The 56,155-nt window shown below is 71.9% G+C and carries 55 protein-coding genes (2 of these 55 cut by a window edge); 19 read left to right on the plus strand and 36 right to left on the minus strand.

Annotation, left to right across the window (positions count from 1 at the left end; translation table 11 throughout):
* From ACZ4SV_RS00700 to ACZ4SV_RS00710, 3 genes are all read right to left on the minus strand, one after another.
* On the minus strand, positions 1-600 hold the 5' portion of the coding sequence (locus ACZ4SV_RS00700; protein ID WP_468000399.1) for a hypothetical protein. 153 nt of this gene lie to the left of the window's left edge; 600 of the gene's 753 nt are visible here — the first part of the coding sequence; it begins with the start codon at positions 598-600; the stop codon falls past the left edge of the window.
* Between the two features lie 146 nt (positions 601-746).
* Positions 747-1,040, minus strand: a complete 294-nt coding sequence (locus ACZ4SV_RS00705) for an MTH1187 family thiamine-binding protein (protein ID WP_365872148.1) — start codon at positions 1,038-1,040, stop codon at positions 747-749.
* The gene (locus tag ACZ4SV_RS00710) at positions 1,037-1,381 is read right to left on the minus strand and encodes a DUF3817 domain-containing protein (protein WP_365872146.1); all 345 of its coding nucleotides are present in this window, start codon (positions 1,379-1,381) and stop codon (positions 1,037-1,039) included. Before ACZ4SV_RS00710 ends, ACZ4SV_RS00705 begins: the two co-directional genes overlap by 4 nt.
* A gap of 260 nt (positions 1,382-1,641) precedes the next feature.
* On the opposite strand from ACZ4SV_RS00710, the gene ACZ4SV_RS00715 reads away from it, so the two are divergent.
* The 4 genes from ACZ4SV_RS00715 (at position 1,642) to ACZ4SV_RS00730 (ending at position 4,301) form a co-directional block, all read left to right on the plus strand.
* Complete coding sequence (locus tag ACZ4SV_RS00715) at positions 1,642-2,274, plus strand: AIM24 family protein (protein WP_397971877.1); 633 nt, start codon at positions 1,642-1,644, stop codon at positions 2,272-2,274.
* Position 2,275: 1 nt separating this feature from the next.
* Positions 2,276-2,926, plus strand: a complete 651-nt coding sequence (locus tag ACZ4SV_RS00720) for an AIM24 family protein (RefSeq protein WP_365872144.1) — start codon at positions 2,276-2,278, stop codon at positions 2,924-2,926.
* Positions 2,923-3,732, plus strand: coding sequence for an AIM24 family protein (locus ACZ4SV_RS00725; protein ID WP_468000402.1), 810 nt, complete (start codon positions 2,923-2,925; stop codon positions 3,730-3,732). Before ACZ4SV_RS00720 ends, ACZ4SV_RS00725 begins: the two co-directional genes overlap by 4 nt.
* Before the next feature lie 92 nt (positions 3,733-3,824).
* Positions 3,825-4,301, plus strand: coding sequence for a MarR family winged helix-turn-helix transcriptional regulator (locus ACZ4SV_RS00730; protein WP_468000404.1), 477 nt, complete (start codon positions 3,825-3,827; stop codon positions 4,299-4,301).
* A 718-nt stretch (positions 4,302-5,019) separates the two neighbouring features.
* Here ACZ4SV_RS00730 and meaB read toward each other — a convergent pair.
* Complete coding sequence (gene meaB / locus ACZ4SV_RS00735; protein WP_365872138.1) at positions 5,020-5,976, minus strand: methylmalonyl Co-A mutase-associated GTPase MeaB; 957 nt, start codon at positions 5,974-5,976, stop codon at positions 5,020-5,022.
* Between the two features lie 64 nt (positions 5,977-6,040).
* Positions 6,041-7,240: an acetyl-CoA C-acetyltransferase gene (locus tag ACZ4SV_RS00740; protein ID WP_397943596.1), complete on the minus strand. Its 1,200-nt coding sequence runs from the start codon at positions 7,238-7,240 to the stop codon at positions 6,041-6,043.
* Between the two features lie 150 nt (positions 7,241-7,390).
* Here ACZ4SV_RS00740 and mce point away from each other — a divergent pair, with 150 nt between their 5' ends.
* The 7 genes from mce (at position 7,391) to ACZ4SV_RS00775 (ending at position 17,378) form a co-directional block, all read left to right on the plus strand.
* Complete coding sequence (gene mce / locus ACZ4SV_RS00745) at positions 7,391-7,831, plus strand: methylmalonyl-CoA epimerase (RefSeq protein WP_468000407.1); 441 nt, start codon at positions 7,391-7,393, stop codon at positions 7,829-7,831.
* 205 nt (positions 7,832-8,036) lie between these two features.
* Positions 8,037-12,038, plus strand: a complete 4,002-nt coding sequence (gene scy, locus ACZ4SV_RS00750; protein ID WP_468000409.1) for a polarized growth protein Scy — start codon at positions 8,037-8,039, stop codon at positions 12,036-12,038.
* 188 nt (positions 12,039-12,226) lie between these two features.
* The gene (locus ACZ4SV_RS00755; protein ID WP_365872130.1) at positions 12,227-13,162 is read left to right on the plus strand and encodes a coiled-coil domain-containing protein; all 936 of its coding nucleotides are present in this window, start codon (positions 12,227-12,229) and stop codon (positions 13,160-13,162) included.
* 79 nt (positions 13,163-13,241) lie between these two features.
* Positions 13,242-14,195 carry an ATP-binding cassette domain-containing protein gene (locus tag ACZ4SV_RS00760; RefSeq protein ID WP_468000412.1) on the plus strand — a complete coding sequence of 318 codons (954 nt, stop codon included), beginning with the start codon at positions 13,242-13,244 and terminating at the stop codon, positions 14,193-14,195.
* Between the two features lie 2 nt (positions 14,196-14,197).
* The gene (locus ACZ4SV_RS00765; RefSeq protein WP_468000414.1) at positions 14,198-14,971 is read left to right on the plus strand and encodes an ABC transporter permease; all 774 of its coding nucleotides are present in this window, start codon (positions 14,198-14,200) and stop codon (positions 14,969-14,971) included.
* Positions 14,972-15,102: 131 nt separating this feature from the next.
* Positions 15,103-16,497 (plus strand): ABC transporter ATP-binding protein, encoded by a 1,395-nt coding sequence (locus tag ACZ4SV_RS00770; protein ID WP_468000416.1) that lies wholly within the window; start codon positions 15,103-15,105, stop codon positions 16,495-16,497.
* Entirely contained in the window at positions 16,494-17,378 is an 885-nt protein-coding gene (locus tag ACZ4SV_RS00775; protein WP_365872122.1) for an ABC transporter permease, read from the plus strand. Before ACZ4SV_RS00770 ends, ACZ4SV_RS00775 begins: the two co-directional genes overlap by 4 nt.
* A 9-nt stretch (positions 17,379-17,387) precedes the next feature.
* Here ACZ4SV_RS00775 and ACZ4SV_RS00780 read toward each other — a convergent pair whose 3' ends face one another.
* The gene (locus tag ACZ4SV_RS00780; RefSeq protein WP_468000418.1) at positions 17,388-17,720 is read right to left on the minus strand and encodes an ATP/GTP-binding protein; all 333 of its coding nucleotides are present in this window, start codon (positions 17,718-17,720) and stop codon (positions 17,388-17,390) included.
* Between the two features lie 222 nt (positions 17,721-17,942).
* On the opposite strand from ACZ4SV_RS00780, the gene ACZ4SV_RS00785 reads away from it, so the two are divergent.
* The gene (locus ACZ4SV_RS00785; protein ID WP_397943582.1) at positions 17,943-18,971 is read left to right on the plus strand and encodes an LLM class flavin-dependent oxidoreductase; all 1,029 of its coding nucleotides are present in this window, start codon (positions 17,943-17,945) and stop codon (positions 18,969-18,971) included.
* A 109-nt stretch (positions 18,972-19,080) separates the two neighbouring features.
* Here the strand turns inward: ACZ4SV_RS00785 and ACZ4SV_RS00790 are convergent, their stop codons facing one another.
* Positions 19,081-19,473, minus strand: coding sequence for an SCO5389 family protein (locus ACZ4SV_RS00790; RefSeq protein WP_020942287.1), 393 nt, complete (start codon positions 19,471-19,473; stop codon positions 19,081-19,083).
* A gap of 275 nt (positions 19,474-19,748) precedes the next feature.
* Between ACZ4SV_RS00790 and nucS the strand changes: the two genes are divergently transcribed.
* Positions 19,749-20,420: an endonuclease NucS gene (gene nucS / locus ACZ4SV_RS00795; protein WP_397943580.1), complete on the plus strand. Its 672-nt coding sequence runs from the start codon at positions 19,749-19,751 to the stop codon at positions 20,418-20,420.
* Between the two features lie 67 nt (positions 20,421-20,487).
* On the opposite strand, the gene ACZ4SV_RS00800 is transcribed toward nucS, so the two are convergent.
* From ACZ4SV_RS00800 to ACZ4SV_RS00815, 4 genes are all read right to left on the minus strand, one after another.
* Entirely contained in the window at positions 20,488-23,109 is a 2,622-nt protein-coding gene (locus tag ACZ4SV_RS00800; protein ID WP_468000421.1) for an ATP-binding protein, read from the minus strand.
* A 267-nt stretch (positions 23,110-23,376) separates the two neighbouring features.
* Entirely contained in the window at positions 23,377-23,700 is a 324-nt protein-coding gene (locus ACZ4SV_RS00805) for an STAS domain-containing protein (protein WP_014675024.1), read from the minus strand.
* A 158-nt stretch (positions 23,701-23,858) separates the two neighbouring features.
* Entirely contained in the window at positions 23,859-24,707 is an 849-nt protein-coding gene (locus ACZ4SV_RS00810) for a 3-hydroxyacyl-CoA dehydrogenase family protein (protein WP_365872111.1), read from the minus strand.
* Positions 24,708-24,831: 124 nt separating this feature from the next.
* Complete coding sequence (locus ACZ4SV_RS00815) at positions 24,832-25,473, minus strand: TetR/AcrR family transcriptional regulator (protein ID WP_468000424.1); 642 nt, start codon at positions 25,471-25,473, stop codon at positions 24,832-24,834.
* Positions 25,474-25,552: 79 nt separating this feature from the next.
* Here ACZ4SV_RS00815 and ACZ4SV_RS00820 point away from each other — a divergent pair, with 79 nt between their 5' ends.
* The 3 genes from ACZ4SV_RS00820 to ACZ4SV_RS00830 are packed head-to-tail and all read left to right on the plus strand — an operon-like array spanning position 25,553 to position 27,694.
* A complete protein-coding gene (locus ACZ4SV_RS00820; RefSeq protein WP_468000426.1) occupies positions 25,553-26,338 on the plus strand; it encodes an ABC transporter ATP-binding protein in 786 nt (261 codons plus the stop codon).
* A gap of 20 nt (positions 26,339-26,358) precedes the next feature.
* Positions 26,359-27,108 carry an ABC transporter permease gene (locus tag ACZ4SV_RS00825; RefSeq protein ID WP_468000428.1) on the plus strand — a complete coding sequence of 250 codons (750 nt, stop codon included), beginning with the start codon at positions 26,359-26,361 and terminating at the stop codon, positions 27,106-27,108.
* 13 nt (positions 27,109-27,121) lie between these two features.
* Positions 27,122-27,694, plus strand: a complete 573-nt coding sequence (locus ACZ4SV_RS00830; RefSeq protein WP_468000430.1) for a cob(I)yrinic acid a,c-diamide adenosyltransferase — start codon at positions 27,122-27,124, stop codon at positions 27,692-27,694.
* Between the two features lie 64 nt (positions 27,695-27,758).
* On the opposite strand, the gene ACZ4SV_RS00835 is transcribed toward ACZ4SV_RS00830, so the two are convergent.
* Together ACZ4SV_RS00835 and ACZ4SV_RS00840 are read right to left on the minus strand one after the other, a co-directional pair.
* Entirely contained in the window at positions 27,759-28,262 is a 504-nt protein-coding gene (locus tag ACZ4SV_RS00835; RefSeq protein WP_468000432.1) for a DinB family protein, read from the minus strand.
* Positions 28,259-28,855, minus strand: coding sequence for a hypothetical protein (locus tag ACZ4SV_RS00840; RefSeq protein WP_468000434.1), 597 nt, complete (start codon positions 28,853-28,855; stop codon positions 28,259-28,261). Before ACZ4SV_RS00840 ends, ACZ4SV_RS00835 begins: the two co-directional genes overlap by 4 nt.
* A 152-nt stretch (positions 28,856-29,007) precedes the next feature.
* Here ACZ4SV_RS00840 and ACZ4SV_RS00845 point away from each other — a divergent pair, with 152 nt between their 5' ends.
* The 3 genes from ACZ4SV_RS00845 (at position 29,008) to ACZ4SV_RS00855 (ending at position 32,763) form a co-directional block, all read left to right on the plus strand.
* Positions 29,008-30,180 carry a sensor histidine kinase gene (locus ACZ4SV_RS00845; protein ID WP_468000436.1) on the plus strand — a complete coding sequence of 391 codons (1,173 nt, stop codon included), beginning with the start codon at positions 29,008-29,010 and terminating at the stop codon, positions 30,178-30,180.
* Positions 30,177-30,815, plus strand: a complete 639-nt coding sequence (locus ACZ4SV_RS00850) for a response regulator transcription factor (RefSeq protein ID WP_365872095.1) — start codon at positions 30,177-30,179, stop codon at positions 30,813-30,815. The genes ACZ4SV_RS00845 and ACZ4SV_RS00850 overlap by 4 nt, the downstream gene beginning before the upstream one ends.
* A 127-nt stretch (positions 30,816-30,942) precedes the next feature.
* The gene (locus tag ACZ4SV_RS00855) at positions 30,943-32,763 is read left to right on the plus strand and encodes a glycosyl hydrolase family 18 protein (protein WP_468000439.1); all 1,821 of its coding nucleotides are present in this window, start codon (positions 30,943-30,945) and stop codon (positions 32,761-32,763) included.
* Positions 32,764-32,839: 76 nt separating this feature from the next.
* Here ACZ4SV_RS00855 and ACZ4SV_RS00860 read toward each other — a convergent pair whose 3' ends face one another.
* The 23 genes from ACZ4SV_RS00860 to lysA all read right to left on the minus strand — a co-directional run.
* Positions 32,840-33,286: a DUF2550 domain-containing protein gene (locus tag ACZ4SV_RS00860; protein WP_365872091.1), complete on the minus strand. Its 447-nt coding sequence runs from the start codon at positions 33,284-33,286 to the stop codon at positions 32,840-32,842.
* 154 nt (positions 33,287-33,440) lie between these two features.
* On the minus strand, positions 33,441-33,815 hold the full coding sequence (locus tag ACZ4SV_RS00865; RefSeq protein ID WP_365872090.1) for a F0F1 ATP synthase subunit epsilon: 375 nt from the start codon (positions 33,813-33,815) through the stop codon (positions 33,441-33,443).
* Positions 33,816-33,925: 110 nt separating this feature from the next.
* On the minus strand, positions 33,926-35,362 hold the full coding sequence (gene atpD / locus ACZ4SV_RS00870) for a F0F1 ATP synthase subunit beta (RefSeq protein ID WP_365872088.1): 1,437 nt from the start codon (positions 35,360-35,362) through the stop codon (positions 33,926-33,928).
* Entirely contained in the window at positions 35,362-36,279 is a 918-nt protein-coding gene (locus tag ACZ4SV_RS00875) for a F0F1 ATP synthase subunit gamma (RefSeq protein WP_365872086.1), read from the minus strand. The genes atpD and ACZ4SV_RS00875 overlap by 1 nt, the downstream gene beginning before the upstream one ends.
* Positions 36,280-36,300: 21 nt before the next feature.
* Positions 36,301-37,893 (minus strand): F0F1 ATP synthase subunit alpha, encoded by a 1,593-nt coding sequence (atpA, locus tag ACZ4SV_RS00880; RefSeq protein ID WP_365872084.1) that lies wholly within the window; start codon positions 37,891-37,893, stop codon positions 36,301-36,303.
* A 142-nt stretch (positions 37,894-38,035) separates the two neighbouring features.
* On the minus strand, positions 38,036-38,851 hold the full coding sequence (locus ACZ4SV_RS00885) for a F0F1 ATP synthase subunit delta (protein WP_365872082.1): 816 nt from the start codon (positions 38,849-38,851) through the stop codon (positions 38,036-38,038).
* Positions 38,848-39,393: a F0F1 ATP synthase subunit B gene (locus tag ACZ4SV_RS00890; RefSeq protein ID WP_365872080.1), complete on the minus strand. Its 546-nt coding sequence runs from the start codon at positions 39,391-39,393 to the stop codon at positions 38,848-38,850. Before ACZ4SV_RS00890 ends, ACZ4SV_RS00885 begins: the two co-directional genes overlap by 4 nt.
* A gap of 37 nt (positions 39,394-39,430) precedes the next feature.
* The gene (locus ACZ4SV_RS00895; protein WP_018544514.1) at positions 39,431-39,679 is read right to left on the minus strand and encodes an ATP synthase subunit c family protein; all 249 of its coding nucleotides are present in this window, start codon (positions 39,677-39,679) and stop codon (positions 39,431-39,433) included.
* Between the two features lie 73 nt (positions 39,680-39,752).
* Positions 39,753-40,589, minus strand: coding sequence for a F0F1 ATP synthase subunit A (gene atpB, locus ACZ4SV_RS00900; RefSeq protein WP_468000444.1), 837 nt, complete (start codon positions 40,587-40,589; stop codon positions 39,753-39,755).
* 210 nt (positions 40,590-40,799) lie between these two features.
* On the minus strand, positions 40,800-41,240 hold the full coding sequence (locus tag ACZ4SV_RS00905) for a hypothetical protein (RefSeq protein ID WP_365872076.1): 441 nt from the start codon (positions 41,238-41,240) through the stop codon (positions 40,800-40,802).
* 301 nt (positions 41,241-41,541) lie between these two features.
* Positions 41,542-42,939, minus strand: coding sequence for an MraY family glycosyltransferase (locus ACZ4SV_RS00910; protein WP_468000446.1), 1,398 nt, complete (start codon positions 42,937-42,939; stop codon positions 41,542-41,544).
* Positions 42,940-43,067: 128 nt separating this feature from the next.
* Positions 43,068-44,306, minus strand: coding sequence for a serine hydroxymethyltransferase (locus ACZ4SV_RS00915; protein WP_468000448.1), 1,239 nt, complete (start codon positions 44,304-44,306; stop codon positions 43,068-43,070).
* Between the two features lie 89 nt (positions 44,307-44,395).
* Positions 44,396-45,073: an arsenate reductase/protein-tyrosine-phosphatase family protein gene (locus ACZ4SV_RS00920; RefSeq protein ID WP_468000450.1), complete on the minus strand. Its 678-nt coding sequence runs from the start codon at positions 45,071-45,073 to the stop codon at positions 44,396-44,398.
* Entirely contained in the window at positions 45,070-45,717 is a 648-nt protein-coding gene (locus tag ACZ4SV_RS00925; protein WP_365880325.1) for an L-threonylcarbamoyladenylate synthase, read from the minus strand. The genes ACZ4SV_RS00920 and ACZ4SV_RS00925 overlap by 4 nt, the downstream gene beginning before the upstream one ends.
* A 52-nt stretch (positions 45,718-45,769) precedes the next feature.
* Positions 45,770-46,615, minus strand: a complete 846-nt coding sequence (gene prmC, locus ACZ4SV_RS00930) for a peptide chain release factor N(5)-glutamine methyltransferase (protein ID WP_365880327.1) — start codon at positions 46,613-46,615, stop codon at positions 45,770-45,772.
* 34 nt (positions 46,616-46,649) lie between these two features.
* The gene (gene prfA, locus ACZ4SV_RS00935; protein WP_468000453.1) at positions 46,650-47,717 is read right to left on the minus strand and encodes a peptide chain release factor 1; all 1,068 of its coding nucleotides are present in this window, start codon (positions 47,715-47,717) and stop codon (positions 46,650-46,652) included.
* 109 nt (positions 47,718-47,826) lie between these two features.
* The gene (gene rpmE / locus ACZ4SV_RS00940) at positions 47,827-48,051 is read right to left on the minus strand and encodes a 50S ribosomal protein L31 (RefSeq protein WP_316748526.1); all 225 of its coding nucleotides are present in this window, start codon (positions 48,049-48,051) and stop codon (positions 47,827-47,829) included.
* 227 nt (positions 48,052-48,278) lie between these two features.
* Positions 48,279-49,409, minus strand: coding sequence for an LCP family protein (locus ACZ4SV_RS00945; protein ID WP_468000455.1), 1,131 nt, complete (start codon positions 49,407-49,409; stop codon positions 48,279-48,281).
* 344 nt (positions 49,410-49,753) lie between these two features.
* Positions 49,754-51,772: a transcription termination factor Rho gene (gene rho, locus ACZ4SV_RS00950; RefSeq protein ID WP_468000457.1), complete on the minus strand. Its 2,019-nt coding sequence runs from the start codon at positions 51,770-51,772 to the stop codon at positions 49,754-49,756.
* A gap of 421 nt (positions 51,773-52,193) precedes the next feature.
* A complete protein-coding gene (gene thrB / locus ACZ4SV_RS00955) occupies positions 52,194-53,111 on the minus strand; it encodes a homoserine kinase (RefSeq protein ID WP_365880335.1) in 918 nt (305 codons plus the stop codon).
* A gap of 272 nt (positions 53,112-53,383) precedes the next feature.
* Positions 53,384-54,442 (minus strand): threonine synthase, encoded by a 1,059-nt coding sequence (gene thrC / locus ACZ4SV_RS00960; RefSeq protein ID WP_468000460.1) that lies wholly within the window; start codon positions 54,440-54,442, stop codon positions 53,384-53,386.
* Positions 54,443-54,448: 6 nt separating this feature from the next.
* On the minus strand, positions 54,449-55,738 hold the full coding sequence (locus ACZ4SV_RS00965) for a homoserine dehydrogenase (RefSeq protein ID WP_397943621.1): 1,290 nt from the start codon (positions 55,736-55,738) through the stop codon (positions 54,449-54,451).
* A 155-nt stretch (positions 55,739-55,893) separates the two neighbouring features.
* A protein-coding gene (lysA, locus tag ACZ4SV_RS00970) for a diaminopimelate decarboxylase (protein ID WP_468000462.1) crosses the window boundary here: on the minus strand, positions 55,894-56,155 show its final stretch. It continues 1,130 nt past the right edge of the window; the window shows 262 of its 1,392 coding nt (coding positions 1,131-1,392); its start codon lies off the right edge, out of view; the stop codon is at positions 55,894-55,896.

Below are 56,155 nucleotides of genomic sequence, written 5' to 3' on the forward strand. Positions count from 1 at the left end.
GGCGAGGGCGTCGGCGAAGGGGCCGGGCGGGCCGGACAGCGAGCCGTGGCCGAGCGCGGTCAGACAGAGGGCGAGGACGAGCGCGCGGACGGCGAGTTCGGCGAGCCAGTGGCAGCGGGCGCGCTCCGGGGTGATGCCGCGTTCCAGCCAGAGCCGCAGCCGGTCGAAGGACCAGGCGGTCGCCCAGCCCATGAGCGGGCGCAGCAGCAGGCGGTCGGCGAGGGTGCCGAGGGGGCCCCAGCGCGGGCGGTAGTCGTAGCCGGTGAGGAAGCGGACGCCCTGGGTGTCGGGGACGTAGCGCCAGTAGCCGCTGCCCTCGGCGATCAGAGAGAGCGGGTGCGGGGAGGCGAAGCGCAGGGCGGAGGTGCGGGTGCCGTCCGCGCGCTCCTTCTCGCCGGCGGTGACGCCGGTGCCGGAGACCGTGAGGAACGGCAGCACACGGGTGGCGTACCGGAAGCGCTGGGGCTCGCCGCCGGCGCGCGGGAGGTAATGGATCTCCGTGAAGCGCAGGTCCCAGCGCTGGTGCCGGGCGGGGTCCTGGGTGCGCGCCCACAGCTCGTCGAGGTCGGCGCGGATGTGCGCCTCTACGTAGAGCCCCATGTATGTCTCCCCCGCCCGAGCAGCGCGTTTGAGCGACTGCTCAATTCGTCTGGCGCCGAACGTACACCTTTTGAGCGATCGCTCAAAGAGCGGGGACGGAAAAACCCCGGTCCAGAGGACCGGGGTTCGGCTCCGGCGAGCGGGGCCTACTGGGCGAGGTGGCGCTCGACGGTCTCCACCTTGGAGGTGAGTCCGTCGGTGACGCCGGGCCGGATGTCCGCCTTGAGGACGAGCGACACCCGCGGGGCGCGCCGCTCCACGGCGGCCACGGCACGCTTCACGACGTCCATGACCTCGTCCCACTCGCCCTCGATGGAGGTGAACATGGCATCGGTGCGGTGGGGCAGGCCCGACGCGCGGACCACGCGCACGGCGTCGGCGACGTACTCCCCCACGTCCTCGCCGACGCCGAGAGGCGTCACGGAGAAGGCGACGATCATGCGTTCACGGTTCCTTCCTGACGGGCCCGGGCGGCGATGACGGCGTCCTCGGCCTCCCGGCGCAGCTTGCGCTCGGCGAAGAAGCCGCCGGTGGGCAGCACCGAGAGCACGAAGTAGAGGGCCGCCGTGCCGAGCGGCCACTTGGCGCGGTTCCAGGCGTCCGCCCAGAAGATCACGTACAGGACGAAGAGGACGCCGTGGACCGCGCCCATCACGGGGACCGCGTTGAAGTCCGTGGTCCGCTTCAGCACCGAGCAGAGCAGGAGGATCAGGAAGGACACGGCCTCCGGGGCCGAGACCAGGCGGAGGCGGCGGAGGGCGGTGGCGGTCTTGATGTCCACGGGTCACCTTCGGTGGGAGGGTCGACGACGGTCTGCCGGTTACGGGCTGCCGGGGTACTGCCGCTGGTGCGTTGCCGGGCCCCGTGCGGTGTGGTGCCCGGCGGTGGTGCGGGGCCGGCGGTGCAGCCGATTTTGTGAACGCACGCACAAGCGTTCCCCCATTGTGGCAAACGGCGCCCCTAGGGGTCCGCTCAGGGTGGGTTTCCACCCCTGGGCCCTGTTCCGCCCACCCGCGGCGCCGCTACGTTCCCAGGGTGGCGATGTTCCGACTCCAGGGCAGCAAGGTGCTCGCCGTCGACATGACCGGGGACGCCGTGAAGGCGAAGAACGGCTCGATGGTCGCGTACGACGGGCGGATGACCTTCAAGAAACTGAGCGGCGGCGGCGAGGGGCTGCGCGGGATGGTGACCCGGCGGCTCACCGGCGAGCAGATGACGGTGATGGAGGTGAAAGGGCACGGGACGTGCTGGTTCGCGGACCGGGCGACGGAGATCACCCTGGTCGGCCTCCAGGGGGACAAGCTCTGCGTGGAGGCGGGCAACCTGCTGGTGACGGACGCGGGCCTGCGGACGGGGACGACGTTCACGGGGCTGCGCGGCGCCTCGCAGGGCAACGGCCTGTTCACGACGACCGTGGAGGGCCACGGGCAGGCGGCGATCGTCTCCGACGGCCCGGCGGTCGTGCTCCGGGTCACCCCGCAGTACCCGCTGACCGTCGACCCGGGCGCCTACGTCGCGCACCAGGGCGATGTCCGGCAGTCCTTCCAGTCCGGCGTGACGTTCCGCACGCTGCTCGGCGAGGGCGGCGGCGAGGCCTTCCAGATCCGCTTCGAGGGCGACGGGCTGGTGTACGTGCAGCCGAGCGAGCGGAACACGATCGCGGGGGACGTGTGAGATGACCTTCCGGGAGATCAACTCCAAGATGGTGGAGGCGACCGTGGCGCCGGGTCAGCGGCTGTACAGCCAGCGCGGCGCGATGCTGGCCTACCGGGGGGAGGTGTCCTTCACGCCCAACGTGCAGGGCGGCCAGGGCGGGCTGATGTCCATGATCGGGCGCCGGGTGGCCGGCGAGGCGACCCCGCTGATGACCGTCGAGGGCAGCGGCACGGTGTTCTTCGGGCACGGCGGCCACCACGTCCAGGTGATCACCCTCTCCGGAGACACGCTGTACGTCGAGGCCGACCGGCTGCTCGCCTTCGAGGGCACCCTGCGGCAGGGCACGGTGTTCCTGGGCGCCCAGGGCGGGGTCATGGGCCTGGTACGCGGGCAGGTCACCGGGCAGGGCCTGTTCACGACGACCCTCCAGGGCCACGGCGCGGCGGCCGTGATGGCGCACGGCGGCGTCTTCGAGATCCCCGTCACCCCGCAGCGCCCGGTCCACGTCGACCCGCAGGCGTACGTCGCGCACCACGGCGACCTCCGCAACCGGCTCTCCACCGCGCTCGGCTGGCGCGAGATGGTGGGCCGCGGCTCCGGGGAGGCGTTCCAACTGGAGCTGAGCGGCGACGGCACGGTCTACGTCCAGGCGTCGGAGGAGAAACTGTGAGCACGTACGCGGCCCCGGGGGCCGGACCGGTCTGGTACGACCCGATGACGCTGCCCGCCGACGACAACGTGAACCCGTACACGTTCTGTGTGGCGCTGAAGAGCGGGCAGTGGTTCCTGCAGAAGGGGAAGATGATCGCCTACTACGGGGCGATCGAGTTCAACGGCATCGGGCTCGGGCGGCTCGACCGGCTCGTCCGCACGTCGTTCCATTCGCCACTGCACGCGAGCGACTGGGTGGTGGCGGAGGGTTCCGGGAAGATGCTGCTGGCCGACCGGGCCTTCGACGTCAACTCCTTCGACCTGGACGACGGGAACTTGACCATTCGCGCGGGCAATCTGCTCGCTTTTCAGCCAAGTCTCACGCTCAAACAGTCGATCGTGCCGGGATTTCTGACCCTTCTCGGAACCGGCACCTTCGTGGCCGCATCCAACGGTCCGGTGGTGTTCATGGAACCCCCGATCCGGGTCGACCCGCAGGCCCTCGTCGGGTGGGCCGACTGCCCGTCTCCGTGCCATCACTACGACCATGGTTATCTGACGGGTGTACTGGGCGGTCTACGTGCGATGACGGGCTTCGGCGGGGTATCCGGCGAGGAGCACCAGTTCGAGTTCGCGGGCGCCGGGACGGTGCTGCTGCAGTCGACGGAGATCCTCATGGACGAGGTGGCGACCGGGGCGGTTCCGCCCGGACCGGGCACGCCCGGAGGTGGCGGAACGACACCGGTCGGACACGGTCCGCAATCGTCGGGCGCACCGCGCCTTCCCGGACAGCTGGGAGACCTCCCGCGTCGCTTCGGGCTGTGAGCGGTAGTCTGCGGAGTGTGACATCGAACGCGTGCGCACAGTCACACCACCCGAAGTAGTTCGTCATTCAACTTCTTAGGTAGACTTCATTCATGGAGACCGAGACGGCCACGCGCTGGCTGACCGATGCGGAGCAGTGCGCCTGGCGCACCCACCTGGAGGTCAACAGGCTGTTGACGTACCAGCTGGAAAAGGATCTGCAGCCCTTCGGCCTGACAATGAACGACTACGAGATCCTGGTGAACCTGTCCGAGTCGGACGACGTACGGATGCGCATGAGCGATCTGGCGTCCGCGACCCTGCAGTCCAAGAGCCGGCTCTCACACCAGATCACCCGCATGGAGAACGCGAACCTGGTGCGGCGCGAGAACTGCGACACGGACCGGCGGGGGCTGTACACCGTGCTCACGGAGCACGGCATGGAGACGATGCGGAAGGTCGCGCCGCACCACGTGGCCTCCGTGCGGCGGCACTTCATCGACCTGCTGTCACCGGACGCGCTGATGGAACTGGACAAGGCCCTGAGGCCGGTCGCCGAACACCTCAGAGGCCAACGCGGACGTTCCTGAACCACAGCCGACGGCAGCGAGCCGCAGGCTCGCCTGTAGGCGCTCGCGGGATGCCTCCGCTGGGGGCGTCCCCGGCGCCCGGCGGTGATGCCTGGGCGCGGAGAACTCGGGGTCGTACGCCGCCAGCGGCGGCCCCGGCCCGCAGGGTGCAGCAGCCCGGCCGCGGGCTCGCGCGGCGGCGCTCGCGGGATACCCCCACCGAAGGGGCGTCCGGCGCCCGCCGAGTGCCGCCTCGGCGCGGAGCACTCGGGGGCGTACACCGGCAGCGGCGGTCCCGGCCCGCAGGGTGCAGCAGCCCGGCCGCGGGCTCGCCTGCCGGCGCTCGCGGGGTGCCCCCGTCGAGGGGGCGTCCCCGGCACCCGCCGGTGCCGCCTGGGCCCGGGGCCGTACACCCGCCGGGGCCGCCAGGGCGGGACGGCGTGGAAGGGGACAGCGGGCGGTCGACCGGCAGCCCCGCTGTTCGGCGCTGCGTCGGCCCGTGTCCCCGTCTGGGTGTGGGTGTGCTTCGCCGGCCTCGCGTCGGCCGGGAGGCGTCGGGGCGGGAACGTACCCGGGAGGGCCGGCCCGCCAGTGCGGCGCCACAGGCCGCGGGCCCCAGGCCCCGGGGCCTGGCCGGCCGTTCCCGTCGTAGCCCGAAGGCGGGCGGGAATGGGCAGACGGGCTTCATGGGCCCGGTGAAGGTGCGCCCGGCTCTCCTGGGCGCCGGTGGCTGCGGGGCTCAGCCCTGTGTCAGGCCCGTGATCAGTTCGTCCGCTGCGCGGTACGGGTCCAGTTCGCCGGCGACGATCCGCTCGGCGAGCGCGCCGAGGCGGCGGTCGCCGTGCAGGTCGCCGATGCGTTCGCGCAGCGCGGTGACGGCGATGGTCTCCACCTCGCGGGCCGCGCGCGCCGCGCGCCGCTCGGCGAGGACGCCCCGCTCCTCCATCCAGGCCCGGTGCTTCTCCAGGGCCTCCACGACCTCGTCGATGCCTTCCGCGCGGGCCGCGACCGTCTTGACGATGGGCGGCCGCCAGTCGCCGGGTCCGCGGGACTCGCCCAGGCCGAGCATGTGGTTCAGCTCGCGGGCCGTGGCGTCGGCGCCGTCCCGGTCGGCCTTGTTGACCACGTACACGTCGCCGATCTCCAGGATGCCCGCCTTCGCCGCCTGGATGCCGTCGCCCATGCCCGGGGCGAGCAGCACCACGCTGGTGTCGGCCTGGGAGGCGATCTCGACCTCCGACTGGCCGACGCCGACCGTCTCGACCAGGATCACGTCGCAGCCCGCCGCGTCCAGCACCCGGATGGCCTGCGGCGCCGCCCAGGCCAGGCCGCCCAGGTGGCCGCGGGTGGCCATCGAGCGGATGTAGACGCCGGGGTCGGAGGCGTGGTCCGCCATCCGGACCCGGTCGCCGAGCAGGGCGCCGCCGGAGAACGGCGAGGAGGGGTCGACGGCCAGGACGCCGACCCGCCGGCCCTGCTTGCGGTAGGCGGTGACCAGCGCGGAGGTGGAGGTCGACTTGCCGACGCCGGGCGAGCCGGTCAGACCCACCACATAGGCGTTGCCGGTCAGCGGCGCCAGCGCCGCCATGACCTCCCGTAGCTGCGGTGACGCCCCCTCCACCAGGGAGATCAGCCGGGCCACGGCCCGCGGCCGGCCTTCCCTGGCCTGGGCCACCAGAGAGGAGACGTCCTGCATCACAGCTCCGTTCACTTCACCGACGTAACCGGGAAGGGGCCGTCCCGCGACGGCCCCGCGGGGTTCAGGCCTTCGGGACGCGCACGATCAGCGCGTCACCCTGGCCGCCGCCGCCGCACAGCGCCGCCGCGCCGACACCGCCGCCACGCCGCTTCAGCTCCAGCGCCAAGTGGAGCACGAGCCGGGCGCCGGACATGCCGATCGGGTGGCCGAGCGCGATGGCGCCGCCGTTGACGTTCACCTTTTCCGTGGAAACGCCGAGGTCCTTCATTGACTGCACGGCGACCGCCGCGAACGCCTCGTTGATCTCGATGAGATCGAGGTCGGCGACGTCCAGGCCCTCCTTCTTCAGGGCGTGGCGGATGGCGTTGGACGGCTGCGACTGGAGCGAGTTGTCCGGTCCGGCCACATTGCCGTGCGCGCCGATCTCGGCGAGCCAGTCCAGGCCCAGCTCCTCGGCCTTGGCCTTGCTCATCACGACCACGGCGGCGGCGCCGTCGGAGATCTGCGAGGAGGAGCCGGCGGTGATCGTGCCGTCCTTGGCGAAGGCCGGGCGCAGCCTGGCCAGGGACTCCGCGGTGGTGTCGCCGCGGATGCCCTCGTCCTTGCTGAACAGCACCGGGTCGCCCTTGCGCTGCGGGATCTCCACCGGCGTGATCTCGGCCTCGAACAGGCCGTTCTTCTGGGCGGCGGCGGCCCGCTGGTGGGACAGGGCGGCGATCTCGTCCTGCGGGGCGCGGCCGATGCCGAGGCGGGTGTTGTGCTTTTCGGTGGACTCACCCATCGGGATGTTCTCCCACGGGTCGGTCAGGCCGTCGTAGGCCATCGCGTCGAGCATCTCCACCGCGCCGTACTTGAAGCCCTCGCGGGACTTCGGCAGCAGGTGCGGGGCGTTGGTCATGGACTCCTGGCCGCCCGCCACGACGATGTCGAACTCGCCGGCGCGGATCAGCTGGTCGGCCAGGGCGATGGCGTCGAGGCCGGAGAGGCACACCTTGTTGACGGTGAGCGCCGGGACGCTCATCGGGATGCCGGCCTTGACGGCGGCCTGGCGGGCCGGGATCTGTCCGGCGCCGGCCTGCAGCACCTGGCCCATGATCACGTACTGCACCTGGTCGCCGCCGATCCCCGCACGGTCGAGGGCGGCCTTGATCGCGAAACCGCCGAGGTCGGCTCCGGAGAAGGACTTCAGCGAGCCCAGCAGCCGCCCCATGGGCGTCCGGGCGCCCGCGACGATCACCGAGCTGGTCTTTCCAGAAGACATGAGGTGCGATCCCCTTCCAGCTGCGCCGCAGCCGAGGAGTGAACGAGGGTTTACTTCGAATGTACTGAGCGGTTGGACACGCCGTCACCGGGCTGTCGGTGTGATCGCGCGCACGTTGCGTAACCACCCCGGGAGCGCTGCACTGAATCCATGCTGACGCGAATCGACCACATCGGGATCGCCTGCCACGACCTCGACGCCACCGTCGAGTTCTACCGGGCGACATACGGCTTCGAGGTGTTCCACACCGAGGTCAACGAGGAGCAGGGCGTGCGCGAGGCCATGCTCAAGATCAACGGCACCTCGGACGGCGGCGCCTCCTACCTCCAGCTCCTGGAACCCGTCCGGGAGGACTCCACGGTCGCCAAGTGGCTGGCGAAGAACGGGGAGGGCGTCCACCACATCGCCTTCGGCACGGCGGACGTGGACGCCGACGCCGAGGAGATCCGCGGCAAGGGCGTGCGCGTGCTCTACGACGAGCCGCGGCGCGGCTCCATGGACTCGCGGATCACCTTCCTGCACCCCAAGGACTGCCACGGCGTCCTCACAGAACTGGTCACTTCGGCGCCTGTTGAGTCGCCCGAGCACTGACCGCCGTACATAAGGGCCGGTAGGGTTGGGGGCGGTCGTCCCCGAACCGGGACGACCGCATGCCGGGGTCCGGGTTTCGGGGGACGAGCGTCGGGGCAGCAGCCCGTGCTCCGCCGTTGATCTGACACCATTCCCCGGGGGCCCCGTCCGGCGAATGGGCGGAGCTCGTTGGAGAAGCTGACCAGGGGACGGATGGGACCGCGCAGTGCGGGGCTACGAGAGCCAGGAGCGAGAGCCGGCGGCTGACGTCGACCACCTCTCTCGGTTCGAGGCCGAGATGAAGCGGCTGAGGACCGAGCGGGAAAAGGCGATCCAGCACGCCGAGGACCTCGGCTACCAGGTCGAGGTGCTGCGCGCCAAGCTGCACGAGGCGCGCCGTACCCTCATGACCCGGCCCGCCTATGACGGCGGTGACATCGGCTACCAGGCCGAGCAGTTGCTCCGCAACGCCCAGATGCAGGCCGAGCAGCTACGCCAGGACGCCGAGCGGGAGCTGAGTCAGGCCCGCGCGCAGACGCAGCGCATCCTCCAGGAGCACGCCGAGCAGGCCGCGCGCCTCCAGGCCGAGCTGCACCAGGAGGCGGTGACCCGGCGCCAGCAGCTCGACCAGGAGCTGGCCGAGCGCCGCGCCACCGTCGAGTCGCACGTCAACGAGAACGTGGCCTGGGCCGAGCAGTTGCGCGCCCGTACCGAGCAGCAGGCGCGCCGGCTGCTGGACGAGTCCCGCGCGGAGGCCGAGCAGGCGATGGCCGCGGCCCGCACGGAGGCCGAGCGGCTGACCCGGCAGGCCCGGGAGCGGCTGCGCAGCGAGGCCGAGGCCGCCCGCACGGAGGCCGACCAGATCCTGCGCCGCGCCCGCGCGGACGCCGAGCGGCTGCTGAACGCGGCCTCCACGCAGGCCCAGGAGGCCACCGAGCACGCCGAGCGGCTGCGCTCCACCACCGTCACCGAGTCCGACTCCGCCCGCCGGCAGGCCGCCGAGCTGAGCCGGGCCGCCGGGGAGCGGATGGCGGCGGCCGAGGAGGCGCTGCGCAAGGCGCAGGCCGAGGCCGACAAGGTGGTCGCCGAGGCGAAGGAGGCCGCCGCCAAGGCCCTCGCCGGTGCCGAGGCCGCGGGCGAGGCGCGCACGCGCACCGCCAAGGAGCAGGTCGCCCGGCTGGTCGCGGAGGCCACCAAGGAGGCCGAGCACAGCCGGTCCGAGGCCGAGCAACTGGTCGCGGACGCCCGCGCCGAGGCCGAGAAGCTGGTCGCCGAGGCCGCCGAGAAGGCCCGCTCGATCACCGCCGAGGAGACCGCCACCCAGCTGTCCAAGGCGGCCAAGACCGCCGAGGACGTGCTCAACAAGGCGTCCGAGGACGCCCAGAAGACCACCCGGGCCGCCGCCGAGGAGGCCGAGCGGATCCGCTCGGAGGCCGAGGCCGAGGCGGACCGGCTGCGCGCCGAGGCGCACGACATCGCCGAGCAGCTCAAGGGCGCGGCGAAGGACGACACCAAGGAGTACCGGGCCAAGACGGTCGAGCTGCAGGAGGAGGCCCGCCGGCTGCGCGGCGAGGCCGAGCAACTGCGCGCCGACGCGGTCGCCGAGGGCGAGTCGATCCGTGCCGAGGCCCGCCGGGAGGCCGTCGCGCAGATCGAGGAGGCGGCCAGGTCCGCCGAAGAGCTGCTGGCCAAGGCCAAGGCCGACGCCGATGAGCTGCGGCAGAGCGCGACCGCCGACAGCGAGAAGGTCCGCACCGAGGCCATCGAGCGGGCCACCGGTCTGCGCCGGCAGGCCGAGGAGACCCTGGAGCGCACCCGCGAGGAGGCCGAGCGGCTGCGCGCCGAGGCCGCCGAGCGGGCCGAGACGGTCCGCGCGGACGCCGAGAAGGCCGCGCGGGAACTGCGCGAGGAGACCGAGAAGGCCGTCGAGGCCCGCCGAGCCGAGACCGCCGAGGAGGCGGCACGGCTCCAGACGGAGGCGCAGGACCGGCTGGCCGCGGCCGAGCAGGCGCTGGCCGACGCCCGCGAGGAGGCCGCCCGGATCCGCCGGGAGACCGCCGAGGAGGCCGAGCGGCTGCGCACCGAGGCCGCCGAGCGGATCCGGGTGCTCCAGCAGCAGGCCGAGGCCGAGGCCGAGCGGCTGCGCACCGAGGCCGCGTCCGACGCGTCCGCCTCCCGCGCCGAGGGCGAGGCTCTCGCCGTACGGCTGCGCTCGGAGGCCGCCGCCGAGGCCGAGCGGCTCAAGGCGGAGGCCCAGGACAGCGCCGACCGGATGCGCGCGGAGGCCCAGGCGGCCGCCGAGCGGCTGGGCGCCGAGGCGTCGGAGACGCTGGCCGCCGCGCAGGAGGAGGCCGCCCGGCGCCGCCGCGAGGCCGAGGAACTGCTCGGCGCCGCCCGCGAGGAGGCCGGCCAGGAGCGGCAGCGGGCCCGCGAGCAGAGCGAGGAGCTGCTGGCCGCCGCCCGTACCCGGGTGGAGGAGGCGCAGGCCGAGGCGACCCGGCTGGTGGCGGAGGCCGACCGGCGCGCCACCGAGATGGTCGCCGCCGCCGAGCAGCACGCCCAGCAGGTCCGGGACTCCGTCGCCGGGCTGCACGAGCAGGCGCAGGAGGAGATCGCCGGGTTGCGCTCGGCCGCCGAGCACGCGGCGGACCGGACGCGGCGGGAGGCCGAGGAGCAGGCGGACCGGGTCCGTGGCGACGCCTACGCCGAGCGCGAGCGCGCGAGCGAGGACGCCTCCCGGATCCGGCGCGAGGCCAACGAGGAGTCCGAGGCCGCGAAGGCGCTGGCCGAGCGGACGATGGCGGACGCCATCGCCGAGGCCGAGCGGCTGCGCGCGGACGCGGGCGAGTACGCGCAGCGGGTGCGCACCGAGGCGTCGGACGCGCTCGCCGAGGCGGACCAGGCGGCGGCCCGTACCCGGGCGGACGCCCGCGAGGACGCCAACCGGATCCGCTCGGACGCGGCGACCCAGGCCGACACCCTCATCACCGAGGCCCGCAGCGAGGCCGAACGGCTGCAGAACGAGACGATCGCCGAGGCCGACCGGGTGCGCACGGAAGCGCTCACGGAGGCCGAGCGGCTCCGCACGGAGACCGCGGCCGAGGCCGAGCGGGTGCGTACCGAAGCGCTCGCGGAGGCGGAGCGGGTGCGCGCCGAGGCGGTGGCGGGCGCCGAGCAACTGCTCGGGGAGGCCACCGGCGAGGCCGAGCGGCTGCGGGCCGAGGCCGCCGAGACCGTGGGCAGCGCCCAGCAGCACGCCGAGCGGGTGCGGGCGGAGGCCGAGCGGCTCAAGGCGGACGCGGAGGCCGAGGCCGACCGGGTCGTCGGCGCCGCGCGCGGAGAGGCCGAGCGGACCTTGGACGAGGCGCGCAAGGAGGCCAACAAGCGGCGTTCGGAGGCGGCCGAGCAGGTCGACACGCTGCTGACGAAGACCACGGCGGAGGCCGACAAGCTGCTCGCCGAGGCACGGGCGCAGGCGCGCAAGGCCACGGCGGACGCCGAGTCGCAGGCCGACACCATGGTGGGCGCGGCCCGCAGCGAGGCCGAGCGGATCGTCGCCGAGGCGACCATCGAGGGCAACTCGCTGGTGGAGAAGTCGCGTACGGACGCGGACGAGCTGCTGGTGGGCGCCCGCCGGGACGCGACCGCGATCCGGGAGCGCGCGGAGGAGCTGCGCGACCGGGTCACCACCGAGATCGAGGAGCTGCACGAGCGGGCCCGCCGCGAGGCCGCCGAGACGATGAAGTCCACCGGCGACCGCTGTGACGCGCTCATCAAGGCCGCCGAGGAGCAGTTGGCGAAGGCCGAGGCGAAGGCCAAGGAGCTGGTCTCGGAGGCCGACTCCGAGGCGGGCAAGGTGCGGATCGCCGCGGTGAAGAAGGCCGAGGGGCTGCTCAAGGAGGCCGAGCAGAAGAAGGCCAGCGTGGTCAAGGAGGCCGAGCAGCTCAAGGCGGAGGCCGCCCGCGAGGCCCGCCGCACGGTCGAGGAGGCCGAGGAGCTGAAGGCGGAGGCGATCCGCGAGGCCCGTCGTACGGTGGAGGAGGGCAAGCGGGAGCTGGAGATCCTGATGCGCCGGCGCCAGGACATCAACACCGAGATCTCGCGGGTGCAGGATGTCCTGGAAGCGCTGGAGTCCTTCGAGGCGCCGGCGTCCGGCAAGGACGGCGGGGTCAAGGCGGGCGCCACCGTGGGAGCCCCACGAACGGGTGGCAAGTCGTCAGACGGCTAGCGGGAGAGGCGGGTTGAGGTGTCTTCTGGAGTCTTTGCCCGTCTCCTTGTGCAAGCCGTCCGGGGGGCAGCCACCCAAAAGGGGTGTCATTCTCCGGATCAAACACGTATCCGCTCGATGACACACCGCTTCGGCCCCTAGGATTTGCTCTATCACCTCACTCACCGGTCTCATTCGACAGGAACCCCATGAGCGACACTTCCCCCTACGGCTTCGAGCTTGTGCGGCGTGGATACGACCGCGCTCAGGTGGACGAACGTATCTCCAAGCTGGTCTCCGACCGTGACAGCGCGCTGGCCCGTATCACCGCCCTGGAGAAGCGCATCGAGGAGCTGCACCTCGAAACGCAGAACGCCCAGGCGCAGATCACGGACGCCGAGCCGTCGTACGCCGGTCTCGGCGCGCGGGTCGAGAAGATCCTGCGGCTGGCCGAGGAAGAGGCCAAGGAGCTGCGCGAGGAGGCCCGGCGGGCGGCCGAGCAGCACCGCGACCTCGCCGAGTCCGCGGCCCAGCAGGTCCGCAACGACGCCGAGTCGTACGCGGCGGAGCGCAAGGCCAAGGCCGAGGACGAGGGCGTCCGGATCGTAGAGAAGGCCCAGGCCGACGCGACGCAGCTGCGCTCGGAGGCGCAGAAGGACGCGCAGTCCAAGCGCGAGGAGGCGGACGCCCTCTTCGAGGAGACCCGCGCCAAGGCCGCGCAGGCCGCCGCCGACTTCGAGACCAACCTGGCCAAGCGGCGCGAGCAGTCCGAGCGCGACCTGGCCTCCCGTCAGCAGAAGGCCGAGAAGCGCCTCGCGGAGATCGAGCACCGCGCCGAGCAACTCCGCCTGGAGGCGGAGAAGCTGCGCACCGACGCCGAGCGCCGGGCCCGCCAGACGGTGGAGACCGCCCAGCGGCAGGCCGAGGACATCGTGGCCGACGCCAACGCCAAGGCGGACCGCATCCGTTCGGAGTCCGAGCGGGAGCTGGCGGCGCTCACCAACCGCCGCGACAGCATCAACGCGCAGCTGACGAACGTCCGCGAGATGCTCGCCACGCTGACCGGTGCCGCGGTGGCCGCGGCGGGCACGTCGAGCGACGACGAGCCGGTCTCCCGGGGCGTCCCGGCGCAGCAGACCCGGTAGCACCCGCGGGTTCGCCGGATGGCCGAAGCCCCCTGCCGCTCCGGTGGCAGGGGGCTTCGCCGCGTCCTAGCGTGGCCGCATGATCGAGCTGACGGGGCTGACCAAGCGGTACGGCGAGAAGGTGGCGGTGGACCGCCTCACCTGCACCGTCAGGCCGGGCGTGGTGACGGGGTTCCTCGGGCCCAACGGCGCCGGGAAGTCCACGACGATGCGGATGATCCTCGGTCTGGACCGGCCCACCGCCGGCGCCGTCCGTATCGACGGCAGGCCCTACGACCGGCTGCGCGACCCGCTGCGCTACGTCGGCGCACTGCTGGACGCGAAGGCGGTGCACGGCGGCCGGAGCGCCTACCACCATCTGCTGTGGCTCGCGCAGAGCAACGGCATCCCCGAGCGCCGGGTGGGCGAGGTGCTGGAGACCGTAGGGCTCACCGCCGTCGCGCGGAAGAAGGCCAAGGGGTTCTCGTACGGCATGGGGCAGCGGCTGGGGATCGCCGCCGCGCTGCTCGGGGACCCGCGGATCCTGATGTTCGACGAGCCGGGGAACGGGCTGGACCCGGAGGGCATCCACTGGATCCGGAACCTCATGCGGTCGCTGGCGGCGCAGGGCCGGACGGTGTTCGTCTCCAGCCATCTGATGAGCGAGATGGCGCTGACGGCCGAGCACCTGGTGGTGATCGGGCAGGGCCGGCTGCTGGCGGACACCTCGATGGCCGATTTCATCCGGGCGAACTCGCGGTCGTACCTGCGCATCCGCTCCCCGCAGCGCGAGCGGCTGCTCGACGCGCTGCACCAGGCCGGGATCACGGTCGTGGCGGCGGGTGACGGGGCGCTGGAGGTGGAGGGCGGCAAGGCCGAGCAGATCGGCGAGCTGGCCGCGCGGAACGGGATCGTGCTGCACGAGCTGAGCCCGCGGCAGGCATCGCTGGAGGAGGCGTTCATGCGGTTGACGGCACAGACGGTCGAGTACCACGCGCAGGCCGGGCCGGCTCCCGCCGGGCAGGACTGGGGCACCGGCTGGAAGGGGGTCTGACCATGGCGGCCGTACAGGTCCTGCGGTCCGAATGGACCAAGATCCGGTCGGTGGCGTCGACGATGTGGACGCTGTCGCTGGCCGTGGTGGTCACCGTGGCCCTCGGCACGCTGATCTCCGCGCTGGCCAACAGCCAGTACGCGAACATGCCCCTGCGGGAGCGGCTGTCGTTCGACCCCACGGTGATCAGTTTCGCGGGCATGACCCTCGGCCAGCTCGCGATGACCGTGTTCGGGGTGCTGGTCGTCTCCACCGAGTACAGCACCGGCACGATCCGGGTCTCGCTGGCCGCCGTGCCGCGGCGCGGCGCCTTCCTCTTCGGCAAGGTCGCGGTGGCCGCGGTGCTCGCGCTCGCCGCCGGCCTGGTGACCTCCTTCGCCGCGTTCTTCCTCGGCCAGGCCGCGCTGGGTCCCCACCGGGCCGCCCTCGGCGATCCGGGTGTGCTGCGCGCGGTGCTCGGCGGCGGGCTGTACATGACGCTGATCGCGGTGTTCTCCCTGGGCGTCGCCGCGATGCTGCGCTCGCCGCTGCTGTCCCTCGGCATCCTGATGCCGTTCTTCTTCCTGATCTCCAACGTCCTCGGCAACGTCGACGCCACCAAGAAGATCGGCCGGTTCCTGCCCGACCAGGCCGGCAGCCGGATCATGCAGGTGGTCCCTCGTATGGGTGATGACACGCCGTACGGCCCGTGGACCGGGCTCGGCATCATGGCGCTGTGGGTGCTCGCCGCGCTGGCGGGCGGCTACGTCCTCCTCAAGCGCCGGGACGCCCAGTAGCCGCGGCCGTCACGGCCGGTGACGGCCCGGCTTTACCCTCTCTTGGGCGGAACCGTCAGCGCCTGGATATCCTCCTAACCCTTACGGGGGCGTGTGCCCCGCTGTCCTGAACCTTTCGATGGGTGCGGAGCATGATCGAGGCTGTCGGCCTGACCAAGCGCTACGGCGACAAGACCGCCGTGTACAACCTTTCCTTCCAGGTACGGCCGGGAGCCGTGACCGGCTTCCTCGGGCCGAACGGCTCGGGCAAGTCCACGACGATGCGGATGATCCTCGGCCTGGACAATCCCACGTCGGGGTCGGTCACCATCGGCGGCTATCCGTACCGCAAGCTGCCCAACGCCCCCCGGCAGGTCGGCGCGCTGCTCGACGCCAAGGCCGTGCACGGGGGCCGCAGCGCCCGCAACCATCTGCTGAGCCTCGCCCAGCTCTCCGGCATCCCGGCCCGGCGGGTGGACGAGGTGCTCGGGGTCGTCGGTCTGCAGGGCGTGGCGAGGAAGCGGTCCAAGGGCTTCTCGCTCGGCATGGGCCAGCGCCTCGGCATCGCCGCCGCGCTGCTCGGCGACCCGAAGGTGCTGCTCTTCGACGAGCCGGTCAACGGCCTCGACCCCGAGGGCATCCTCTGGGTCCGCAATCTGATGAAGGCCCTGGCGGCCGAGGGCCGCACGGTCTTCGTCTCCTCCCATCTGATGAGCGAGATGGCGCTGACCGCCGACCACCTCATCGTCATCGGGCGCGGACAGCTCCTCGCCGACATGAGCGTGACGGAGTTCATCTCGGCGAACTCGGCCGACTTCGCCCGGGTGCGCACGCCCGACACCGAGCCGCAGCTACGCGAGAAGCTGACCTCCGCGCTCACCGAGGCGGGCGGGCACGTGCTGCCCGAGCAGGACGGCGCGCTGCGGGTGACCGGGCTGCCGCTGCCCCGCATCAGCGACCTCGCGCACGAGGCGGACGTCCGGCTGTGGGAGCTGTCCCCGCACCAGGCCTCGCTGGAGGAGGCGTACATGCGGATGACGCAGGGCGCCGTGGACTACCGCTCGACCGTGGACCAGAAGGCGGGCCTCCAGCAGCCGCTGCCGCCCGGCGCCCAGCCGCCGGTGCCGGTGCCCGGCCAGGGCCAGCCCGGCTGGTACGCCCCGCCGCCGCCCCAGCAGGGCGGCCTGCCCTTCACGGCCCCGGGCGCGGGCCCGTACGGCGGCGCCCCGGCGAACGGGTACGGCGCTCCGGGCCCGGTGCCGGGCGTGGCGCCGGGTACGGCGGGTACGGCTCCGGGGGCGGCCAACCCGTACGCCCAGCCGGCCGGCCAGGCCCCGCAGCCCGCGCAGGCGCCCGCCGCCCCGGCCCCGGCGCAGTCCCTGGCCAAGGAGACTCCGGCGGCCCCCGCGGACACCGCGGCCCCGGCCGCCCCGCCCGCGCCCCGGCAGCCACCCGCCGCCGCTCCCCCGGCGCCCGCCGCCGGCCCGGCCGCCGCCGCCCCTGCCCCTGCCTCCGCCGACCAGAACCAGCCCGAGGACGCCCGATGAGCACCCAGCAGCCCCCGATGCCGCAGGCCCCCGCAGCCCAGCCGCACTGGCAGGCGGCGCCCGGCGGGCCGTACCCCGGCTACACCTCGCCCATCCCCGTCGTGCGCACCCACCTCGGGCACGCGCTGGCCTCCGAGTGGACGAAGATCAGGTCGGTGCGCTCCACGATGTGGACGCTCGGCGTGTTCGTGCTGCTCGTCGTCGGCATCGGCCTGCTGGCCGGCGCGCTGGTCGAGGCCAACTCCGAGTCCACCAGCCTGGACGGCGAGAACCCGCTGTCGTTCGGCTTCTTCGGACTGCTCCTCGGCAGCATCTGCATCATCACGCTGGGCGTGCTGACCACGGCCTCCGAGTACGGCACGGGCATGATCCGCACGACGATGACCGCCTGCCCCAGCCGGGCCCGGGTGCTCGCCGCCAAGTCGATCGTGTTCTTCGCCGTCGCCTTCGCCTTCACCCTGGTCACGTCCGGCTTCGTGGCCATGGTCCAGGTGTCCATGCTGGAGAGCGCCGGCGCCCGCACGCCGAGCGGCGCGGAGTGGCTCAAGGCCACCGTCGGCATCAGCCTGCACATCGCGCTGCTCGGGCTGCTCTCGCTGCTCATCGGCTCGGTCATCCGGCACTCCGCGGGCGCCATCACCATCATGATCGGCGTGCTGCTCGCCCCGCTGGTGCTCGCGCTGTTCATGGTGGCGGAGTCGCTGCAGAAGCTGCGCGACTGGCTGTTCGAGTACTCGATCCCGAACCAGTTGAGCGTCTTCTACTCCAACTCGCTGTCGGAGTCCGGGCCGTCCGGCTGGGACCCACTGTGGATCATGCTGGGTCTGACGGCGGTGGTGTACGCGGGCGCGTACGCGCTGCTGCGCAGCCGGGACGTGTAGCCGTACGGCTCAGAACCTCGGCGCGTTACGGGACCGCCGCACCGGTGTGGTGCGGCGGTCCTTCGCGTTCCAGCACGCCTTGTGCCAGTGCCGGCGGTCGTCGACGCCCGTGTACTCCGGCCAGGCCACCACGTGCGGGACCCCGGAGGGGATCAGCTGGTCGCAGCCCGGGCAGCGGTAGGTCTTGCCCTGCGCGCCGGCCCCGGCGACATGCCGCACGCTCCAGTCCTCGCCCCGCCAGCTCTCCGTGGACTGCCACCCGCCGTACCGGCCGGCATGGTCGTCCTCGGCGCTCCGGCCCGACGATCCGGCTGTCTTCGGTCGGTTGCGGCGCGGGGACACGGGACACCTCTCGGGGCTGTACGGGGAGCATGGCCTGCATCCAGCCTACGCGCCGCCGCGCGGGGTACGGGTACGGAACCAACCCCCACAAGTCCCCCTCCAGGGCGACCCATTCTGCAGACAATCCGCAAATCTCCTCAGGGCAGCGTGTCCTGCGCACGTGTCGGTCGGTTATGCCCGGTGGGGGAACTCCGAGCCGGAGGCAAGGAAGCAGGAAACGCGATGCACGTCGGAACTTTTGTGCTGGCCGCCCAGTTCCCGGGCCAGGGCCCGGCGGAGGCCCTGCACCGGGCGGTCCGCTCGGCGGAGGTCACCGAGCAGGCCGGGCTGGACGCGGTATGGCTGGCCGAGCACCACTTCGTGCCCTACGGCACCTGCCCGTCCGCGGTCACCCTGGCCGCGCTGCTGCTCGGGCGCACCCACCGCATCCAGGTCGGCACCGCGGTCAGTGTCCTGCCGACCGCGCACCCGGTCGCCCTCGGCGAGCAGGCCGCGCTGCTGCACCTGACCAGCGGCGGACGGTTCACGCTGGGCGTCGGGCGCGGCGGTCCCTGGGTGGACCTGGAGGTGTTCGGCGCGGGCCTGGAGGCGTACGAACGCGGGTTCCCGGAGTCACTCGATCTGCTGCTGCGCTGGCTGGCCGAGCCGGCCGTGGGCGCCGCCGGCGAGCGGTACTCCTTCCGCGAGGTGCCGGTCGTACCCCGCCCCGCGGAGGCCCTGTCGGACCGTCCGGGCCCCGAGGTCGTGCTCGCCTGCACCTCGCCGGCGAGCGTCCGGCTGGCCGCCGAGCGCGGACTGCCGATGCTGCTCGGCATGCACGTCGGGGACGAGGAGAAGGCCGAGATGGTCGCCCTGTGGCGGCGCTGCGCGCGCGCCGCGGGCCGGCCGGCCGAGGAGATCGCGGGCGCCGCCCACGTCTCGGCCGGGGTGTGCCAGCTCGCCGACCGGCGCACCGACGCGGCCGAGACCCTGCTGAAGTCGATGCCGGGCTGGCTGCGGCAGGGCCTCGCCGCGCATGTGACGGTGGACGGACGGGCGCGCGCCATGCGCGACCCGCACGCCTACACCGAACTGCTCTGCGGGCTGCACCCGGTGGGCACCCCGCAGCTCGCCGCCGACCGGCTCGCGGCCACCTCGGAGCGCACGGGCATCTCCCGCTTCGCCCTCCTGGTGGAGGGCTCGGGCGACCTCGCCGCCACCGAGGAGAACCTGCGGCGGCTCGGCGCCGAGGTGCTGCCCCGGCTCCGCTGACGCGCTGCGCCGCGGGAGCCGCCGGGGAGTCTGCCGCCCCGACGACCTATGCACCTCCCCCAGGGGGAGCGGCAGACCGACGGCTCCCCGGCCCGGTCCCGGCCGGGCGTCAGCAGTCCCGGAACTCCGGCGACTGGTTGAGCAGCTGGCTGCGCACCGAGGTGAACCGGGCCAGCGTCTCGTCCACCGAGGCGTCCAGCGGGAACACCGCCACGCGGTGGCAGTTCTGGAAGGCCAGCCGCACACCGAAGTGCCGCTGCAGCGCGCCGCGTATCGCGTCACTCGCGAGCGCACGCAGTAGCTGACCGCGTGCCTGCTCGTCCGGCGGGGGCGTCTGGTTGTCGGCGAAGGATCCGCCGTCCACCTTCAGCTGGGCCACCAGGGAGCTGATCATCTCCCATGCGTAGGGCAGGGAGGTCCGGACGCAGTCGACGAATGCTGCTTCGTCGACCTCGCCTCGCTCGGCCTGTTCGAGTAGGGCCGGTGAGACGTCGAGCGACATGGGTTCTCCTCTCGCACCCCCGAAGCGCAGGGGTTGCCGGACAGATGAGGGAGGCCGCGCTGGCGAACACGCTCGGTACAGGGGCCGCAACCTCCCGTCCCTACGGTAGGCAACGGTCGGTGACCACACCAGCAGAACGCGTATATGGAACGGTCTGCTCATGCTCACTATCGGCCAGGGATGAACAAGAGTTTCCAGGGACAATTGGGGCGATCCCCAGGGAGCGGGATGGGCGGATCGCGTCCACCGGGGCGCGTCGAGTAGCGTTGCCGACCATGCGTCTCGTCATTGCCCGATGCTCGGTCGACTACGCCGGCCGGCTCACCGCCCACCTGCCCTCGGCTCCGCGACTGATCCTGGTCAAGGCGGACGGCAGCGTCTCCATCCACGCCGACGACCGGGCCTACAAGCCGCTCAACTGGATGTCGCCGCCCTGCACGCTGAAGGAGGGTGCGGGCGAGGACGCGGGCGTGTGGACCGTCGTCAACAAGGCGGGCGAGAAACTGATCATCACGATGGAGGAGATCCTCCACGACTCCTCGCACGAACTCGGCGTGGATCCCGGTCTGATCAAGGACGGCGTGGAAGCGCACCTTCAGGAGCTGCTCGCCGACCGCATCGAGACCCTGGGCGAGGGCTACACGCTCATCCGCCGCGAGTACATGACGGCCATCGGCCCGGTGGACATCCTGTGCCGGGACGCGGACGGCGGGACGGTCGCGGTCGAGATCAAGCGCCGGGGCGAGATCGACGGCGTGGAGCAACTCACGCGCTACCTCGACCTGTTGAACCGCGACCCGCATCTCGCGCCGGTCCGCGGTGTGTTCGCCGCGCAGGAGATCAAGCCCCAGGCCCGCGTCCTCGCCACCGACCGGGGCATCGACTGCCAGATCCTGGACTACAACGCCCTGCGCGGCATCGAGGACGACAAGCTCCGCCTGTTCTGATCCCGGCGACCCCGGCCCGGCGGCACCGGACCGCCCTCGGGCCGTCGGGTGCCGCCGGGTCCCCGGCTCACATCACGGTGTGCGTCGCTCCCGGCGCCGGCTGGGAGGCCGACGCGCTGCTCGACGTCTCGCCGGTGGTGCCGGCCGTCGTCGTGCCGTCGGTGTCGCCGGAGGTCGTGCCGCCCCCGGGGTCGCCCGAGGTGCCGCCGTCCGCCGTGCCGCCGTCCGCGGTCCCGCCGGAGGGGTCGCCGTCCGTGCCGGTGGTGCCGCCCGTGCCCGTGGTGCCGCCGGTGCCGGTGGAGCCGCCGGTGTCCGTGGAGGTGCCGCCCGAGGGCTCGCCCGACGTGCCGCCGGTCTCGGTCCCGCCGGTGGTGCCGCCCGTCGAGCCGGTGGAGCCTCCGCCGCCGCTGCCGGTCGAGCCGCCGGCCGTGCCTCCCGTCGTACCGCCGGTGGACGGGCCGCCCGTTCCGCCCGGTGCGGGCGAGGTCGACGGCGAACCGGAGGGCTTGCCCCCGCCGGACGGCTCGGCGCTCTCCGAGGGGCGGGCCGTGCCGGCCGGCGGGACGGGGTCGTCCGCCGTGCCGTAGGTGCCGTCGGGCCCGGGTGAGGTGGGCCGCCCGCCGGCCGAGCCGGTGGCGTCGCCGTCGGCCGGGTCCGTCCCCGTGTCCCCGGTGTCCGGGCTCTGGCTCGCGGACGGGTTGGCGTCGGCCTTTTCGGCCGGGTCGGGGCCGGTGTGGTCGGAGGACGTCATGCCGAGCGTGACGACCGTGCCGAGCACGGCGGCCAGCAGGGCGCCGGCGCCGGCCGCCACCAGGTTGCGCCGGGCCAGGCGGCGCAGGCCCCCGGCGCGGACCGCGGGCCGGGCAGGGGTCCGCGGAGTGACCAGGGTGTCGTCCAGGGCGCCGTGGGGCACCGGGTCCGGCACCGGTGCCGGCTCGGCGGGCCGGGCCGGCACCGGCCGCCCGGCCGCCGGCACCGGCGGTCCCGGCACCTCGCCGGAGCGGTCGGCGAGCAGTGCCAGCGCGCGCCGGCCGGCCACCGTGCCCCGCTTGTCGGCGAGGGCGCCGCGCAGTCCGTTCGACGCCTCCAGTTCGGCGCGGGCCCGGTCGAGCTGCCCGGTGCACAGCGCGAGGATGCCCAACTCGTGGTGGAAATAGGCTTGTTCGGGTACCTCGCCGGCCAGCCGGGAGGCTTCCGCGCCGGAGCGCAGGGCCCGTTCCCAGGCGCTCCAGTGGCCTCCGGCGGCGAAGGCGGGCGCGGCCGTGCGGGCCAGCCGGACCGCGCCGCTGTCCTCGCCCTCGCCGGGCGGCGCCGTGCGCGGGACGACGGCGGCGAGCGCGGCCAGGACCGCGTCGGCCTCCGCGCAGACCCGTTCCGGGGTGACCGAGGCGTGCCCGGCCCACCAGGCGTAGTGCCGGGCGGCGGTGAGGGCGTGCTCGGCGGCGTCGTCGGCGTACCCGGCGGCCTCAAGCTGGGTCTGCACGCCGGCGGCGAGCCGGTGGCGGGAGCCGACCGGGGAGACGAGGCCGCAGGCGGCCAGCTCGCCGAGGGCGGCGTCGGCGTGGGTGTCGCCGACCAGGGCGGGCAGATGCGCCGGGTGGGGCAGCTCGCCGCCGAGGGCGACCGCGAAGCGGAGCGCGGCGCGGGCGGCGTGCGTGAGCCGGGAGGCGAGCAGCGGGGCCGGGGCGGCGGCCTCGCCGAGGGAGGGCAGCGGGACGTCCTCCTCCAGGTCCACCGGCAGGTCCGCGGGCCGGCGTACGTCCTCGAAGACGCCGTACTCGTCCACCGCGCCGGCGCCGGCCCGCAGTTCGTCGCGCTGCCGCAGCAGGGCGCCGGCCTGGACGAACCGCAGCGGCAGGCCCTCGGACTCGAACCACAGGTCGCCGGCCCAGTTGGCCTCCTCCTCGGTGAGCGTCCGGCCGGCGGTCCGCTCCAGGATCTCCACGCCGGCGGCGCGGTCGAGCCCGGCGAGGAAGACCTCTTCCACGTCCGATCCGGCGGACGGCGCGGGCACGTCCGGGGTGGCGGCGAACAGGAAGGCGCACTCGGGGGTGGCGTCGAGCAGGCCGTCCAGGGCGGCGCCGCCGAACTCCAGGTCGTCCAGGACGACGACCGCGCCGATCTCGCGGACCAGCTCGCCCAGTTCGCCGGGGCCGGGACGCAGGCCGGGGGCGTCGTAGACGGTGTGGAACAGCTCGTGCAGGAGGTCGCCGGCGGTCCGGCGGAAGCCGTTCAGCCGGACCACGCCGTCCGGGGCGAGGTCGAGGCAGTCCTCGGCGACCAGGTCGAGCAGGGCGGTACGGCCGGAGCCGGACGGTCCGGTGAGGCGGACGGAGCGGCCGCGGGCGAGCAGCCGGACCAGGCGTTCGCGTTCCTCCCGGCGGGCCGGCAGGTCGGGGGCGGCCGGGGCGGGGCCGGCGGGCGCGGGCGGCCGGGCGGCGCGCTCGGCCTCGGCGCGGTCGGCGGCGGTGCGCTTGGCGGGCCTGCCGGGGCGGCCGGCCGGCGGGCGGGGTTCGATCTCGCTGCCGTCGACCGGATTGACGGTTAGCTGGAGGTCGCCGCACAGGAGCTGGGCCATGCGGGCGGGCGCGGCCGTGCCGGGGGCGAGGTCGGAGGTCAGGGAGTCCCGGGGCGGACGGCGGCCGTGCGCCCGGCCGTGCTCGTCGGGTCCCTGGTTGATCGGGTCCATGGGTTGCAGCTCCCCAAAAGCGTCGTGTGCCCGTGTTGCGGCCCTCCCGGCCTTGTCGCACACCGCGCTGTCGCTTCTGGTCCGGGCCCGCTCGGTCGAGGGTTGCGAGGTGGCGGGCGACCGCACCTTAAACCGTCGCACGGTCTCTTCGACAGTGCGGGGTGCCGTGCGGTCCGAGACGTCACGGTCTTGTGAGGATTGCGCCCGGCCCCGCCGCGTCGGGTGCGCCGGGCCGCCGGCCGCGTCCGGTTCACCCGCACAGGTGTCTCATACCCGGGGCAGCGACTCCACACCGATGCCGCCCTCGATGGCGAGGATGCGGTGCAGCCGGGTGGCCACCAGCAGTCGCTGCATCTGCGGGGGCACGCCCCGCAGCACCAGGCGCCGCCCGCAGCGGCCGGCCCGCCGGTGGGCGCCCATGATCACGCCGAGTCCGGTGGCGTCCCAGGAATCCAGTTCGGACAGGTCGAGCACCAGGTCGCCGACTCCGGTGTCGACGGCCGAGTGCAGGGCCGTACGGGCGTCCGCCGCGCTGCGGACGTCGAGGCGCCCCCCGACGACCAGCTCGGCGTGGTCGCCCCTGATGTGCATATGCGCTCCCCGTTGAGTGCGGTTGGCGTATTCGGTGACAGTTGCTGTGCAACCTCTGACTGTGCCGGTGCCGGTGTGGTTGCTGTTTGTAAGCCAACCGATACCGAATTCACCCCCGGGAGTGACGCTTCCGGGGCGTTCGTGCCGGGGCGGGCGACTCAGTAGCTGTAGAAGCCCTGCCCGCTCTTGCGGCCGATGTCACCGGCGTCCACCATCCGGCGCATCAGCTCCGGCGGGGCGAACTTCTCGTCCTGGGACTCGGTGTAGATGTTGCTCGCGGCGTGCAGCAGGATGTCGACGCCGGTCAGGTCGGCGGTGGCGAGCGGGCCCATGGCGTGGCCGAAGCCCAGCTTGCAGGCGAGGTCGATGTCCTCGGCGGTGGCGACGCCGGACTCGTAGAGCTTGGTCGCCTCCACCACGAGGGCGGAGATCAGCCGGGTGGTGACGAAGCCGGCCACGTCCCGGTTGACGACGATGCAGGTCTTGCCGACGGACTCGGCGAACTCCCGCGCGGTGGCGAGGGTTTCGTCGCTGGTCTTGTAGCCGCGGACCAGCTCGACGAGCTGCATCATCGGCACCGGCGAGAAGAAGTGCACGCCGACGACCCGCTCGGGGCGCTCGGTGGCCGCCGCGATCTTGGTGATCGGGATGGCGGAGGTGTTGGAGGCGAGCACGGCGTCCTCGCGCACCAGCTTGTCGAGGGCGCGGAAGATCTCGTGCTTGACCTCCAGCTTCTCGAAGACGGCCTCCACCACGAGGTCCGCCTCGGCGGCGGCGTCGAGGTCGGTGGTCGGGGTGATGCGCGCGAGGGCGGCCCCGGCGTCCTCGGCCGTCAGCCTGCCCTTGCCGACGAACTTGTCGTACGAGGCCTTGATGCCGTCGGTGCCGCGTCGCAGAGCCTCGTCGGTGACGTCGCGCAGGACGACCTCCCAGCCCGCCTGGGCGGCGACCTGAGCGATGCCCGATCCCATGAGACCGGCCCCGATGACGGCGAGCTTCCGTGCCACTCCGACTCCCTCGAACGCGGTGATAAGTCTGCCTCTCCGGCGGACCATAGCGCTCCGGCGCCGCTGTGTGACCGGTAAGTAACGCGCGTCACGTCTCATTTGACGGACATCACACCGGCAGGGGTCATTCGGCGCCTCGGACGGCGTAGTTGAGCACCTTTTCGCTCAACAGGTCCTCGATGTCGTCCAGCAGGACGAGTACCTCTCGTGACACTTCGGCCGGTTTGCGCCCGGCGAGCATCCCGCGTCCGACGGCGGCGGAGACCGCCTGGTGGACCCAGCAGATCTGACCGGCCATGAGATCGGGCAATGGGTCACCGGCGGCGGCGCCGGCCTCCTCGCGCAGGGCCGCCACCAGGGCGTCCTGGGTCTCCTGCTGGAGGCTCCACAGCCGCGAGCGCAGCGCCGGTGCCTCGTGGATCACGCGCAGGAAGCGGTCGTAGCCGTCCATGAGACCGACCCGCGGCGAGACGGCCTCGACCTCGCCGCGCAGCTCGCGCAGGACGGCCCGCGCGGCGGACTCCCCGGCATCCCGCCCCCGCACCCACCGGGCCAGCCGGTCCGTCGTACCGGCCGAGCGGTCGAAGAAGAGGTCCTCCTTGGCGGGGAAGTAGTTGTAGACCGTGTTGACCGAGACGTCCGCCGCCTCGGCGATCTCCGCGACGGTCACCGCCTCGAACCCGCGCTCCAGGAACAGTCCCGTGGCGACGTCCGAGATGTACTGCCGGGTCTGCCGCTTCTTCCGCTCCCTGAGCCCTTCCGCCATGGCCTCATCCTAACTTCCCTGGATGGCCTGAAACTTTGGGGCCGTTGCAAAATTTCAGCGGCTCTGTTTTTCTGAGGGCATGGCAGCAGTCATCAGCACGGCGGGCCTGACCCGCGCTTTCCGGACGAAGACCGGCACCGTCGAGGCCGTGCGCGGCGTCGATCTCGCCGTCCAGGGGGGCGAGATCCTCGGCTTCCTCGGCCCCAACGGTGCCGGCAAGACCACCACCCTGCGCATGCTCACCACCCTGCTGAGGCCGACCGGCGGTGCGGGCACCGTCGCCGGTCACGACCTCGTGGGCGACCCCGGCGGGGTCCGCCGGGCGATCGGCTACGTCGCCCAGTCCGGCGGCACCGATCCGCAGATCACCGTGCGGGAGGAACTGGTGACCCAGGGCCGGCTCCACCGCCTGCCGAAGGCCGAGGCGGTCGCCCGCGCCGCCGCACTGGCCGAGGAGCTGGACCTCACCGGGTTCCTGGACCACACGACCGGCGCGCTCTCGGGCGGCCGGCGACGCCGGCTGGACATCGCGATGGCGCTCGTCCACCGCCCGAAGGTGCTGTTCCTGGACGAGCCGACGACCGGTCTCGACCCCGGCAGCCGCGCCGGCCTGTGGGACCTGGTGCGGCGGCTGCGCGACGAGCACGGCACGACCGTCTTCCTGACCACCCACTACCTGGACGAGGCCGACGCCCTCGCCGACCGCCTGGTGATCGTCGACGGGGGAACGGTCACCGCCGAGGGCACCCCGGCCGCGCTCAAGTCGCGCTACGGCGGCTCGCCCGGCGCCACCCTCCAGGACACCTTCCTCGCCGTCACGGGCCGCCGTCCGGCTCCGGCCGACGGCGCCCCGGTCGCCGTCTGACACCGACAGGACCCGCCCCGATGCTTCTCCACGACACGGCCCTCGTCTACGGCCGTTACCTCCGCCAGTCGCTGCGCTCCCGCTTCGCGCTGCTCTTCGGCGTGCTCACCCCGCTGCTCTACCTGTTCTTCTTCGGCCCGCTGCTCACCGGTCTGCCGCTGGGCGGGCAGGGCAGCTCCTGGCAGGTGCTGGTCCCCGGACTGCTGCTCCAGCTCGGCCTGTTCAGCGCCCTGTTCGCCGGGTTCACCGTCATCGTCGAGAAGCAGCAGGGCGTGCTGGAGCGGATGCGGGCGACCCCGGTCAGCCGGCTCGCCCTGCTGCTCGGCCGGGTGCTGCGGGACGCCAGTGTCGTCGTCTTCCAGGCGGTGTTGCTGGTGCTGGCCGCGCTGGTGATGGGCCTGCGCGCGCCGCTGGCCGGCGTCCTGATCGGCTTCGCGTTCGTCGCCCTGCTGACCCTCTCGCTGGCCTCGGTGTCGTACGCGCTCGGGGTCAGGGCGCGCGGTCCGCAGGAGTTCGGACCGCTGATCAACATGGTGTCGATGCCGTCGATGCTGCTGTCCGGTCTGATGCTGCCGATGGCTCTGGCGCCCGCCTGGCTGGACGTGCTGTCACATCTCGTGCCGTTGCGCTATCTGGTGGACGCGGTCCGGGACGCGTACGCCGGACGGTACGTGACGGCGCACATGCTCTACGGCGTCCTGGTCGCCGTGGGCCTCACGGTGCCGGCCCTGGCGGGGGGCACGCGGGTGTTCCGGACGGCCGGGGCGTAACTAGGCTGGCCGCATGGTCAATCTGACGCGTATCTACACCCGGACCGGCGACCAGGGCACCACCAGCCTCGGTGACATGAGCCGGGTGCCCAAGACCGACCTCAGGATCTCCGCCTACGCGGACGCCAACGAGGCCAACGCGGTGCTCGGCACCGCGATCGCGCTGGGCGGCCTGGCCGAGGAGGTCGTCCAGGTCCTCACCCGCGTCCAGAACGACCTGTTCGACGTGGGCGCGGACCTGTCGACGCCGGTCGTGGAGAACCCCCGGTTCCCGCCGCTCAGGGTGGAGCAGTTCTACATCGACCGGCTGGAGGCGGACTGCGACCGCTTCAACGAGCGGCTGGAGAAGCTGCGCTCCTTCATTCTGCCCGGCGGCACCCCGGGCGCCGCCCTCCTGCACCAGGCGTGCACGGTCGTACGCCGGGCCGAGCGCTCCACCTGGGCGGCGCTGGAGGCGCACGGCGAGACGATGAACCCGCTCACCGCGACCTACCTCAACCGCCTCTCCGACCTGCTGTTCATCCTGGCCCGCACGGCCAACACGGAGACCGGCGACGTGCTCTGGGTGCCGGGCGGCGAGCGCTAGCGTCCGGCCGGCGGTTCCCCTGGCCGCCTGGAGGCCGGGGGGAATCGCCCGGCAGGCCCCGGGGTCAGTCGCCCGTGCGGCCGTCGATCAGTTCGCGCAGGATGTCGAGGTGGCCGTTGTGCCGGGCCGTCTCCTCGATGAGGTGGAGCAGGATCCAGCGCAGGTCGCGCGGCTCGCCGTCGTCCCGCTGGCGCCGCGCCTTGGTGTCCAGGCCGTGCGCGGCGATCAGCTCGTCGTGCCGGGCGCTCTGCTCGGCGTACTCGTCGAGCAGCACGGACAGCGGGTAGTCGACGGCGATCCGCATCTCGCGGTCGGGGTCCTCGTCGGTCCAGGGGCCCTCGTCCTCCTCGCCGAGGAAGACCACCCGGAACCAGTAGTACTCGACCCAGCGCAGGTGGTTGATCAGCCCGCTCAGGGTCATCAGCGGCGAGCCGGGCAGCAGCGCCTTGCGGGCGTCGTCGTCGGAGAGGTCCTCGCACTTGGCGCGCGCGGTGGCGCGGACGTACGCGAGGAAGGTGGTCAGCTGGGTGCGCTCGTCCCAGGCGGGAGGTGTGTCGGTGCGTGTCATCGCCGGGATCGTCTCGCGGCGTCCGCCTCCGGGTCGACCGGTTTTCCGGCGTCCCGGGCCGGGGGCTCCCGCTTGGGGAACAGCGTGTAGCTCACGGCGATCAGCAGGTTGACGCCGATCACCCACAGCATGCGCTGCTGCCACGCCCGCAGGGGACCGGTGCCGCCGTCGTCGCCGACGTACCAGACGGCGCCCTGGAGCAGGGCCAGCGCCACGGCCGCGGACAGGATCCAGCGGCCCGCGGTCCGCCACTCGTGCACGGCGCGGGCGGTGCCGTACTTCGGCGGCCGGACCGGCGGCGGGCCGCCGGCGAGACGGTGGGCCGCCCGGGCGTCGGCCCAGCGGACGGTGGCGGGGCCGAGGCCGGCCGTGAAGCCGAGGTAGACCGCTGCCAGGCCGTGCCGCCAGTCGGGTGCGGCGCCGTTCTTCAGGTCGAGTGCCGTGACGGCCAACAGCACGACCTCCAGGAGCGGTTCGCACAGCAGCAGGACCAGACCGGTGCGCGGCATCCGCAGCGCGTACCGGAAGGCCAGCCCGGCCGCCAGCAGCACCCAGAACGCCACCTCACAGGCGATGACCAGTCCGACGACCACGACTTGCTCCCCTCGTCCACCCCTCAAGGCTCCCGGCCGGGCCGGCCGGCCGCGTCGTCGGCGCAGAGGAGACCGCCGTAAACGAAAGTCGCACTCCCGCACCCTTCTCCGGGACCAGGCGGGGCGCCGCGCCGCCGTGTTGGATGGAGGGCATGGCCCGCACGCTCGCCCGTCCGCACCGCGACGACCTGTGGATCGCCGCCGGCGGACTGCTCGGCGGGGTGCTGCTGTGGGCGCTCGGCATCCGGACCCGCGCGGCCTCGGACAGCCTGGTGCTGTGGCACGCGGCCTGGGCGCCGCTGCTCCCGCTGGCGCTGACCGCCGCCTGCGAGCCGCTGCGCCGCATCCGGCCGCGCACCGCTCTGCTGGCCGGCACCGCCGCGCTGGTGTGGGACACGGTGACCGCCGGCAGCGTGGTCACGGTCGTGCTGTACACCGATCTGATGTACGCGGCCGTCCTGTACGGCACCCCGGCCTCGGCCCGCCGCATCCCGTGGATCACCGGGATGCTGACGGTGGTCGGCGGGGTGGTGCCCGCGGCGCTCTGGCGCGATCCGCAGGGGCTGCTGATCGGGCTGGGCATCGCGGTGGTGGCGCTGGCCCCGGCCGCCACCGGCTCCCTGGTGCGCGGCCACCGGGACGCCGCCGAGGCGGCCCGGCTGCGGGCCGGGCAGACCGCGCTGCTGGCCGAGATGGACCGCGTCCAGGCGGTGACCGCCGAACGCTCGCGGGTGGCGCGGGAACTGCACGACATGGTCGCCAACCATCTGTCGGCCATCGCCATCCACTCCACGGCGGCGCTCTCCCTGGACGACCCGGGGACCAGCCGGGACGCGCTGGCCGTCATCCGGGAGAACAGCGTGGCGGGACTGGACGAGATGCGCCGGCTGATCGGCCTCCTGCGGGACGGCTCCGGGGACCGGGAACCGGCCGCGTCACCCACGCTGGACGGCCTCGGCGCCCTGGTCGACGCCGCCCGGGCCAACGGCCTGGACGTCACCCTCGACGCCGGCCACGGACAGGTGCCGGTGCCGGTGGAGCTGGCCGCCTACCGGATCGTGCAGGAGTCGCTGACCAACGCGCTGAAGCACGCGGCCGGGCCCCGGGTGCACATCGGGCTGCGGCAGCGGGACGGCGTCCTGGACATCCGGGTGACCAGCCCGTACCGGCCGGGAGACACCCCGCGCGCGCCCGGCTCCGGCTCCGGTCTCACCGGGATGCGCGAGCGGGCGGCCCTGCTCGGCGGCACGTTCGAGGCCGGTCCCCGGGGCGCCCGGTGGACCGTACGGGCCGCGCTTCCGCTCACCGAAGGAGATGCCGAGTGATCCGTGTCGTGGTCGCCGAGGACCAGTCCGCCGTGCGCGCCGGGCTGGTGCTGATCCTGGGCAGCGCGCCCGACATCGAGGTGGCCGGGGAGGCGGCGGACGGGGAGCGGGCCGTCGCGCTGGCCCGGGAGCTGCGGCCCGACGTGGTGCTGATGGATGTGCAGATGCCGGTGCTGGACGGGGTGTCCGCGACCCGGCGGATCGTGGCCGACGGGCTCGCGGACGTGCTGGTGCTGACCACGTTCGACCTCGACGCGTACGTCTTCGGAGCGCTGCGGGCCGGGGCGGCCGGGTTCCTGCTGAAGAGCGCCGAGGCCCGGGATCTGCTGGACGCGGTGCGGACGGTGGCCCGCGGGGAGGGGATCGTGGCGCCGGCCGTGACCCGGCGGCTGATCGCCGAGTTCGCCGCGGGGGCGGCCCGGGCGGCGGCCGTCCCGGAGCTGCCGGCGGACCTGACCCGGCGGGAGCGTGAGGTGCTGGGCTGTCTCGGCGAGGGGCTGTCGAACGCGGAGATCGGCGGCCGGCTGGACATGGCGGAGGGAACGGTGAAGACGCACGTCAGCCGGTTGCTGGCCAAGCTGGGGCTGCGCAGCCGGGTGCAAGCGGCGGTGCTGGCGCGTGACATGGGGCTGTAGCGGGACCCGCTCCCAGAATGGTCCAGACCTATTGACCTGTGGTCCAGACCTTTCTACTCTCGCAGCACCATGGGGCGTGAAGGCTCAGTCACGCTCCGGACACCCCCGATGACGAGGGAGGCGCAGCATGCGCTTCAGACACAGAGCCGCGGCCGCGTTCGCGACCCTGTTGCTCCCCCTGGCCGGTGCGGTAGGTCTCGCGCAGCCCGCCCAGGCCGCGGGCAACGCCACCGCCACCTTCACCAAGACCAGTGACTGGGGCACCGGCTTCGGCGGCCAGTGGACCATCAAGAACACCGGCTCCAGCAGCATCAGTTCCTGGGCCGTCGAATGGGACTTCCCCTCCGGGACCTCCGTCACCTCCGCCTGGGACGCGGACGTGACCAACTCCGGCACCCACTGGACGGCGAAGAACAAGTCCTACAACGGCACCATCGCCCCCGGCGCCTCGTTCTCCTTCGGCTTCAACGGCTCCGGACCCGGCTCGCCGTCGAACTGCAAGCTGAACGGCGACAGCTGCGACGGCGCGACGGTCCCGGGCGACGCCGCCCCGTCGGCCCCCGGCACCCCGACCGCCTCCTCCGTCACCGACACCTCGGTGAAGCTGGCCTGGAGCGCGGCCACCGACGACAAGGGCGTCAAGAACTACGACGTCCTGCGCGACGGCAAGAAGGTCGCCACGGTCACCACCACGTCGTACTCCGACAGCGGGCTGACCGCCGGCACCGACTACTCCTACACCGTGCAGGCCCGCGACACCGCCGACCAGACCGGTCCGGTCAGTGGCGCGGTCAAGGTGCACACCACCGGCGGCGGCACCACTCCCCCGCCCACCGGTGACAAGGTGAAGCTGGGCTACTTCACCGAGTGGGGCATCTACGGCCGCAACTACAACGTCAAGAACCTGGTGACGTCCGGCTCCGCGGCCAAGATCACCCACATCAACTACGCGTTCGGCAACGTCACCGGCGGCAAGTGCACGATCGGTGACTCCTACGCCGACTACGACAAGGCGTTCACCGCCGACCAGTCGGTCAGCGGCGTCGCCGACACCTGGGACCAGCCGCTGCGCGGCAACTTCAACCAGCTACGCCAGCTCAAGGCCAAGTACCCGCACATCAAGGTGCTGTGGTCCTTCGGCGGCTGGACCTGGTCCGGCGGCTTCGGTGACGCGGCCAAGAACCCGGCGGCCTTCGCGCAGTCCTGCTACGACCTGGTCGAGGACCCGCGCTGGGCCGACGTCTTCGACGGCATCGACATCGACTGGGAGTACCCGAACGCCTGCGGTCTGACCTGTGACACCAGCGGTCCGGCCGCCTACAAGAACCTGATGGCCGCGCTGCGCGCCAAGTTCGGTTCCAACAACCTCATCACCGCCGCCACCACGGCCGACGCCACCACCGGCGGCAAGATCGACGCCGCCGACTACGCGGGCGCCGCGCAGTACCTCGACTGGTACAACGTGATGACGTACGACTTCTTCGGTGCCTGGGACGCGAAGGGCCCGACCGCCCCGCACTCCCCGCTGACCTCGTACAGCGGCATCCCGAAGGAGGGCTTCACCACCGCCGACGCGATGGCGAAGTTCAAGGCGATCGGCGTTCCCGCCAAGAAGCTGCTCATCGGCATCGGCTTCTACGGCCGCGGCTGGACCGGCGTCACCCAGGACGCTCCCGGCGGCACCGCCACCGGAGCCGCGCCCGGCACCTACGAGGCGGGCATCGAGGACTACAAGGTCCTGAAGACGTCCTGCCCGGTCACCGGCACCATCGCCGGCACCGCCTACGCCAAGTGCGGCAGCAACTGGTGGTCCTACGACACCCCGGCCACCATCAAGACCAAGATGGCCTGGGCCAACAGCCAGGGCCTCGGCGGCGCGTTCTTCTGGGACTTCACCGGCGACACCGCCAACGGTGAGCTCGTGAGCGCTATCAGCGACAACCTGTAGGAACAGCCGGACCACACGGACGCGCTCCCCCGGACACCGAGTCCGGGGGAGCGCGTGCGTGTAGCGGTGACCGCGGCTATGCCACGTTCACCCGCTGGCCGGGCGGGGCAGCCTCCAGCCAGGCGAGGAAGCCGGTCAGCGCGTCCTCGCTCATCGCGAGTTCGAGGTGCGTGCCCCGGTGCACACAGGCCAGCACCACCGAGTCGGACAGCAGCGCCAGCTCCTCCTCGCCCTCGGGCAGCCGGCGCCCGGCCACCTCGATCTGCGCCCGCTCCAGGACGCGGCGGGGGCGGACGGCGTAGGAGAAGACCCGGTACCACTCGATGCGGTCGCCGTTGTAGCGGGCGACGCCGTACGACCAGCCCTTGCCGCCGGTGTCGGGTTTCTCCGGCAGGTCCCAGCGCAGCGAACAGTCGAAGGTGCCGCCGGAGCGCTGGATGAGCCGGCGCCGCAGGCCGAACAGGAACAGCCCCACCAGCACGAGCGCGACCACGATTCCGCACACAGTCAGAGCGAGGACCATCGACACCGACCTCCTCGTCTCCTAGGTAGGCGAACTGCTTGTATGCCTGAGTAATGAAACGGAAAAAACACCCACATCTGCTTCAGCCGCGACCGGCACCGGATTGCTCCGGGCCGGCCGCGGCTGAGTGACGTCAACGTACCGCGCGGCTGGTTCAGCGTGCCGTCGCAGCACGCAGTCGGACGTCCGCGCGGCGCTCGGCGGCGGCGTCGCCCTCCGCCTTCGCCCGCTCCAGCTCCCGCTCCGTGCGCTGGACGTCGATCTCGTCCGACAGCTCGGCGATCTCGGCCAGCAGGGACAGCTTGTTGTCCGCGAACGAGAGGAAACCGCCGTGCACCGCGGCGACGACCGTTCCCCCTTCACTCGTACGGATGGTCACCGGGCCCGACTCCAGCACACCGAGCAGCGGCTGGTGACCGGGCATGACGCCGATGTCGCCGGACGTGGTGCGCGCGACGACCAGGGTGGCCTCGCCGGACCAGACCTGGCGGTCCGCGGCGACCAGCTCGACGTGCAGCTCAGCAGCCAAGGGTGGCTCCTCGGGTCACCACCCGGCAGGGGCGCCGGGTGTTGGGGTCAATTCTAGTGGGCGTGGATGAGGGGGCGGGACGCGCCCGCCCCCTCAGACGAGCACGGGGCTCAGGAGACGCCCAGCTCCTTGGCGTTCTTCTTGAGGTCGTCGAGACCACCGCACATGAAGAAGGCCTGCTCGGGGAAGTGGTCGTACTCGCCGTCGCAGATCGCGTTGAACGCGGCGATCGACTCGTCGAGCGGCACGTCCGAGCCGTCCACGCCGGTGAACTGCTTGGCGACGTGGGTGTTCTGGGACAGGAAGCGCTCCACCCGGCGGGCGCGGTGGACGACCAGCTTGTCCTCCTCGCCCAGCTCGTCGATGCCGAGGATCGCGATGATGTCCTGGAGGTCCTTGTACTTCTGCAGGATCGTCTTCACGCGCATGGCCGCGTTGTAGTGGTCCGCCGTGATGTAGCGCGGGTCCAGGATGCGGGACGTGGAGTCCAGCGGGTCCACGGCCGGGTAGATGCCCTTCTCCGAGATCGGACGGGAGAGCACCGTCGTCGCGTCGAGGTGGGCGAAGGTGGTGGCCGGGGCCGGGTCGGTCAGGTCGTCCGCGGGGACGTAGATCGCCTGCATCGAGGTGATCGAGTGACCGCGGGTCGAGGTGATGCGCTCCTGGAGGAGACCCATCTCGTCGGCCAGGTTCGGCTGGTAACCCACCGCGGACGGCATGCGGCCGAGCAGCGTGGAGACCTCGGAGCCGGCCTGCGTGAAGCGGAAGATGTTGTCGATGAAGAACAGCACGTCCTGCTTCTGGACGTCACGGAAGTACTCGGCCATGGTCAGGCCGGCCAGCGCGACGCGCAGACGGGTGCCCGGGGGCTCGTCCATCTGACCGAAGACCAGGGCGGTCTTGTCGATGACGCCCGAGTCGGTCATCTCCTCGATGAGGTCGTTGCCCTCACGGGTGCGCTCACCGACACCGGCGAACACGGAGACACCGTCGTGGTTGTTGGCGACACGGTAGATCATCTCCTGGATGAGCACCGTCTTGCCGACGCCGGCACCGCCGAACAGGCCGATCTTGCCGCCCTTGACGTACGGGGTGAGCAGGTCGATGACCTTGACGCCCGTCTCGAACATCTCGGTCTTCGACTCGAGCTCGTCGAAGTTCGGGGCCTTGCGGTGGATCGGCCAGCGCTCGCCGTCGTAGGTCTCGTCGACGTTCAGGACCTCGCCGAGGGTGTTGAACACCTTGCCCTTGGTGAAGTCGCCGACCGGCACCGAGATCGGCGCGCCGGTGTCGACGACCGCGGCCTGGCGGACCAGACCGTCGGTCGGCTGCATGGAGATGGTGCGGACCAGGCCGTCACCCAGGTGCTGGGCGACCTCCAGGGTCAGCGTCTTCTTCTCGCCGGCGTTGGCCGGGTCGGCCACCTCGACGTGCAGCGCCTGGTAGATGTCCGGCATCGCGTCGACGGGGAACTCCACGTCGACGACCGGGCCGATGACCCGGGCGACGCGGCCCGTAGCCGCCGCGGTCTCAACAGTGGTGGTCATTATCGGTCACTCCCCGCGGTCGCGTCGGCCAGAGCGCTGGCGCCACCGACGATCTCGCTGATTTCCTGGGTGATTTCGGCCTGGCGGGCCGCGTTGGCAAGGCGGGAGAGCGTGTTGATCAGCTCGCCCGCGTTGTCGGTGGCCGACTTCATCGCGCGCCGCGTGGCGGCGTGCTTCGAAGCGGCCGACTGGAGCAGCGCGTTGTAGATACGGCTTTCCACGTACCGCGGCAGCAGGGCGTCGAGGACGTCCTCCGCCGAGGGCTCGAAGTCGTACAGCGGGAGGATCTCGCCCTGCGGGGCGGTCTCCTCCGCGACCTCGTCGAGGCGCAGCGGAAGCAGCCGGGCGCCGAGCGCCGTCTGCGTCATCATCGAGACGAACTCGGTGTAGACGAAGTGGAGTTCGTCCACGCCGCCCTCGGCCGTGTCCTTCTGGATGGCCTCGATCAGCGGCGCCGCCACCTTCTTGGCGTCCGCGTACGTCGGCTCGTCGGTGAAGCCGGTCCACGACTCCGCGACCTTGCGCTCACGGAAGTTGTAGTGCGCGACACCACGCCGGCCGACGATGTACGTGTCGACCTGCTTGCCCTCGCGCTCCAGGCGCTCGGTCAGCTGCTCCGCCGCCTTGATGGCGTTGGAGTTGAAGGCGCCGGCCAGACCGCGGTCGCTCGTGAGGAGCAGGACCGCGGCACGGGCCGGGTTCTCGGCCTCCGTGGTGAGCGGGTGCCTGGTGTTCGAACCCGTACCGACCGCCGTGACCGCGCGCGTCAGCTCGGTCGCGTACGGCGTGGAGGCCGCCACCTTGCGCTGCGCCTTGACGACGCGCGAGGCGGCGATCATCTCCATCGCCTTGGTGATCTTCTTGGTCGCGCTGACGGATCGGATGCGACGCTTGTAGACCCGGAGCTGGGCTCCCATGAGTCAGGTCCCTTCCTTACGTCACTTGGCGGCAGCGGCAGGAGTGTCCTCGCCGAGCAGCTTGCCGTCCGAGGTCTCGAACTGCTTCTTGAAGTCCGCGATCGCGTCGGCGATGGCCGTGAGGGTGTCGTCGGACATCTTGCCGCCCTCGCGGATGGAGGTCATGAGGCCCTGCTCCTTGCGGTGCAGGTGCTCCAGCAGCTCCTTCTCGAAGCGGCGGATGTCGGCGACCGGCACCTCGTCCATCTTGCCGGTGGTGCCGGCCCAGACGGAAACGACCTGGTCCTCGGTGGACATCGGCTGGTACTGGTCCTGCTTCAGCAGCTCGACCATGCGCTGACCGCGCTCCAGCTGGGCCTTCGAGGCCGCGTCCAGGTCGGAACCGAAGGCGGCGAACGCCTCCAGCTCACGGAACTGGGCGAGGTCGACACGGAGGCGGCCGGAGACCTGCTTCATCGCCTTGTGCTGCGCGGAACCACCGACTCGGGAGACGGAGATACCGACGTTCAGCGCGGGACGCTGACCGGCGTTGAACAGGTCCGACTCCAGGAAGCACTGGCCGTCGGTGATGGAGATGACGTTGGTCGGGATGAACGCCGAGACGTCGTTGGCCTTGGTCTCCACGATCGGCAGACCGGTCATGGAACCCGCGCCCTCCTCGTCGGACAGCTTGGCGCAGCGCTCCAGCAGCCGGGAGTGCAGGTAGAAGACGTCACCCGGGTAGGCCTCACGGCCCGGCGGGCGGCGCAGCAGCAGCGACACGGCGCGGTAGGCGTCGGCCTGCTTCGACAGGTCGTCGAAGATGATCAGGACGTGCTTGCCCTGGTACATCCAGTGCTGGCCGATGGCCGAACCGGTGTACGGCGCCAGGTACTTGAAGCCGGCCGGGTCGGACGCCGGGGCGGCGACGATGGTCGTGTACTCCAGCGCGCCGTTCTCCTCCAGCGCGCGGCGCACGCCGGCGATGGTGGAGCCCTTCTGGCCGATGGCGACGTAGATGCAGCGGACCTGCTTCTTCGGGTCGCCCGAGCGCCAGTTGTCGCGCTGGTTGATGATCGTGTCGACGGCCAGGGCGGTCTTGCCGGTCTGGCGGTCACCGATGATCAGCTGACGCTGGCCACGGCCGATCGGGGTCATCGCGTCGACGGCCTTGTAGCCCGTCTCCATCGGCTCGTGCACCGACTTGCGCTGCATGACCGTGGGGGCCTGCAGCTCGAGGGCGCGGCGGCTGTCGGTGTCGATCTCGCCGAGGCCGTCGATCGGGTTGCCGAGCGGGTCGACGACACGGCCGAGGTAGCCCTCGCCGACCGCGACGGAGAGGATCTCACCGGTCCGCGTGACCGGCTGTCCCTCCTCGATGCCGCTGAACTCGCCCAGCACGACCGCGCCGATCTCGCGCTCTTCCAGGTTCAGCGCGAGACCGAGGGAGCCGTCTTCGAACTTCAGCAGCTCGTTCGCCATGGCCGAGGGCAGACCCTCGATCTTGGCGATACCGTCGCCGGCGACGGTGACCGTACCGACCTCCTCGCGCGAGGCCGCGTCCGGCTTGTACGACTGGACGAAGTTCTCCAGCGCGTCCCGGATCTCCTCCGGCCGGATCGTGAGCTCCGCCATCTGGGTTCCCTGCTCTCCTTGTTGGGCCCGAAGTTTCACTTTGGGGGGATGGGGACTCCCCCCAACAGGAGGTGAATCCTCTGCACGGCCCAACCAGGGCCGTAAGTACGTACTGCTTTTTCGAAATATCCGAGGTGCTGCTCTAGCTCGCCATGCGACGGGCGGCCTCGTCCAGCCGGTCCGCGATCGAGCCGTTGATGACCTCGTCACCGACCTGCACCCGGATCCCGCCGACGACCTCAGGGTCGACGTCGAGGTTCAGGTGCATCCGACGGCCGTAGAGCTTGGTCAGGGCGGCGCCGAGGCGCTCCTTCTGCCCGTCGCTCAGCGGCACCGCCGAGGTGACGACGGCGACCATGCGGTTGCGGCGCTCCGCGGCCAGCCGGGACAGGGACTCCAGTCCCGCTTCCAGGCTACGTCCGCGCGGCGCGGTCACCAGACGCGTCACCAGACGCTCGGTGGCCGGCTTGGCCCGCCCGCCCAGCAGCCGGTGCAGCAGCTCGGACTTGGCCGAGGTGCCGGCGGCGCGGTCGGTGAGCGCGGCGCGCAGACCGGTGCTGGAGGAGACGATCCGGCCGAACCGGAACAGCTCGTCCTCGACGTCGTCGAGGGTGCCGGTCTGCTCCGCGGCCGTGAGGTCGGCGATGTCCGCCAGCTCCTCCAACGCGTCCACCAGGTCACGCGGCTGCGACCAGCGGGACCGGGCCAGCCCGGACACCAGGTCGACGGTCGCGCCGCCGACCTGGCCGCCGATCAGACGCAGGACCAGCTGGGCCTTCGCCTCCGCGGGCTGCGCCGGGTCGGTGAGGGCCCGGCGCAGTCCGGCCTCGCGGTCGAGCAGCGCGGTGACGGCCGCCAGCTCGTCGGCGAGCTGCGCGGCGGCCACGGACGTGGAGTCCGTCAGCGCGTCGAGACGCTCCCGTGCGGCTGCCAGGGCCTCGCGGCTCGCTCCGTTCATCGCGTGGCCTCGGCCTTCTCCTCAAGCTGGTCGAGGAAGCGGTCGATCACACGGCTCTGGCGGGCGTGGTCCTCGAGGGACTCGCCGACCAGCTTGCCGGCCAGGTCGGTGGCGAGCCGGCCGACGTCCTGGCGCAGCGCGGACGCTGCGGCCTTGCGGTCGGCCTCGATCTGGGCGTGACCGGCGGCGACGATCTCCTCGCGCTGCCGCTGGCCCTCGGCCCGCATCTCGGCGATGAGCGCGGCACCCTGCTCCTGCGCCTCCTGGCGCAGGCGCGCGGCCTCGTGCCGGGCCTCGGCGAGCTGGGCCTTGTACTGCTCAAGGACGCTCTGGGCCTCGGTCTGCGCGGCCTCGGCCTTTTCGATACCGCCCTCGATGGCTTCGCGGCGCTCTTCCAGAACCTTGTTGATGTTCGGGAGGAGCTTCTTGGCGAGGAAGCCGAAGACGATGACGAAGGCGATCAGGCCGATGACGAGCTCTGGGATCGGCGGGATGAGGGGGTTCTCGGCCTCCTCAGCCGCCAGCTGAACCAGGGGGCTCATATCAGTGCCTTTCGTCTATTGGTGCGCGGCGGTCGGGTCAGGAGGCCGGGTAGACGAACGGCATGACCAGACCGATCAGGGCGAGCGCCTCACAGAAGGCGAAGCCCAGGATCTGGTTGGCGCGGATCAGACCGGCCGCCTCGGGCTGACGGGCCAGGGCCTGCGTACCGTTGCCGAAGATGATGCCGACGCCGACGCCCGGGCCGATGGCGGCGAGACCGTAACCGATGGAGCCGAGGTTGCCCTTGATCTGGACGCCGGCGGCAAGGGTTTCGAGAGCGGACATGCCGGTTCTTCCTTCTCTTTCAATGACCGGTGGGGGTTGGCCACCGGATGTCTGGGTGAGTAAGTCGGGGGGCTCAGTGGTGCTCGGCGAGCGCGCCCTGAATGTAGCTGCAGGTCAGCAGTACGAAGACGTACGCCTGGACAGCCTGGATGAAGAGCTCGAAGGCGGTCATCACGATGACCATGACGAACGAGACACCGGAGTAGGCGATGCCGATGCCGTTCAGCATGTACCAGCTGGCGATCGTGAAGAGCAGCAGCAGCGTGTGACCGGCGAACATGTTCGCGAACAGTCGCACGGCGTGGGTGAAGGGCCGGACGAGGAGGTTCGAGAAGAACTCGATCGTCATCGACAGCGGCAGCACCGGGCCGAGCGTCTTGTCGTAGCCGGTGAAGTTCTTGAAGGCGCCGACGAAGCCGTGCCGCTTGAACGTCAGCGAGACCCAGATGATGTACACGATGCCGGCCAGGACGGCCGGGTACGAGATGATCGCCGTCACCGGGAAGGCGGCGACCGGGACGATCGACCAGAGGTTCATCATCCAGACGAAGAAGAAGAGCGAGACGACGAGCGGGACGTACTTCTCGCCTTCCTTCTTGCCGATGGTCTCGTAGACGACGCCGCGGCGGACGAAGTCGTAACCGGCCTCGGCCACCAGCTGGAGCTTGCCCGGGACCAGCTTCGGCTTGGCGAAGGCGGCCCAGAAGAAGCCCACGATGATGATGGAACCGAGGAGCGCCAGCAGCATCGTCTTGTTGAAGTACAAGTTGCTGTCCGCGTCGCCCCAGAGCGGCTTGAACAGGAACGAGTGCAGGCCCGGAGCCGGGAAGCCGCACCCGTCGAACAGGTGGCAGCTCGTGTCGAAAGCGAGCGTCTGCGTCGGGTCAGCACTCACCGCGGGCTCCTTCATCGTGGCGCATAGGTACGGCAACCTCGTTGTGTCGGCGCGGCCTGCTGCCGCGGGTCGGCACGGGACTGGTGTTACGGATGTGGGGGCGGCTGTGGGGCATCTCGCCTCGCGAATGAGCAGGCGTCAGCTCAGATGCCCGCGCCCGCGATGCCGCAGTTGGCACCGGACGATAGCAGCATCTCTCGTGCGCCTTTATCCCGGCCCTACCTCTCACGACGAGTGCCCTGTCTTCTCGGGCTTGCCGCCCTTCGACGAGGCCTCGGGATCGACGTAGAGGATCTTCGCCTTCAGGTGGGCACGCGTCTGCGCGGCGATCCACGCGAGGGTGGTGACCACGAGCGCGATGGCGAAGGCGCGGGGGTTGAACAGCGTCGTGTTCTTGAACAGCGCGACGAAGATGACCAGCAGCAGAAGCTGGGCCGCGTAGAGCATCAGGCCCATCATCTGGAACAGCTGGGGAAAGGATTTGGCGGTGCGCTGGAGCACGTAGAGACCGAGTCCCATGAACACGATCACCACCAGCGTCCCCACGACGGCCCCGATCGCTCCCTTGCCACCGGCGACCACAGCGCTGACGACGGCGGTGACAGCGCCGACGGCAGCCGTGGGCACGGCGGCCTGGGTCAGGATCCGGGCGTCATTGGACGGCATGGCGGCAACTCCGCTTTCACAGGGGGCAGGGTGTCGTCATGGACGAGCGTAGTCCCGGGCGGAGTGGTCGAGACCTCACGCCAACGGACCGTCGCAGTCGGTCCTTCGGCTCTATCCCGGGTTCTCGTGAACCGTATCACAAACTATTTGATGAGGTCTTTACCTGCTGGGTGTGCTCGCTGTCACACATGAGAGTGACAGTGCACGTCTGTGCAGAAACCGCGCCCTCTTGTCTGGTATTGGGGGTCTTTGCTCCCCCACGAGTTGGCAATGCTCTAGTCAGATTCTTACCTTGGCCGCCTCAGCGGCGGCCGACGAAACGCGATCGGGCGCCGATCGCCGTGGCCCCGTTGACCCCCGGCACCCCGGCCGGCACGGCGGTCCGGCCGTCGCTCGGCCCGCCCTCGCCGGCGCTCGAAGAGTCCCCGGCGCCCTCGGTGCCGCCGGTGCCGCCGGCACCCTCGGGGTCGGCTGCTCCCGCGGTCTCGTCGGGTTCCGGAACCGCCGGGCCGGCCGTCCCGGCGCCGATCCCGCGCCGGCGGTAGCGCGGCGGGACGAAGCGCTGGGCCCACAGCGGTACGCGCGGGGTGAAGCGCGGGAGCAGCAGCAGACCCAGGCCGACCGCGCTCAGGAAGACCACGCCCAGCACGATCCACATGGACGCCGAGTTGACGGAGTACGCCAGCGCCCCGAAGCCGATCAGCGCCGACCAGAAGTACATGATCAGCACCGCCCGGCTGTGCGAGTGGCCGATCTCCAGCAGGCGGTGGTGCAGATGGCCGCGGTCGGCGGCGAACGGGGACTGGCCGCGCCAGGTGCGGCGGACGATCGCCAGCACCAGGTCGGCGGCCGGCACGGCGATGATGGTCAGCGGCAGCAGCAGCGGGATGTAGACCGGGACCGTCTGGTGGACCGCCGCCTTCTCCGAGCCCGTGAACAGGGCGAGGGCGTCCGGGTCCACCTGGCCGGTGATCGAGATCGCGCCCGCCGACAGCACCAGGCCGATCAGCATCGAGCCCGAGTCGCCCATGAAGATGCGCGCCGGATGCATGTTGTGCGGCAGGAAGCCCAGGCACATGCCCATCAGGATGGCCGCGAACAGCGTGCCGGGCGCGGCGGCCTCGATGCCGTACGAGTACCAGATCCGGTAGGCGTACAGGAAGAACGCGCCCGCGGCGATGCACACCATGCCGGCCGCGAGACCGTCCAGGCCGTCCACGAAGTTCACCGCGTTGATGGTGATGACCACCAGGGCCACCGTCAGCAGCGTGCCCTGCCACTGGGTCAGCGCGACGTTGCCGACGCCCGGGATGGGCAGCCACAGGATCGTCAGACCCTGCATGACCATCACGCCCGCGGCGATCATCTGGCCGCCCAGCTTGATCAGCGCGTCGATCTCGAACTTGTCGTCCAGGACGCCGATCAGCCAGATCAGCGCGGCACCGGAGAGCAGCGCCCGCGGCTCGTTGGACTTGGCGAAGACCTCGTTCAGGTTCGTCAGGTGGTCCGCGACCAGCAGGCCCGCGCACAGGCCGAAGAACATGGCGATACCGCCGAGCCGCGGAGTGGGTTCCCGGTGCACGTCCCGGGCCCGGATCTCCGGCATCGCCCCGGCCACGATCGCGAACTTCCGTACCGGCCCTGTCAGCAGATACGTCACCGCGGCCGTGATGCAGAGCGTCAGCAGGTATTCACGCACGGGCTTCCCCACAGGTCTCGCTGGCCATCACAGCCCCACACCCTAGCGACGGACGCATATGGATGAGGACTGCCGGGTAGGGATGATGGTTGCACGTGTGGCTGTGCACACCGTCCGGCTACCCCCGCTCAGCCGGGATACGGCGGGAACCGGCCGGTGAGCGCACGCACTTCCGCGCGCGCCCCGGCGGGCTCGGTCTCCCCGCGCAGCACGGCCGCGAGCAGGGCCGCGATCCGCTCCATCTCCGGCTCCCCCATCCCCTGCGTGGTCACCGCGGCCGTCCCCAGGCGCAGGCCCCGGCCGTCGCCGTGCGGCAGCACACAGCAGTCCAGCACCAGGCCGGCCGCGAGGAGCCGGGCGCGCGCACCGCGGCCGTCCACGCCGAGCGGGGCCGGGTCCGCGGTGATCAGATGGGTGTCGGTGCCGCCGGTGACGACGGCCAGTCCCTCCGCGGCCAGCCGGCCGGCCAGCACGCGCGCGTTGGCCACCACCCGGTGGGCGTAGCCGGCGAACAGGGGCGTCGCCGCCTCGCCGAACGCGACGGCCTTGGCGGCGATGGTGTGCATCTGGGCGCCGCCCTGGGTGAACGGGAACACGGCCCGGTCGACGCGCTCGGCCAGTTCCGGCCCGCACAGGATCATCCCGCCGCGCGGGCCGCGCAGCACCTTGTGGGTGGTGGCGCACACGATGTCGGCGTACGGCACCGGGTTCGGCGCCGCTCCCCCGGCGACCAGCCCGATCGGATGGCCCGCGTCCGCGATCAGATACGCCCCGACCTCGTCGGCGACCGCCCGGAAGAAGGCGTAGTCGGGATGCCGGGGATAGGCGATGGAACCGCACACGATGGCCTTGGGCCGATGGTTTCGCGCCAGGTGACGCACCTGGTCGTGGTCGATCAGCCCGGTCTCCGCGTCGACGCCGTAGCCCACGAAGTCGAACCAGCGGCCGGAGAAGTTGGCCGGCGAGCCATGGGTGAGGTGGCCGCCGTGGGCCAGGCCGAGGGCGAGGACCGTGTCGCCGGGGCGCAGCAGGGCCGCGTAGGCGGCCAGCACGGCCGAGGAGCCCGAGTGCGGCTGGACGTTGGCGTGGCCGGCGCCGAACAGGGCCTTGGCCCGGTCGACGGCGGTGCGCTCGGCGATGTCGGCGAGTTCGCAGCCGCCGTGGTGCCGGGCGCCCGGATAGCCCTCGGCGTACTTGTTGGCGAGCGCCGAGCCCAGGGCGGCGAGCACCGCCGGCGAGCAGAAGTTCTCGGCGGCGATGAGCTGGAGCGTGGTCGACTGCCGCTCCAGCTCGGCCAGGAGGATTTCGGCCATCGCCGGGTCCTGCCGCCGCAGGACATCGGTGTCGTGGGCGGTGCTGACCGGCATGGCGGACTCCGGGCGGTCGACGGTGACGTAACCCCAATGTAGGCCCGGGGTGCGGCGCCCGCGCGGCCGTCACGGCCGGGCGCGTCCGGTCAGGTGTGCGCGGGTACGCCCGTCAGCGCCGTCACCACCGGGTCCAGCGCGTCCCGTATCTCGTCGCCGATGGACCGGAAGAAGGTCAGCGGCGCGCCGTACGGGTCGTACACCTCGTCCGCCTCGGCGGTCGGGGCGAGCAGCCAGCCGCGCAGCGCCGCCGCCGCGCGCACCAGCGCCCGGGCCCGCATGACCACCCCGTCCTCCAGCGGCGGCAGCGTGGCCGGATCTATCGCCCGGACCAGGCGGGTGAACTCCTTCAGGGTGAAGGTGCGCAGCCCCGCCGAGTGGCCCATGGAGATGACCTGGGCGCGGTGGTCGCGGGTGGCGGTGAGCACCAGGTCGGCCCGGATCACGTGCTCGTCCAGCAGCTCGCGGCCGACGAAGCCGGTGGCGTCCGCGCCGAACTCGGCCAGCACGGTCTCCGCGTGCGACTCCATCGGCGCGCCCTCGTGGCCCCAGGTGCCCGCGCTCTCCACGATCAGCCCGCCGCCGAGCACACCGAGCCGCTCCGCGACGAAGTGCCGCGTCAGCCGCTCGGTGATGGGCGAGCGGCACACGTTGCCGGTGCTGACGTGCAGGATGCGGAAGGTGTCGCGGGGAAACCCGAACGTGGTCGTCTCCTCCGCGCTCCAGCCCCGGGCAGCTATGCCACGCCCCGCCTCAGGGGCCGTCAATTCGCCACCTCGAGGTCGGGTACGACCTTGCGCAGCTCCTCCACGGAGAGCGCGCCCGCGCGCAGCAGGACCGGCACCTCGCGGGTGACGTCCACGATGGACGACGGGACGTTGCCCGGGGTGGGGCCGCCGTCGAGGTAGACGGAGACGGAGTCGCCGAGCATCTGCTGCGCGGCGTCGCAGTCCTCCGGCGCGGGGTGGCCGGTGAGGTTCGCCGAGGAGACGGCCATCGGGCCGACCTCGGTGAGCAGTTCGATGGCGACCGGGTGCAGCGGCATGCGCACGGCGACCGTGCCCCGGGTGTCGCCGAGGTCCCACTGGAGGGACGGCTGGTGCCGGGCGACGAGCGTCAGGGCGCCCGGCCAGAACGCGTCGACCAGTTCCCAGGCCAGCTCGGAGAAGTCCGTGACCAGGCCGTGCAGGGTGTTCGGGGAGCCGATGAGGACGGGCGTGGGCATGTTGCGGCCGCGGCCCTTGGCGTCGAGCAGGTCGGCGACGGCCTGGCCGGAGAACGCGTCGGCGCCGATGCCGTACACCGTGTCGGTCGGCAGCACCACCAGCTCGCCCCGGCGGACGGCGGACGCGGCCTCGCGCAGACCCGTCGCGCGGTCGGTCGCGTCGTTGGTGTCGTATCGCCGTGCCATAACTAGCGGGCCTCCTCGTACACGTACTGCGGGTGGTAGGTCGTCGGGACGGTCACGGCAGCGCCTTGCGGGCGGTGGCGAACCGTGGCCGGTTGTTGAGGTCCGGGTGGTCGGCCGCGTCGGCCCAGCCCCGCTCCTCGGTGAAGATCCACGGCACCTGGCCGCCCTGGGTGTCGGCGTGCTCGATCACGACGACCCCGCCGGGGCGCAGCAGCCGGTGCGCGGTGCGTTCGATGCCGCGGATCAGGTCGAGGCCGTCCTCGCCGGAGAACAGCGCCATCTCCGGGTCGTAGTCGCGGGCCTCGGGCGCGACGTACTCCCACTCGGTGAGCGGGATGTACGGCGGGTTGGAGATGACCAGGTCGACCTGGCCGTCGAGGTCGGGGAAGGCGGTGAGCGCGTCGCCCTGGCGCAGGTCGACGCGGGAGCCGGCCACGTTCTTGCGGGTCCACACCAGGGCGTCCTCGGACAGCTCCACGGCGTGCACGCGCGAGCGCGGCACCTCCTGGGCGAGGGCGAGCGCGATGGCGCCGGTCCCGGTGCACAGGTCGACGATGCAGGGCTCCACGACGTCCATGGCGCGCACCGCGTCTATCGCCCAGCCCACCACGGACTCGGTCTCCGGCCGGGGCACGAACACCCCGGGGCCGACCTGGAGCTCCAGGTAGCGGAAGTAGGCCCGTCCGGTGATGTGCTGGAGCGGCTCGCGCTGCTCGCGCCGGGCGATGACCTCCCAGTACCGGGCGTCGAAGTCGGCGTCCTTCACGGAGTGCAGTTCACCGCGCTTCACGCCGTGCACGAACGCGGCCAGCTCCTCCGCGTCGTTGCGCGGCGAGGGCACACCGGCGTCGGCCAGCCGCTGGGTGGCCTGGGCCACCTCGGCGAGCAGCAGGTTCACGCGAGTCCTCCGTGTCGTACTCGTCGGTACGGTCTTACGCGGCGGCCAGTTTCGCCGCCGAGTCGGCGTCGACGCAGGCCTGGATCACCGCGTCGAGTTCGCCGTCCAGGACCTGGTCCAGGTTGTACGCCTTGAAGCCGACGCGGTGGTCGGAGATGCGGTTCTCCGGGAAGTTGTAGGTGCGGATCTTCTCGGAGCGGTCGACGGTGCGCACCTGGCTGCGGCGGGCGTCGGCGGCCTCCCGCTCCGCCTCCTCCTGTGCCATGGCGAGCAGCCTGGAGCGCAGGATACGCATCGCCTGCTCCTTGTTCTGGAGCTGGCTCTTCTCGTTCTGGCAGGAGGCGACGACACCGGTCGGCAGGTGGGTGATGCGCACGGCGGAGTCGGTGGTGTTCACGGACTGGCCGCCCGGCCCGGAGGACCGGTAGACGTCGATGCGCAGGTCGTTCGGGTTGATCTCGACGTCGACCTCCTCGGCCTCGGGGGTGACGAGGACACCGGCCGCGGAGGTGTGGATGCGGCCCTGGGACTCGGTCGCCGGGACGCGCTGCACGCGGTGCACGCCGCCCTCGTACTTCAGCCGGGCCCAGACGCCCTGGCCGGGCTCGATCTGCCCGCGGGCCTTCACCGCGACCTGGACGTCCTTGTAGCCGCCCAGCTCGGATTCGGTGGCGTCGATGATCTCGGTCTTCCAGCCGACGCGCTCGGCGTAGCGCAGGTACATCCGCAGCAGGTCGCCGGCGAACAGCGCCGACTCGTCGCCGCCCGCGCCCGCCTTGATCTCCAGGATGACGTCCTTGTCGTCGCTCGGGTCGCGCGGCACGAGCAGCAGGCGCAGCTTCTCGGTCAGCTCCTCGCGCTGCTTGTCCAGCTCCTTGACCTCGGCGGCGAAGTCGGGGTCGTCGACGGCCAGCTCGCGCGCGGTCGCGACGTCGTCACCGGTCTGCTTCCAGGAGCGGTACGTGGCGACGATCGGGGTCAGCTCGGCGTAGCGCTTGTTCAGCTTGCGCGCGTGCGCCTGGTCGGAGTGGACCGACGGGTCGGCGAGCTTCTTCTCCAGGTCGGCGTGCTCGGCGACGAGTTCCTCGACGGCCTCGAACATCTTGGGCTCCTGATACTGCGGTGACGGGAAGGGCGGGCGACCAAAAACGCCGGTCCCGGGCACACCCCCGGGAACAGGGTGGGACCGTGGACCGGCGAAATGGGGCTCGCTACTTCTTGGAGCCGGCGGCAGCCTTGCCGAAGCGGGCCTCGAAGCGGGCCACACGGCCACCGGTGTCGAGGATCTTCTGCTTGCCCGTGTAGAACGGGTGGCACTCGGAGCAGACCTCGGCCCGGATGGCGCCGGACTCGATGGTGCTGCGGGTGGTGAACGACGCGCCGCAGGTGCAGCTGACCTGCGTCTCGACGTACGCGGGGTGGATGTCGCGCTTCAAGGTGTCTCCTAGGTTTCGGGAGGGCGCCGGGTCGCCGCCGCGGGATGCGGGAGCGTGAACCGGAGCCGACGTACCAGTCTGCCAGGACTGGTGCCATCCTCCCAAACCGGGGGTGCGGCCGTTCTATTCCTGCGGGCGGGCGGCGGGGGCGCCGGCCGGGGTGCCGGGGGCCCGCCGTGGGCGGGTGCGGGCGCGTCGTCGCTGGTCGGGCGGCTGCCCGGGCTTTCTCAGGGGGCGCTGACGACGTTCTTGGCCTCGCCGGTGGCCGTGCCCCGGGTCGCCGCCTCAGGGATCGGCCGGTCGCTGCGCAGCGCGTTCCAGACGAGCTGGGCCTTGGCCGTGTCCAGCAGGACGCGGTTGGGGTTGGCCGGGTCGTACTGCACCGGCATCGTGACCATCTTCATATGGGACGGGCCGATGCCCTTGAGGCCGTCCGCGAAGTCGATCAGCGAGTTGACCGAACCGAGGTCGGAGTCGGTGGTGACGGCCTTGGTCGCGGTGTCGGCGAGGTGGTAGAGCCGCTTCGGGTCGGTGAACACGCCGACGTGTTTGACCTGGTCGATCAGCGCCTTGATGAACGCCTGCTGGAGCTGGATGCGGCCCAGGTCGGAGCCGTCGCCCACGCCGTGCCGGGTGCGGACCAGGCCGAGCGCCTGCCGGCCGTCCAGCGTGTGCGGACCGGCCGTGAGGTCGAGGTGGCTCTGCGGGTCGCGGATGTCCTTGGTGGTGGTGAGCCGGACGCCGCCGAGGTCGTCGATGAGCTGCTGGAAGCCGTCGAAGTCGACCTCCAGGTAGTGGTCCATGCGGATGCCGGTGAGGGACTCCACGGTCTTCACCGCGCAGGCCGCGCCGCCGGTGGAGTACGCCTCGTTGAACATCACGCCGGAGGCGGCCGGGTGGCTGGTGCCCCGGGTGTCGGTGCACTCGGGCCGGTCGACGAGGGTGTCGCGCGGGATGGAGACCACGCCGGCCCGCTGGTGGCCCTCGTAGACGTGGACGATCATCGCGGTGTCGGAGCGGGCGCTGCCGTCGTCCGCGCCGCCGCCCAGCTTCTTGTTGTTGCCGGCGCGCGTGTCCGAGCCGAGGACCAGGATGTTCTCGGAGCCGTTGTCGACCTTCGTGGGCCGGTCGGCGCCGAGGGCCTGGTTGAGGTCGACGCTGTGCAGGTTGCCGTTGAGCTTGAAGTACACGTACCCCACACCGGTGCCGCCCAGCACGACGATGCCCGCGGCCGTCCAGGCCGTCGCGCGCAGGACCTTGCGGCCCGCGCTGGGGGCCTTGCGGCGGCGCCCCTTGCCCCGGCGGCGGGGCCCGGTCGGGCCCGGCTCGGTTATGGCGGGCGTGCTCTCGGCGGCCACATCGCTCCTAGGTCTCGGTGGTCGGGTACCCCCTGCGGTCAGGGTCGGGCGCGGTCGTCACCGCTCCATCGTCGCTCCGCCCGGTCAGACGGGGAAACTCGGGAAAGGGTTGCACAACGCACGGTGGCCCTCGCGTGCCGCGCTGTGCACGCTGCGTAGCGACGGTATCCGGGCGTACGGCGCTCACCTGCGGTTTCGTCTCCACGGGCGGAACGGCCGCGCACCGGCGCACGGCACCTGCGCTGTGGTGAACATCTCGCTTGCGCAAGCCCCGGTGAACGGCGGACGGCCGCCCCCCGTCGCTGGTGGACGGGGGGCGGCCGCGCGTGTGCCGAAGGGCTCGGTCAGTCGCCGTTGCCCGGCGACGGCGTCGTCTTCTGGATCTGCATCAGGAACTCGCCGTTCGACTTGGTCTGCTTCATCTTGTCGAGGAGCAGCTCGATCGCCTGCTGCTGGTCCAGCGCGTGCAGCACCCGGCGGAGCTTCCAGACCACGGCCAGTTCCTCGTTGCCGAGCAGGATCTCCTCCTTACGGGTACCGGACGCGTCCACGTCCACCGCCGGGAAGATCCGCTTGTCCGCCAGCTTGCGGTCCAGCTTCAGTTCCATGTTGCCGGTGCCCTTGAACTCCTCGAAGATCACCTCGTCCATGCGGGACCCGGTGTCCACGAGAGCCGTGGCGAGGATGGTCAGCGAGCCGCCGTCCTCGATGTTGCGCGCGGCACCGAAGAACCGCTTCGGCGGGTAGAGCGCGGTCGAGTCGACACCACCGGACAGGATGCGGCCGGAGGCAGGCGCGGCCAGGTTGTAGGCACGGCCCAGACGCGTGATCGAGTCGAGCAGCACGACGACGTCGTGGCCCAGCTCCACCAGCCGCTTGGCCCGCTCGATGGCCAGCTCGGCGACGGTGGTGTGGTCCTCGGCCGGGCGGTCGAAGGTCGAGGAGATGACCTCGCCCTTCACCGACCGCTGCATGTCGGTGACCTCTTCCGGACGCTCGTCGACGAGGACGACCATCAGGTGGCACTCGGGGTTGTTGTGCGTGATCGCGTTGGCGACCGCCTGCATGATCATGGTCTTGCCGGTCTTCGGCGGGGCCACGATCAGACCGCGCTGGCCCTTGCCGATCGGCGAGACCATGTCGATGATCCGGGTGGTGAGCACGCCCGGGTCGGTCTCCAGGCGGAGCCGGTCCTGCGGGTAGAGCGGGGTCAGCTTGTTGAACTCCGGGCGGCCGCGGCCGTGTTCGGGCGCCATGCCGTTGACGGAGTCCAGCCGGACCAGCGCGTTGAACTTCTCGCGGCGCTCGCCCTCCTTGGGCTGACGGACCGCGCCGGTGACGTGGTCGCCCTTGCGCAGGCCGTTCTTGCGGACCTGGGCGAGGGAGACGTACACGTCGTTCGGACCGGGCAGGTAGCCGGAGGTCCGGATGAAGGCGTAGTTGTCGAGGATGTCCAGGATGCCCGCGACCGGGATCAGGACGTCGTCGTCGGCGAGCTGCGGCTCGGGAGCGATCTCGTCACGGCCGCGGCGGCCCCGGCGGTCCCGGTACCGGCCGCGACGGCCACGCCGGCCGCCCTCGAAGTCGTCGTCGTCCTGCCGGCTGTCCTGACGGCCGCCCTGCTGGCCCTGCTGCTGACGCTGCTGGCCGCCCTGCTGCTCGTCGCCCTTGCCACGGCGGTCGCGGTCGCGGTCCCGGTCGCGGTCACGGTCCCGGCCGCGCTCGCGGCGGTCGCGGCGGCCACGGCCGTCGCCGTCACCGGCGTCGCCCTTGGCGGCCTCGCCCTGCTGGGGCTGCTGCGCGGGCGTCTCGGCCTTCGGCTCGCTCTTGGCCTCGGCGGCGACGGTCTCGGTGCCGTTCGCGGCCGGGCTGCCGGCGTCGGCCGTGGCCCGGCGGCGGCGCCGCTCGCCCGGGGCGTCGTCCGCCCCGCGCTCGGCGTCGCGGGTGGTGCCCGGCTGGCCGGGGATCTCGATCTGCTGCTGGGCCGCGGCCTTCTCGGCGGGGGCCGCAGCGGCCTTGTCCGCCTTCTTCTCGGCGGTCTCCTCGCCGGTGCGGGTCCGCGAGGTGGCCCGGCGCTTCGGCTTGGTCTCGGCGGCGGTGTCGGCCTTGGCGGCGGCGGGGGCGCCCCCGGCGGCCTGCGCCTCCTTGATGACCTCGATCAGCTGGCTCTTGCGCATCCGCGCGGTGCCCCTGATCCCGAGGCCCGAGGCGACCTGCTGCAGCTCGGCCAGCACCATGCCCTCGAGGCCGGTACCGCGGCGCCGCCGGGAGCCGGCACCGGTGGCAGGCGCGGAGGCGTCCGTGGCGGGCGCGGCAGCGGTCTCCTCGACACGTGCGCCCATCAGATCGGTGGTGTCGCTCACGAAGGGTCCTTCCCTGGAGCGGACGTCGGCCTGTCTGGCTCGGCGACCGGTTGTGCTGTCCGGCTACGGTTCTGTCTTCTGTGAACCGTGCCGGGGCGGTGGTCCGCCAAAGCGGCGGAAGAAATGTGCGGTGATGGCGCTTCCGCGAGTCGTGGCACCGAGTGTCACGTGGCGTGGTAGCACCGGTTCCGGAGCTCCCCCACAGGGGGTACCCCCACCGGCGGCCCGCTCAGTGCTCGCATACGCCGTACTGCCCAGGTACGGCGCAGGGAACACGGAGTGGCGCGGGAGGCTCCCGGAAGAATGTCTGTCCCGGAGGGGGACACGAGGCACCTCGCCATGGTGGGGTCGGGTGCAGACTTGAGATTAACACTACCGGATCCAACAAACATTCCCCCTCTCGAAATCCGGCAACCGTGTGTCAGGTCGCAAGCGGCAGCACGCTCGCTCCCCGTACATCCAGGTCCAGCCGGTTGGCGGCCCAGCCGTCGCCCGCGAGGTGGGCCACCTTGTCGGCGCTGCCGGTGTCGGCGAGGGCCATGACGGTGGGTCCGGCGCCGGAGATCACGGCCGGGATGCCGTCGGCGCGCAGCCGCTCCACCAGTGCGGCGCTCTCGGGCATGGCCGGCGCGCGGTACTCCTGGTGCAGACGGTCCTCGGTGGCGGCGAGCAGCAGCTCGGGACGCCTGGTCATCGCCTCGACCAGCAGGGCGGCACGGCCCGCGTTGGCGGCGGCGTCGACATGCGGCACGCTGCGCGGGAGCAGACCGCGCGCGGTCTCGGTCAGCACCGGTTTCCCGGGCACGAAAACCACCGGAACGATGGAATCGTGCGGGTCCATCCTGATGGCGCGGGCCATGCCGCCCTCCATCCAGGACACGGTGAAGCCGCCGAGCAGACAGGCGGCCGCGTTGTCCGGGTGGCCCTCGATCTCCGTGGCCAGTTCCAGCAGCGCCGCGTCGTCGAGACGGGCCTCGCCGCCTATGGTCACGGCGCGCGCGGCGACGATGCCGGCGCAGATGGCGGCGGAGGAGGAGCCCAGGCCGCGGCCGTGCGGGATCCGGTTGGCGCAGACGATCTCCAGGCCGCGGGGCTGTCCGCCCAGCAGGTCGAAGGCGGTCCGCAGGGAGCGGACGAGCAGGTGGCTCTCGTCCCGGGGCAGGGTCTCGCTGCCCTCACCCGCGATGTCGATGTGCAGCCCGGAGTCGGCCACCCGGACGACCACGTCGTCGTAGAGCCCCAGCGCGAGGCCCAGGGCGTCGAAGCCCGGACCGATGTTGGCGCTGGTGGCGGGGGTGCGCACCCGGACGGCGGCGGCGCGGAAAGCTGGACCGGCCATCGCTCGAAGACTCTCCTTGAGCTGCGTGACGGTTGAATGGCGCTCGATGGCGTTCGAGGGCCGTTCGGTGGACTGCCGACGACTGATGTACGAGGACCCGTCGGGCCGCGGAGGCGGCGCGGCGCCGTGCCGGACGCGGGGAAAGGTGCGGCGGCGGGTTGGTTACAGCCTATCGAAGGAAGGTTCTGCGGCGACATAGGGCGCACAGGCGGCGCACGATGCGTGTCGTATGCCTCCTGTGCACCCTGACCGGGACCGGGGTCCCGGGCCGCTCAGGCGAGGCCGAGGCGCTCGGCCGCGGTGGCCGCGTCGACCGGGACGGTGACCGGCTGCGGGGCGCCGGCGACGGCCCAGTCGGGGTCCTTCAGGCCGTTGCCGGTGACGGTGCACACGATGCGCTGGCCGGGGTCGACCTTGCCCTGCTCGGCGGCCTTGAGCAGACCGGCCACGGAGGCGGCGGAGGCGGGCTCCACGAAGACGCCCTCCTGCGCGGCCAACAGGCGGTAGGCGCGCAGGATCTCACGGTCCGTCACCTCGTCGATGACGCCGCCGGACTCGTCCCGGGCGGCCAGCGCGTAGTTCCAGGACGCGGGGTTGCCGATCCGGATGGCGGTGGCGATGGTCGACGGGTCCTTGACGACCTCGCCGCGCACGATCGGGGCGCTGCCGGACGCCTGGAAGCCCCACATGCGCGGGGTCCGGGCGGCGATGCCGTCCGCGGCGTACTCCCGGTAGCCCTTCCAGTACGCGGTGATGTTGCCCGCGTTGCCCACCGGCAGGACGTGGATGTCCGGCGCGTCGCCGAGCATGTCCACGATCTCGAAGGCGGCCGTCTTCTGGCCCTCGATGCGCACCGGGTTCACCGAATTCACCAGCGCCACCGGGTAGTTCTCGCTGAGCGCCCGGGCGAGCGTGAGGCAGTCGTCGAAGTTGCCGTCGACCTGGAGGATCTTCGCGCCGTGCACGAGGGCCTGGCCCATCTTGCCCAGGGCGATCTTGCCCTGCGGCACCAGCACGGCGGAGACCATGCCGGCGCGTACGGCGTAGGCCGCGGCGGACGCGGAGGTGTTGCCGGTCGACGCGCAGATGACGGCCTTCGCCCCCTCCTCCTTGGCCTTACTGATGGCCATGGTCATGCCGCGGTCCTTGAAGGACCCGGTCGGGTTGGCGCCCTCCACCTTCAGGTGGACCTCGCAGCCCGTGCGCTCGGAGAGCACCTGCGCGGGCACGAGAGGCGTGCCGCCCTCGCGGAGCGTCACGACCGGCGTGGTGTCGGAGACCGGAAGCCTGTCCCGGTACTCCTCGATGATTCCGCGCCACTGGTGGGTCATTGCTGGTTACTCTCCTTCAACCCGCATGATGCTGGCGACACCCCGCACGGTGTCCAGCTTGCGCAGTGCCTCGACGGTCCCGGACAGGGAGGCGTCGGAGGCCCGGTGGGTGACGACGACGAGAGAGGCCTCGCCGTCCTTGCCCTGCTGCCGAACGGTGTCGATCGACACCCCGTGCTCGGCGAAGACGGTGGCGACCTGGGCGAGCACGCCCGGCTTGTCGGCCACGTCCAGGCTGATGTGGTACCGGGTGACGACCTCGCCCATCGAGGAGACGGTCAGGTCGGCGTAGGCCGACTCGCCGGGTCCGGTGGTGCCGTTCAGCCGGTTGCGGCAGACGGCGACGAGGTCGCCGAGGACGGCGGAGGCGGTGGGCGAACCGCCCGCGCCGGGGCCGTAGAACATGAGCTGTCCGGCCGCGTCGGACTCGACGAAGACGGCGTTGTAGGCGCCGCGCACGGAGGCCAGCGGATGGCTCAGCGGGATCATCGCGGGATGCACGCGCGCGGTGACCGACCTGCCGTCCTTGGACCGCTCGCAGATGGCGAGCAGTTTGATGGTGCAGCCCATCTCCTTGGCGGAGCGGAAGTCGGCGGCGGTGACCTCGGTCATGCCCTCGCGGTAGACGTCGTCCAGCCGGACCCGGGTGTGGAAGGCGATGCCGGCGAGGATGGCGGCCTTGGCGGCGGCGTCGAAGCCCTCCACGTCGGCGGTCGGGTCGGCCTCGGCGTAGCCCAGGGCGGTGGCCTCGTCGAGGGCCTCCTGGTAGCCGGCTCCCGTGGAGTCCATCTTGTCGAAGATGAAGTTGGTGGTGCCGTTGACGATGCCGAGGACGCGGTTGACCTTGTCGCCGGCGAGCGACTCGCGCAGCGGGCGGATCAGCGGGATGGCACCGGCGACGGCCGCCTCGTAGTACAGGTCCCGGCCGTGTTTCTCGGCGGCGGCGTGCAGGGCGGCGCCGTCCTGGGCGAGCAGCGCCTTGTTGGCCGAGACGACGGAGGCGCCGTGCTCGAAGGCGGTGGTGATCAGCGTCCGGGCCGGCTCGATACCGCCGATGACCTCGACCACCACGTCGACGTCCTCGCGCTGGACGAGGGCGGTGGCGTCGGTGGTGACCAGCGCGGGGTCGACGCCCTCGCGCACCTTGCCGGTACGCCGTACGGCGACGCCGGCCAGCTCGACCGGGGCCCCGATCCGGGCGGCGAGGTCGTCGGCGTGCGTCGTCATGATGCGCGCCACCTCTGAGCCGACCACTCCACAGCCCAGCAGCGCCACTTTCAGCGGACGCGTACGCATCATCCGACCTCGTTTCCTCATACCGTCTACGGTTCGATTAGTCTCACTCACCGGACGGGAGTATCTACCCTTCGTCCGGATCGTGAGACATTATTTTCATTTCAACGGGGGCCGAAGACCGCAGATCTTCCGCCCCCGCGGTGCTGAGACGCGCGTCACCCGACGTCGAGACGCAGGAGGTCCTCCTCCGTCTCCCGCCGGACGATCACCCGGGCCTCGCCGTCCCGTACGGCGACGACGGGCGGCCGGAGCACGTGGTTGTAGTTGCTGGCCATCGAGCGGCAGTACGCGCCGGTGGCCGGCACCGCGATCAGGTCGCCCGGCGCCAGGTCCGCCGGCAGGAACGCGTCCTTCACCACGATGTCCCCGCTCTCGCAGTGCTTGCCGACGACCCGGGCGAGCATCGGCTCGGCGGTG

This window comes from Streptomyces sp. NPDC027672, assembly GCF_055566335.1.

Coding starts and splice junctions, on each gene's coding strand:
- ACZ4SV_RS00705 (WP_365872148.1), bottom strand. CDS start 1,040: ATGATCGTCGCCTTCTCCGTGACGCCTCTCGGCGTCGGCGAGGACGTG.
- ACZ4SV_RS00715 (WP_397971877.1), top strand. CDS start 1,642: ATGTTCCGACTCCAGGGCAGCAAGGTGCTCGCCGTCGACATGACCGGG.
- ACZ4SV_RS00720 (WP_365872144.1), top strand. CDS start 2,276: ATGACCTTCCGGGAGATCAACTCCAAGATGGTGGAGGCGACCGTGGCG.
- ACZ4SV_RS00730 (WP_468000404.1), top strand. CDS start 3,825: ATGGAGACCGAGACGGCCACGCGCTGGCTGACCGATGCGGAGCAGTGC.
- meaB (WP_365872138.1), bottom strand. CDS start 5,976: ATGCAGGACGTCTCCTCTCTGGTGGCCCAGGCCAGGGAAGGCCGGCCG.
- ACZ4SV_RS00740 (WP_397943596.1), bottom strand. CDS start 7,240: ATGTCTTCTGGAAAGACCAGCTCGGTGATCGTCGCGGGCGCCCGGACG.
- mce (WP_468000407.1), top strand. CDS start 7,391: ATGCTGACGCGAATCGACCACATCGGGATCGCCTGCCACGACCTCGAC.
- ACZ4SV_RS00755 (WP_365872130.1), top strand. CDS start 12,227: ATGAGCGACACTTCCCCCTACGGCTTCGAGCTTGTGCGGCGTGGATAC.
- ACZ4SV_RS00760 (WP_468000412.1), top strand. CDS start 13,242: ATGATCGAGCTGACGGGGCTGACCAAGCGGTACGGCGAGAAGGTGGCG.
- ACZ4SV_RS00765 (WP_468000414.1), top strand. CDS start 14,198: ATGGCGGCCGTACAGGTCCTGCGGTCCGAATGGACCAAGATCCGGTCG.
- ACZ4SV_RS00770 (WP_468000416.1), top strand. CDS start 15,103: ATGATCGAGGCTGTCGGCCTGACCAAGCGCTACGGCGACAAGACCGCC.
- ACZ4SV_RS00775 (WP_365872122.1), top strand. CDS start 16,494: ATGAGCACCCAGCAGCCCCCGATGCCGCAGGCCCCCGCAGCCCAGCCG.
- ACZ4SV_RS00785 (WP_397943582.1), top strand. CDS start 17,943: ATGCACGTCGGAACTTTTGTGCTGGCCGCCCAGTTCCCGGGCCAGGGC.
- ACZ4SV_RS00790 (WP_020942287.1), bottom strand. CDS start 19,473: ATGTCGCTCGACGTCTCACCGGCCCTACTCGAACAGGCCGAGCGAGGC.
- nucS (WP_397943580.1), top strand. CDS start 19,749: ATGCGTCTCGTCATTGCCCGATGCTCGGTCGACTACGCCGGCCGGCTC.
- ACZ4SV_RS00800 (WP_468000421.1), bottom strand. CDS start 23,109: ATGGACCCGATCAACCAGGGACCCGACGAGCACGGCCGGGCGCACGGC.
- ACZ4SV_RS00805 (WP_014675024.1), bottom strand. CDS start 23,700: ATGCACATCAGGGGCGACCACGCCGAGCTGGTCGTCGGGGGGCGCCTC.
- ACZ4SV_RS00815 (WP_468000424.1), bottom strand. CDS start 25,473: ATGGCGGAAGGGCTCAGGGAGCGGAAGAAGCGGCAGACCCGGCAGTAC.
- ACZ4SV_RS00820 (WP_468000426.1), top strand. CDS start 25,553: ATGGCAGCAGTCATCAGCACGGCGGGCCTGACCCGCGCTTTCCGGACG.
- ACZ4SV_RS00825 (WP_468000428.1), top strand. CDS start 26,359: ATGCTTCTCCACGACACGGCCCTCGTCTACGGCCGTTACCTCCGCCAG.
- ACZ4SV_RS00830 (WP_468000430.1), top strand. CDS start 27,122: ATGGTCAATCTGACGCGTATCTACACCCGGACCGGCGACCAGGGCACC.
- ACZ4SV_RS00835 (WP_468000432.1), bottom strand. CDS start 28,262: ATGACACGCACCGACACACCTCCCGCCTGGGACGAGCGCACCCAGCTG.
- ACZ4SV_RS00845 (WP_468000436.1), top strand. CDS start 29,008: ATGGCCCGCACGCTCGCCCGTCCGCACCGCGACGACCTGTGGATCGCC.
- ACZ4SV_RS00855 (WP_468000439.1), top strand. CDS start 30,943: ATGCGCTTCAGACACAGAGCCGCGGCCGCGTTCGCGACCCTGTTGCTC.
- ACZ4SV_RS00860 (WP_365872091.1), bottom strand. CDS start 33,286: ATGGTCCTCGCTCTGACTGTGTGCGGAATCGTGGTCGCGCTCGTGCTG.
- atpD (WP_365872088.1), bottom strand. CDS start 35,362: ATGACCACCACTGTTGAGACCGCGGCGGCTACGGGCCGCGTCGCCCGG.
- ACZ4SV_RS00875 (WP_365872086.1), bottom strand. CDS start 36,279: ATGGGAGCCCAGCTCCGGGTCTACAAGCGTCGCATCCGATCCGTCAGC.
- atpA (WP_365872084.1), bottom strand. CDS start 37,893: ATGGCGGAGCTCACGATCCGGCCGGAGGAGATCCGGGACGCGCTGGAG.
- ACZ4SV_RS00885 (WP_365872082.1), bottom strand. CDS start 38,851: ATGAACGGAGCGAGCCGCGAGGCCCTGGCAGCCGCACGGGAGCGTCTC.
- ACZ4SV_RS00890 (WP_365872080.1), bottom strand. CDS start 39,393: ATGAGCCCCCTGGTTCAGCTGGCGGCTGAGGAGGCCGAGAACCCCCTC.
- ACZ4SV_RS00895 (WP_018544514.1), bottom strand. CDS start 39,679: ATGTCCGCTCTCGAAACCCTTGCCGCCGGCGTCCAGATCAAGGGCAAC.
- atpB (WP_468000444.1), bottom strand. CDS start 40,589: ATGAAGGAGCCCGCGGTGAGTGCTGACCCGACGCAGACGCTCGCTTTC.
- ACZ4SV_RS00905 (WP_365872076.1), bottom strand. CDS start 41,240: ATGCCGTCCAATGACGCCCGGATCCTGACCCAGGCCGCCGTGCCCACG.
- ACZ4SV_RS00915 (WP_468000448.1), bottom strand. CDS start 44,306: ATGCCGGTCAGCACCGCCCACGACACCGATGTCCTGCGGCGGCAGGAC.
- ACZ4SV_RS00925 (WP_365880325.1), bottom strand. CDS start 45,717: ATGGCACGGCGATACGACACCAACGACGCGACCGACCGCGCGACGGGT.
- prfA (WP_468000453.1), bottom strand. CDS start 47,717: ATGTTCGAGGCCGTCGAGGAACTCGTCGCCGAGCACGCCGACCTGGAG.
- thrB (WP_365880335.1), bottom strand. CDS start 53,111: ATGGCCGGTCCAGCTTTCCGCGCCGCCGCCGTCCGGGTGCGCACCCCC.
- thrC (WP_468000460.1), bottom strand. CDS start 54,442: ATGACCCACCAGTGGCGCGGAATCATCGAGGAGTACCGGGACAGGCTT.
- ACZ4SV_RS00965 (WP_397943621.1), bottom strand. CDS start 55,738: ATGCGTACGCGTCCGCTGAAAGTGGCGCTGCTGGGCTGTGGAGTGGTC.